The sequence below is a fragment of the Stutzerimonas sp. NM35 genome (assembly GCF_054604355.1).
The window spans coordinates 3,871,090-3,928,625 of the sequence record NZ_CM137728.1 but is presented as its reverse complement, the minus strand read 5'-3'; the positions used below and the strand labels follow the sequence as shown (position 1 = coordinate 3,928,625).

Sequence of the window (57,536 nt, the reverse complement as noted above, 5' to 3'; positions counted from 1 at the left end):
CAGGTTGGTCTGTTCGGCGATGCCGCGAATCACCTCGAGAATGCCGCCGATGGCCTGGCTGTGCCGGCTCAATACGCCGATCGCCTCGGCGGACTGGTCCAGGGTGCCGGCCAGGGCACCGATACGGCGGTGCGCGGCCTCCACCCGGCGCTGCCCCTCGGCGCTGAGCGCCTGCGCCTGCTGGGTCAGCCCGGCGGCATTGCTGGTATTGCCGGCCACTTCATGGATGGTGGCGCTGAGTTGTTCCACCGCCGCGCTGATCGCATCGAGCGCCTGTTGCTGCCGTTCGGCCGCTCGGTTGCCGCTGCCGAGCAGCTCGCGGGTGCGCTCGGCCTGGCCGGCGACCCGCCCGCTGCTGTCGCCGATGCGCGCCACCATCGATGCCAGGCGCGCCTCCAGCAGGCGATTGCCCAGCTGCAACTGGCCGACCTCGTCGATCCGCCCGGTGTAGATCAGTTGCTTGATCGGATGTTCGACCAGGCGCCGGCTCTGCGCCACCAGCCGGGCGAAGGGGCGCGCATGCAGGCTCAACAGCAGCCAGCAGAACGCGCCACAGCCCGCCAGCAACGCCAGCGCGAAAGCCGGCGCGATGCTCGCGGCCAGCAGGCCGAGCGGGGCGAACGCCAGCGTGGCCAGCAGCGCCTGGACGCGGGTCCGGCCCAGCCAGCGCCAGCGCAGTGCCGCCGGCTGCCTGCCCTGGGCGCGGATGCGATAGATGGCCGTCGCCCGACGGATGGCCTCGGCATCCGGCAGATGGTAGATCGCCTGGTATTCGCTGACCACGCCGCCATCCAGCACCGGGCTGATGAAGGCGTCGACCCAGAGCGGCTGGCCGTCGGCACTGCGGTTCTTCATCATGCCCATCCAGGGCTGGCCGCGGGCGAGGGTGCTCCACAGGTCCTTGATCGGCCCGGCCGGCATGTCCGGATGGCGCAGCACCGAGGCCGGTTGCCCCTTCAAGGAAGACTCGGTCGCGCCGAGCTGCCGGCACAGCGCCGGGCTGGCGTAGAGAATGGTGGCCTTGCTGTCGGTCAGCAGCACCAGTTGTTCGTCGAGCGGGTTCGCCCCGCTTTGATTGTTCTGCATGGCGTCTCCGTGCGCGGCGGGAGCGGCACAAGGCGCACCGGCGAGCTGCTCGCCGGTGCGCCAGGCAGCGCGGCAGGTCAGTTACCGGTGGCGCGCATGTGCTGCACGCTGAACATCTCCGGCGGGCTGAGTTTGGCATCGACCACGCCCTTGAACTGGCCGGAGGTGCAGTGCATCGCCTGCACGTCGATCATGCTGAAGCTGTCGTCGATCGACACCCCGGAGCCCTTGTTCTGCGGCAGGTGATGGTCCGGGTGGGCCTGGCCGATGGTGAAGGTCTTCCACAGGCTGCCCTTGCGGTCGTAGGAAATGGTGCGCGGCACGGTGAAGGTCTGCGCATCCATGTAGTGCACGCGCTTGGCCAGCGGATGGCTGCCCTCCACCGGCGCGGCCTCCACCTCGTAGACCTTGCGCAGCTGCCAGGTGATGTTGGGGAAGCAGCCGCCCTGGCCGCCGAAGGCCACCACCTGGTAGCCCTCGCTGTCCTTGTGGGTCTCGCTGTCGAGGGTCAGCTCGTTGTGGTTGTAGAACGGCATCAGCATGAAACGGGTGCCCTTGTAGGTCCAGTTCATGTCCGAAATGCGCCCGTTGTAGCCCTCGAAGTCCTCGATCATCAGGTCGGAACCGAGGAAGGCGTCGGTCACCTGGCCGGTGGCCAGGCGCCGCACGCGGCGCTGGAAGCCCAGGTAGAGCCAGGAGTTGTCGCGCTTGAGGTCGTGCTGGGCGCGGTGGATCAGCAGCTGGGTGTTGCGCACGTCGTGCGGCTCGAGCACGTTGACGTAGATGCCGCGGTACAGCTCCGAGGGGTTGGGCGTGATCGCCGGGATCGGCTGCTGGTTGACTCGCCCGGTGAAGTTGAGGAAGTGGAAGTTGAACTTGATGGTGCGCTCGACCTTGCCCGAGTTCATGTCGCGGTACTTCCAGTAGAACGGGTAGATCGCCGCGCTATCGCCCCAGTTGTAGCCGTACTTGTAGTTCCAGGCGAGCTTTTCGCCGGCGCGCGGGTCGCTGGCGTCCGGCTCCTGGGGGAAAGGCCGACCGGCGACCCAGCCCTCGATCTCGCCCGGCTTGGCGCCGAGCGCGATCTTGTCCATGCCCTGGCGGGTGGCCTCGACGTAGTTGGGGTGCAGGTCGAAGGAGGTGGTTTCGCCGACCTTCAGCGCGACCCAACCCTTCTCGATGAAGCCGTAGAAGGCCGGGTCGAGGATGTCCTTGAACTGGGCCACGTTGCCCTGGTCGATGGTCATCCCGGCGCTCAGCCCGGCGAAGCTCGGCGTGTCCTTGGCATAGGGCCGGAACGACTGCTCGATCACGGTTTCGTCGGCGGCCTGGGTGCTGCCGGCGGCAAGCGCGAGCGCCAGCATGGCCAGGCGGAAGGTGTTCTTGTGGTTTTTCATGGGCTCGTTCCTTGCGATCAGAAGCTGTAGCGCAGCGTCAGTTGAAGTTCGTCTTCCTTCTGCGCCATGCCGATGGGGCCGGCGCGGAAGCGGCCGAGCGGCTCGTAGCCGGTCAGGCCCAGGCTGTAGCCCTCGGGATGACCGGCACCGCCGGCGGTGAAGGGGTCCCAGGGATTGCAGGTGCGGCAGTCGTCGTACTCGCGGGCGCCGCGGCCGACCTTGACGTTGGCGCCGGCGATGATCCGCAGGTTGTCGTTGAACAGGTACTCGACGCTCGGCGCGATGGCGGTGGCGCGGGCCTTGAAGTCGTGGGCGGCGAGCAGTTGCGGGCTGAGGCGGTCGTTCATCCACCAGCCCTTGATCAGCAGGGTGGCGATCCAGTTCTGTTCCCAGTCGGGCATGCCGACCTTGCCCAGCGCGCGCCGCTCCTCCTGGTGCTCGTGGATGTGCTGGCCGAACAGCTGGCCGGAGAACAGGAAGGCGCGGCCGGGGTTGAGGAAGGGAATGAAGATGTTCTTGTCCGCGCCGATCACGTAGCGGGTCACGTCGGATTCGGAGAACAGCCGCGACTGCAGGGTGTTGGCGAATTCCTCGCCCGAGGTGTGCGCCACTTCGAAGCGGAACACGGTATCGATGGCCTGCGAGTAGTAGTCCAGCGAGCCACCGATCAGGTTGACCCGCGGGAAGTGGATGTCGAAGGCGATCAGGCTCGGCCACACCGCGGTCTCGCCGGTGAAGCCATTCTGCGCCGGGATGCCGCCGCGCAGCGACGGCAGCTGCGAGCGGTAGGTCAGCGCGTTGAGGCTGAAGCCGAAGTCGCCGTAGACGCCTTCCAGCTTCACCCCGAACTGGGTGTTGGACAGGCTCCACGACGGCATGTGCGCCTTGCGGATGCCGATCTGGCCGGGGCCGAAATCGGTGGCGAGGGCGCCGCCGGCGAAGTTGGCCACGGTACCGCCGTTCTCCCAGAGGTTGTTCATGCCGCGGAAGAAGCAGGCCGCGTCGAGGATCGAGTTGGGCGTGCCGCACTGGCCGAGGTTGTGCGGGCGGAACTTGTCGAAATTCCACACGAACGACAGGTTGAGGTCGTCGAACAGCTCGCCCGCGCCCATGCGCCAGTCGGCCTTGGCGATCCACATCGGAATGCGGATATCCTCCAGCTCGTCGTAGATGTTGTTGCGCGAGAAGTCCACCGGGTTGATCACGTCGAGCACGCGGAACAGGTCGGTGCGGCCCCAGATCACCTGCTGCTTGCCGACCCGCCAGCTGACCATGTCGCCGTTGGCCAGGCCGTGGTCGAAGTCCAGGTACAGCTCGCGAACGAAGTCCAGGCGCTCGTTGAACTCGGGAAAGCGCAGGTCGTTGCTGTCGTAGTCTAGGTAGTCGTCGATGCAGCCGCGGCTGTCCTTGTCGCAGGGCCGTACCGGTACGCCGAAGGCAACGCCGCCACGGGTCTTGTGCAGCCGGTCGCCGAGCACCCGCATGCCTTCGTTGGGATTGCTGGCCGGATCGAAGGTATACGGCAGCTTCAGCCCGCCGCCGTGGGGCACGCTGTTGCCCGCCGCGCTGTTCTCCAGGGAAATGGCGCCGCCCGCGCCGCTGCCGTACTCGCTGGAGTTGAGGTCGTAGACGCCGTCGTAGCTGCCGCGGAAGGTGCCGTGGAACTTGATGTTGCGAAACCCGCCGCGATCCTCCAGGGCGCGGTCGGCGTTGAGTTGCAGCGTATTGCGGAATTTCGACAGGCCGGCCGAGTCGCGCACGTGGGTGGCGTTCTCGTAGAAGCCGGTGTAGCGGGTTTGCTCCTCGGCCAGCGCGCTGGCCAGCGGTATCAGGGCCACGCCGGTGCCGCCGAGCATGGCGAGCCCCAGGTTGCGCAGGTTCGTTCTTGTTGTTTTCTGCATGGCAGTTCCTCTTGCGATCATGGTCGGGATGGTGCGTGCGGGCCTCAGGCCGGGCGCACCGCCCCGTGCGGCAGCCCACCGTCGGCCCGCTGCGGAGCCTCCGGCAGGGATTCATCGGACAGGTCGTGGTCGGCGTGGATGATGCCGTCCGCGTCCACGTAGGCATCGGTGATGAAGCGCGGCTTGAACACCAGCACCCAGGCGGGCACCAGCAGCATGGAGGCGAAGCCGTTGAGGACGATCATCACGCACAGCAGCAGCGCGGCATCGGCCTGGAAGCGCAGGTCGGAGAGCAGCACCCACATGACGATGCCGGCCATCAGGGTGATCGCGGTGAAGCTCACCGCCATGCCCGTGGTGGTGATGGCGCGCTGCACCGCCGCGGCCAGGTTGCCGGCCTTGACGATCTCCTCGCGGATGCGATCCATCATGTAGATCGAATAATCGATGCCGACCCCGATGCCCACGGCGATCACCGGCACCGTGTTGATGTCGATGCTCATCCCCGCCAGGCCCATGTAGGCGTAGGTCAGCACGGTGGCGAAAAGCATCGCCATGAGGATCATCAGGCCGGCGTGCCAGCTGGTGTAGAAGAGCATGACGAAGGCGAAGATCAGCAGGAACACCAGCGGCAGGACCAGCAGGTTGGTCTCGAAGGCCGACTCGTTCATCGCCGCGGCGACGCCCAGGGTGCCGCCGGCCAGGCGGATGCTCAGGCCGGGGACCTCCTCGCCATGCTCGGCGATCCACTGCTTGGCCATGTGGATGGCGCGGCGGATGGTCTCGCCCTGGCGGTCCTTGTAGTAGAACACCAGGTTGGCGACGCGGTCGTCGGTGTCGTTGAACTCGTTGAGCGCGCCGGGAATCGGGCTGGACGCCATGTAGGTGAACATCAGGCCGCCCACGTAGTCGGCGTCGTGGGGGATCTGGAACCAGCGCGGATCGTCGTTGTGCATCAGCCGGTTGACCTGTTTGATCAGGTCCGGCAGGCCCTTGCTGCCGCCGACCGAGGGGTCGGCGAGCATGTGCGCCTGCAGCGACTGCAGCGCCTTGAGCACCTCGGGACGCTTGATCCCGCCTTTCTCCTCGTGCTCGGCGATCAGGTACAGCTCCTCGGAGCCGGGGAAGCGCCGGTTGATCTCCTTCGACGAGACGTTGTAGTCGTGCTCCGGGTAGAGGATCGGCGAGCCGGGTTCGGCGTCGCCGATGGTCACCTTTGCCGCCGCCCAGCCGCCGGCGAGTATCGCCAGCGCGGCCAGGACCAGCAGCTTGCCGGCCGCGCCGGGGCGGGCCATGGTCACCGCGCAGGTGGCGCCGATATGACGCAGCAGGGTTTCCTTGATCTCGGCGTTTTTCGGAGTCGGCAGGATCGACAGCAGCAGCGGTACGCCGATCAGCACCGAGAAGATCACCGTGGTCGCCCACAGCGAGGCGTAGATGCCCAGCTTGGTATTCAGCGCGATGGAGCCGATGGCGATCAGCGCCAGGCCGATGGCATCGGTGACGATGCCCAGGGTGCCGGGGCGGAACAGGCTGTCGAAGGTGGCGCGCGCGGCCAGCTGGCCGTCGCCGAGCTGCCTGACCTCGGCGTAGTAGCGCTCCACCAGTTGCACGCCGTGGCTCATGGCGCGGGCGGCGACCAGGAAGGGAATCACCAGCCCCAGCGGATCGAGGTTGTAGCCCAGCAGGCTGATGATGCCCAGGCCCCAGATGGTCGAGATCATCACTCCGCCCAGCGGGATCAGCACGCCGTAGGCCTTGCGGAAGTGGAACAGCAGCAGCGCCAGCATCGCCAGCACGGTGAACAGGAATATCTGCAGGATCTGGTCCATGTAGGTGTAGGCCCAGCCCACCAGCACCGGCTGGCCGGTGGCATAGAGGGTCACGCCGGCGCGCGTCTCGGTCTCGCGCAGCGCCTGCAGCTGGGCGAAAGTCTGCTCGTAGTCGAGCTGGCCCTCGATCAGTTGCGCCTTGACCAGCGCCAGCTTGAGGTCGGTCGAGACCAGCGGGCCGTAGACCCGCGGGTTGGCCACCACATCGGCCTTCATCGCGGCCAGCTGCTCGTCGCTCAGCGGGCCGAATTCGGCCTGGTAGTAGGGCTCGGAGTTGATGCTGCCGACCTCGGTCAGCCAGATCTTGCGCGAGTTGCGGTGGGTCAGGCTGCTGACCAGGTTGTGGTTGACCCCCGGCAGGCTGTCCACCGCCTGGGTGACGCGGTCGATGGTCGCCAGGTTCTCGTTGCTGAACAGGTCGCCCTCGGCGAACTCGACGCCGATCACCAGCACGTTGGCGCCGCCGAAGGTGTCCTTGATGCCGTTGTGCAGCTGGATGTAGGGATGCTCCTGCGGCAGCAGGTCGGCGAAGTCGGTATAGATCTTCAGCAGCGGGATGCGCAGGGCGAAGAACAGCGTCAGCGCGGCGATGATCGCCAGGACCGTGCGCGGATGGCGGAACAGCCAGACCTTCGCCAGGTAGAACACGTGGGTGAAGTGGTGCAGGGACATGATCTATGACCTCACTGGACTTGGGCGGCGGTCAGGGACGGACGGATATCCAGCGACAGCAGCAGGCCCTTGCCGCCGGCCACGGTCAGCTGGCCGCGGGCGATTCCGGCGGCGCGCAGGTAGACCGGCTCGTTCGGGGTGGGCAGGGCCTGCCAACGGTTGCCGGCCAGGCGCAGCACGCTGCTGTGGTCGCCGATGGCGAACAGGCCGTCCTGGCTGGCGCTGAAGTTGAAGATCGGCGCGCTGGTCGACGTCCGCTGGCGCTGCCAGTTCTCGCCGCCGTCGGCGGTGTGGTAGATGAAGCCGTTGAGGCCGCCGACCCAGCCTTCGTCCAGGCTGCGGAAATACGCCGCGTGCGGGTAGAACTCGTCGGGCAGGGCGCCGGCGGGGCTCCAGCTCGCGCCGCCATCCTCGCTGGTGAACACCAGGCCGAACTCGCCGGTGGCCACGGCCCGCTCGGCATCGAGGAACTGCAGCGTGGTCAGCATGGCATCCTCGTCCAGGCTGTTGCTGTCCCAGCTTTGGCCCTGGTCGGAGCTGCTGAGCAGCGTGCTGTAGCTGCCGGCCACCCACCAGCCGCCATCCGGCGCGCAGCTGGCGGTCATCATCTGTTCTTCGCTGGGCAGCTCGACGGCCGTCCAGCGCTGGCCGTCGTCGGCGCTGTGCCAGAGGCTGCCGGCGAAATCGAGGGCGATGAAGCTGCCGTCGGCGCAGGCATCCAGGTCGATGATGTTGGCGTCGCGGGCAATCTGCCGGCGTTGCCAGCTGGCGCCTTGGTCGGCGCTGGCGAGCAGCACGCCGTCGTTGCCGGCCACCAGGGTCACCCGCGGGTTGCTGGCCATGGCCTGGTAGAAGTCGATGCGCTGGCTGGCCTGCTGCAGTTGCGACTGAACCTCGCCCATCTCCAGGGCGGCTTCGCAGCCGGTCAGCAGGACAGGCAGGCCCAGCAGCAGGGGAAATTTGCGCAAGGCGTTGGGGCATAGACCGGCGGCACTGCGCACGGATGCAGGTAAATGCGGCATTACAGGTCACCACTACTGGTTGTTTTTGTTGAACAGCGGTGTCCTGGCCATAGCAACCGCTGTGCCATGGCGCAGCAGTTGCCTTGCGCTTTATTCAAAGCATTGATTTATAAAGACTTTATTAAGATTCGCGGAAAGCGCGGGATAACCCTTCCACAAGCAGGGGCATAAGCCGGTTTGAGCAAATCATCACATTTGCCCACCGGCTTATCGATTTGATCAATTCGTGGCGTGCCGGGCAGCAGTTCTTCCCTGCCCGGATGGAAGGCGGCTATTCGCTCGGATCGGCGGTCTCGATCTTCTTCAAGCGGTAGGCGAGCGCCGGGCGGCTCAGCCCCAGCAGCCGGGCGGCACGGGAAATATTCTGACCGCTGCGGTTCATCGCCTCGCGCATCAAGGTAGCTTCGACGTCTTCCAGACGAACGCCTGCCGCGAAGATCTGTTCGAGCCAGCCATCGGCGACGGTCGGCTTCTGCTGGATCAGTTCGCCAGCGCTGGACAGGCTGTCGCCATTGCCGCCGGCCATGCTCAGCCCAGGGAACATTGCCTCGACGCTGATGCTTTCATTGTTGTCGGTGAGGATCACGCCGCGCTCGATGACGTTCTCAAGCTCGCGGATATTGCCCGGCCACTGGTAGTGCATGCAGGCTTCCAGCGCCCGATCGGAAAGGCCGAGGGTCTTCTTGCCGTATTCCTCGTGCAGCTTGTTGAGGAAATGTTCGGCCAATAGCGGGATGTCCTCGCTGCGATCGCGCAGCGGCGGGATCTGCACCGGAAAGACGTTCAGCCGGTAGAACAGGTCGGCACGGAAACGCCCGGCCTGCACCGCCTTGCCCAGGTCCTCGTTGGTCGCCGCGATGACCCGCACGTCGATCTTGCGCGTGCGATCGCCCCCGACCCGCTCCAGCTCGCCTTCCTGCAATACGCGCAAGAGGGTGGCCTGAGCCCGTGGCGTGAGTTCGATCACCTCGTCGAGGAAGATGGTGCCGCCATTGGCCCGCTCGAAGCGGCCGGCGCGTGCGTGCGCGGCGCCAGTGTAGGCGCCCTTGTCGACGCCGAACAGTTCCGCCTCGATCAGGTCTGGCGGAATCGCCGCACAGTTCACTGCGACGAAGGGCTGGTCGGCACGCTCACTGCGCAGGTGCACGCTGCGTGCGATCACCTCCTTGCCGACCCCGGTCTCCCCCAGCAGCAGCACCGAGACCTTGCCGCGCGCCGCCTTGTCGATGGTCTGGCAGATGCGCTGATAGGCCGACGACTGACCGATCCCGTAGTACTGGCCGTTGTGCTTCTGCAGCCGGTGACGCAGGTGCGCGACCTGGGTCTGCAGCTCGTAGAGCTCCTCGATGATCGGGTCGCTCTTGAAATAGGCCTTGAACTCGGCGGTGTTGTCCCATTCCTCGGCGGGCTTGCCGATGATCCGGCACTTGTCGTCGCCGCAACCGCGGCAGCTGATTTCCTGGAAGATGATCTCGCGCCCCATGAACGACGAGCTGTAGCTGCAGGCGTAGCCGAGCAGCGTCCAGCAGGCGGGCTCTTCCATCAATCCCAGCTCGGTCTGGCAGATCTCCACCTCGAAGGAATCGATCCACTCGATTTCGACATAGAAGCGCCCGCTCTGGACGTCGATGTCCACCTCCAGCGGGCGCACCTTCACCAGGCCCTTGAGCGAATGCAGCTGAGGGCCGGCGAGAAAGATATCCAGGTCGCTGGCGTTGGGCCGCAGCTTGCGCGCCAGCTCGGCGTCCTTGAGCCCGGACTGGTAGCCCAGGCGCAGGAAGAACCCCTTGGCGCGCTCGACGCCGAGCAGGCTGACCATTTCCCGGCGAAAGTTGGCCAGCGACGACAGCTGCATCAGCAGCATGCGCTGTTCGCCAAGCCAGACCTTGCCTTCGGTGCTGACGAAACGGATCTGGTTGCTGAGGTCCTGGAAATCTGAATATTTCAGCTCGGGCTTGTATTTGATGGCCATTCAGGCTGTTCCCCTTAATTGTTGTTCTGGGGTTTATCCGATCCTGGCGGAAGGGCATCCGGCTTCGGATCGGCAGGGCGCGCCGTTGATGACCGCAGGGTCACGGCATGGGCAATAGATGGAATGCTTTTGCCGGAAAAAATTCAACCAAATGATTAAATCCTTCGACGTTTCGCCAGGGTCGGGGCGAATCCCGACCGCCCTTGAAGCATTTGCGCAATACACGCCAATGCGATTGATCAATTGATCAATTTCGCCTTCCTCACCTCCTTCCGCCGAACCCTGCCAGCGTCTCCCCGAAACGTTCAAAACATCGAAACTGACGCAATAAATCCTTTTATTTCAAATGCTTAATTTATTCCCCTGTTTCCTCAGAAGCCTTTGGCACAGGCATTGCTCAAGGGATTAGGGCAAGCAGCTCAACCGGAGAAAACGCAATGGCCGTATCGCAAAACAGTTTCGAACAGTTCAAGCGCTACGTTCGAGTACGCAGTGAGCCCGATGCCCGCTTCGTCGAGTTCGACTTCGCCATCGGCTCGCCCGATCTGTTCGTCGAGCTGGTACTGCCGCGCGAGTCGTTCGAAGTCTTCTGCCACCACAACCGGGTCGAGCACATGGACGCCGAGATGGCCGCGACGGTGGATGCGGACATGATCAAGTGGCGCTTCGGCGATGCCGGGCGCCGCATGCCGAAATCCGCCCAATCCTGAGCTACAGCACACCCACGTATTAACCGGACACCACAAAAACAATCAAGGTACGGTCGAAATGAGTATCGAGATCAAGACGAACACGGTGGAGCCGATCCGCCAGACCTTCAGCCACATCCGCCGCCGCTTCGGCGACAAGCCGGCCAGCCGCTATCAGGAGGCCAGCTACGACATCGAAGCGACGATCAACTTCCACTATCGCCCGCTGTGGCAGCCGGACAAGCAGCTCAACGATCCCACGCGCACCTGCCTGCGCATGCGCGACTGGTACGCCGTCGGCGACCCGCGCCAGTTCTACTACGGCACCTACGTGCAGACTCGCGCACGGATGCAGGAGACCACCGAGCACGAGTTCGCCTTCTGCGAGAAGCGCGGATTGCTGGAACGCCTGCCCGAACAGCAGCGCCAGCGCGTGCTGCAACTGCTGGTACCACTGCGCCACGCCGAACTGGGCGCCAACATGAACAACAGTGGCATCGCCGCCGACGGCTTCGCCACCACCGTCACCCAGATGCACATCTACCACGCCATGGATCGCTTAGGGGTAGCCCAGTACCTGTCGCGCATCGGCCTGCTGCTCGACGGCGGCACTGGCACGTCCCTCGTCGCGGCCAAGCAGCAATGGCTGCATGCCCCGGAATGGCAGGGCCTGCGCCGCCTGGTCGAGGACAGCCTGGTGGTCGAGGACTGGTTCGAGCTGAGCCTGCTGCAGAACCTGGTCAGCGACGGCCTGCTGTTCCCGCTGATCTACCAGAAGTTCGACGAGACCCTGAGCGCCGAGGGCGCCGGCGACGTCGGCCTGCTCACCGAATTCATGCGCGCCTGGTTCGCCGAAACCTCGCGCTGGGTGGACGCCATGGTCAAGAGCGTGGCCGCCGAGAGCGCGGAGAACCGCGCGCAGATAGAAGCCTGGATCGAGCAGTGGCAAGGCCGCGTGGTCGAGGCGCTGGCGCCGCTGGCCGAGGTCGGCCCCGGCCAGCAGGCCCTGGCCGAGGTGCAGCAGGCATTCGCCACACGGCTGAAGAAACTCGGCCTGTTCAACCAGTAAGGGAAAGCCGCCATGTCACTCGTTTATATCGCCCTGCAGGACAACGACAACGCCCGCTACCTGGTGGACGCCATCGTCGAGGACAACCCCCACGCCGTGGTCCAGCACCAGCCGGCGATGGTCCGCATCGAGGCCGAAGGCCGCCTGGAGATCCGCCGCGACACCATGGAGCAGAAACTCGGTCGCGACTGGGACGTACAGGAAATGCTGCTGGACGTGATCACCATCGGCGGCAACGTCGACGAGGACGATGAACGCTTCGTCCTCGAGTGGAAGAACTGATTGGGAGCCAAGCCATGAGCGACAACAAGAAGAAACTCGGCCTTAAAGACAAGTACCGCTACCTGACCCGCGACCTCGACTGGGAGCCCAGCTACCAGAAGAAGGAAGACATCTACCCCTACGAGCGCTTCGAGGGGATCAAGATCACCGACTGGGACAAGTGGGAGGACCCCTTCCGCCTGACCATGGACGCCTACTGGAAATACCAGGCGGAGAAGGAGAAGAAGCTCTACGCCATCCTCGACGCCTTCGCCCAGAACAATGGCCAGCAAAGCATCTCCGACGCGCGCTACGTCAACGCCCTGAAGCTGTTCCTCGGCGGCATCAGCCCCTGCGAGTACCAGGCGTTCCAGGGCTTCGCCCGGGTCGGTCGGCACTTCGGCGGCGCCGGCGCGCGGGTCGCCTGCCAGATGCAGGCGATCGACGAGCTGCGCCACGTGCAGACGCAAGTGCATGCCATGAGCCACTACAACAAGCACTTCAACGGTCTGCACGACTTCTCCCACATGCACGACCGGGTGTGGTTCCTCTCGGTGCCCAAATCGTTCTTCGACGATGCGCGCAGCGCCGGGCCGTTCGAGTTCCTCACCGCGATCTCGTTCTCCTTCGAGTACGTGCTGACCAACCTGCTGTTCGTGCCGTTCATGTCCGGCGCCGCCTACAACGGCGACATGGCCACCGTCACCTTCGGCTTCTCGGCGCAGTCCGACGAGGCGCGGCACATGACCCTGGGCCTGGAGGTGATCAAGTTCCTGCTGGAACAGCACGAGGACAACGTGCCGATCATCCAGGGCTGGATCGACAAGTGGTTCTGGCGCGGCAACCGCCTGCTGTCGCTGGTCGGGATGATGATGGACTACATGCTGCCGAACAAGGTGATGTCCTGGGCCGAGGCCTGGGAGGTCTACTTCGAGCAGGCCGGCGGCGCGCTGTTCAAGGACCTGGAGCGCTACGGCATCCGCCCGCCGAAGTACGTCGAGCAGTGCGCCGAGGCCAAGCAGCACGTCTCGCACCAGGCCTGGGCGACCTTCTACCAGTACAGCCAGGCCACCAACTTCCACACCTGGATGCCCAGCGACGAGGAGATGGACTGGCTCTCGGCCAAGTACCCGGAGACTTTCGACAAGTACTACCGCGAACGCTTCACCTTCTGGCGCGAACAGCAGGAGAAGGGCGAACGCTTCTACAACGGCACCCTGCCGCAGTTGTGCCAGATCTGCCAGATCCCGGTGATCTTCACCGAACCGGGCGACCCCACCCGCCTCAGCCATCGCAGCCACGTGCACGAGGGCGAGCGCTACCACTTCTGCTCCGACGGCTGCTGCGACATCTTCCGGAACGAGCCGCAGAAGTACGTGCAGGCCTGGCTGCCGGTGCACCAGATCTACCAGGGCAACTGTGGCGGCGCCGACGTCGAGTCGGTGGTGCGCGACTACTACAACATCAATATCGGCGAGGACAACTTCGACTACGAGGGTTCGCCGGACCAGCGCCGCTGGCAGGCCTGGCGTGGCGAGGCGCCGACCGAGAAGCTGCCCAAGGCCGGTTGAGCCCAGCCATCACGGGGCGCCACAGCGCCCCGTCGCCCGATTCCAAGAACAAGAGGGACACCCTGATGACCATCAACACCATCGGCGCCTACGCATTCACGCCACTCGACCGCCAGGAGAACTTCCACGGCAACCAGCTGCTGTACGTCGGCTGGGATCGCCACCTGATGTTCTGCTCGCCCTTCGCCCTGCTGGTGGCGCCGACGCAGAGCTTCGCCGAGCTGATCGAGCAGGTGCTGCGCCCGGCCATCGCCGCCCACCCGGACAGCGCCGAGGCCGACCTGTACCGCGCCAGCTGGTATCTCAACGACGCGCCGTTCCAGCCCGACTTCGACGCCAGCCTGGCGGCCAACGGCCTGCGCCACAAGGACATGCTGCGCCTGGACACCCCCGGGCTGAACGGCATCGCCGGTTCCTGCAGCTGAGGATTGGGCCATGAGCTACCAAGTCACGATCGAGCCGACCGGCGAGACCATCGACGTCGAGGAAGACCAGACCATCCTCCAGGCCGCCCTGCGCCAGGGCGTGTGGCTGCCGTTCGCCTGCGGCCACGGCACCTGCGCCACCTGCAAGGTGCAGGTGCTCGACGGCGAGGTGGACGTCGGCGCCGCCTCGCCCTTCGCCCTGATGGACATGGAGCGCGACGAGGGCAAGGTGCTGGCCTGCTGCGCCACCGTGCAGAGCGACGCGACCATCGAGGCCGACATCGAGGTCGACCCCGACTTCGCCGGCCATCCGGTGGAGGATTATGACGCCAGCGTCATCGCCATCGAATCGCTGTCGCCGACCATCAAGGGCGTGCGGCTCAGGCTCGACCGGCCAATGGCTTTCCAGGCCGGACAGTACGTCAACCTGGAGCTGCCGGGCATCGACGGCAGCCGCGCCTTCTCCCTGGCCAACCCGCCGAGCCGGCCCGACGAGGTGGAGCTGCACGTGCGCCTGGTGGAGGGCGGCGCCGCCACCGGCTACATCCACGACCAGCTGCAGGTCGGCGACCGGCTCAGGCTGTCCGGCCCCTACGGCCAGTTCTTCGTGCGCGCCTCGCAGCCGGGGGATCTGATCTTCATCGCCGGCGGCTCCGGCCTGTCCAGTCCGCAGTCGATGATCCTCGACCTGCTGGCGCAGGGCGACACGCGGCGGATCACCCTGTTCCAGGGCGCACGCAATGTCGCCGAACTGTACAACCGCGAGCTGTTCGAGAGCCTGGCCGCCGAGCACGCCAACTTCAGCTACGTGCCGGCGCTCAGCCAGGCCGCCGACGATCCGTCCTGGCAAGGCTTCAAGGGCTTCGTCCACGACGCCGCCAGGGCGCATTTCGACGGTCGTTTCAGCGGCCACAAGGCCTACCTGTGCGGCCCGCCGCCGATGATCGACGCGGCCATCTCCACGCTGATGCAGGGCCGGCTGTTCGAACGCGACATCTTCATGGAGCGCTTCTATAGCGCCGCCGACGGCGCCGTCGAGACTACCCGCTCCGCCCTGTTCAAGCGCATCTGAGGTGAAGGCCATGCAACCGTCCTATCGCGTCACCGAAGTCGGCAGCGGCATCAGCTTTTCCTGCGGTGCCGAGCAGAGCGTGCTGCAGGCGATGGAGCAACAGCAGCGGCACTGCGTGCCGGTCGGCTGCCGCGGCGGCGGCTGCGGCCTGTGCAAGGTGCGGGTGCTCAGCGGCGAGTTCGCCTGCGGGCGCATGAGCGCCCGGCACGTGCCCGACACGGCGAAGGCGGCAGGCCAGGTCCTGGCCTGCCGCCTGTTCCCGCGCAGCGACCTGGCCATCGAACGCACTCCGGCGCCGCCGCAAGGCGCTGCCGGACAGTCCTGATTCACCGCAACACGGCTCGACCCACAACAAAGACAAGAGGTCTTCGAAATGAAAAAAGGTGTATTGCGACCCGGGCACGCCCAACTGCGCGTCCTCGACATGGCCCAGGCCCTGGAACACTACGTCGAACTGCTCGGCCTGATCGAGATGGACCGCGACGACAGCGGCCGCGTCTACCTCAAGGCCTGGACCGAAACCGACAAATTCTCCCTGGTGCTGCGCGAGGCCGACGAGCCGGGCCTGGACTTCATCGGCTTCAAGGTCGTCGACGACGCCACCCTCGGTCGGCTTGCCGAGGAGCTGGTGGCCTTCGGCTGCCTGATCGAGAGCCTGCCGGCGGGCGAGCTGAAGGGCTGCGGTCGGCGCATCCGCTTCGACTCGCCTTCCGGCCATTGCTTCGAGCTCTACGCCGAGAAGCAGATGACCGGCAAATGGGGGCTCTCGGAGGTCAACCCTGAGGCATGGCCGCGCGGCCTCAAGGGCATGCGCGCGACCCGCTTCGACCACGCCCTGCTGTATGGCGACGAGCTGCCGGAGACCCTGCGGCTGTTCACCGAGGTGCTCGGCTTCAGCCTCGCCGAGCAGGTGCTCGACCCCGAGGGCACGCGCATCGCGCAGTTCCTCACCCTGAGCATGAAGGCCCACGACCTGGCGTTCATCCAGCATGCCGAGAAGGGCAAGCTGCATCACGTCTCGTTCTATCTGGAGAGCTGGGAGGACGTGCTGCGCGCCGCCGACCTGATCAGCATGACCGATACCTCGATCGACATCGGCCCGACCCGCCACGGCCTGACCCACGGCAAGACCATCTACTTCTTCGATCCGTCCGGCAACCGCAACGAGGTGTTCGCCGGCGGCGACTACCACTACCCGGACCAGCCCACCGTGACCTGGACCACCGACCAGCTGGGCAAAGCGATCTTCTACCACGACCGCCAGCTCAACGAGCGCTTCCTCACCGCACTGACCTGACTTGCCCTTTGCTAAGAGCGTGCACATGAAAGAAATCAGACACTTCATCAACGGCGAATACGTGGGCTCGGCCAGCGGCAGGCTGTTCGACAACGTCGACCCGGCCAGCGGCCAGGTCATCGCCCGGGTCCACGAGGCCGGCGAGGCCGAGGTCGACGCCGCGGTCAAGGCCGCGCGCGCCGCACTCAAAGGTCCCTGGGGGCGGATGAGCGTGGCCGAGCGCAGCGAGATCCTGCATCGCGTGGCCGACGGCATCAATGCGCGCTTCGACGAATTCCTCGACGCCGAATGCCGGGACACCGGCAAGCCGAGGTCGCTGGCCAGCCATATCGACATTCCGCGCGGCGCGGCCAACTTCAAGGTGTTCGCCGATCTGATCAGGAACGTCGCTACCGAGGCCTTCGAGATGGCCACGCCGGACGGCGCCGGAGCGGTCAATTATGCGGTGCGCCGGCCCAAAGGCGTGATCGGCGTGATCAGCCCATGGAACCTGCCGCTGCTCTTGATGACCTGGAAGGTCGGCCCGGCGCTGGCCTGCGGCAACACCGTGGTGGTCAAGCCGTCCGAGGAAACCCCGAGCACCACCGCGCTGCTCGGTGAGGTGATGAACGAAGCTGGCGTGCCAGCCGGCGTCTACAACGTGGTGCATGGCTTCGGCGGTAACTCGGCCGGGGCCTTCCTCACCGCGCACCCGGACGTCGACGGCATCACCTTCACCGGCGAAACCGGCACCGGCGAGACCATCATGCGCGCCGCCGCCAGGGGCGTGCGCCAGGTGTCACTGGAGCTGGGCGGCAAGAACGCCGGCATCGTGTTCGCCGATTGCGACCTGGACAAGGCCATCGAAGGCACCCTGCGCTCGGCCTTCGCCAACTGCGGCCAGGTCTGCCTGGGCACCGAGCGGGTCTACGTCGAACGGTCGATTTTCGATGAGTTCGTCGCGCGCCTGAAGACCGGTGCCGAGGCGCTGGTAATCGGCGAGCCGAACGATCCGGAGGCGAACTTCGGCCCGCTGGTCAGCCTCAAGCACCGCGAGAAGGTGCTCAGCTACTACCAGAAGGCTTCGGACGAAGGCGCTACGGTGGTCACCGGCGGCGGCGTGCCGCAGATGCCGGCGCACCTGGCCGGCGGCGCCTGGGTTCAGCCGACCATCTGGACCGGCCTGCCCGACGACTCGGCGGTGGTCACCGAGGAAATCTTCGGTCCCTGCTGCCATATCCGTCCGTTCGACACGGAAGAGGAAGCCGTCACGTTGGCCAACGCCCTGCCCTACGGCCTGGCCGCGGCGATCTGGACCGAGAACGCCTCGCGCGCGCATCGCGTCGCCGGGCAGATCGAGGCCGGCATCGTCTGGGTCAACAGCTGGTTCCTGCGCGACCTGCGTACCGCCTTCGGCGGCGCCAAGCAGTCGGGCATCGGTCGTGAGGGCGGAGTGCACTCGCTGGAGTTCTACACCGAGCTGAAAAACGTCTGCGTGAAGCTCTGAGGGTCCGACCATGAATGCACCCCAGCCAAGCCCGGAAATCGGGCGCGAGATCCTCGCCGCCGGCTACCGCACCAACCTGCACGATCAGGGCGAGGGCTCTCCGGTCCTGCTGATCCACGGCTCCGGGCCGGGCGTGACGGCCTGGGCCAACTGGCGCGGGATCATCCCGCAGCTGGCGCGCACGCGCCGGGTGATCGCCCCGGACATGCTCGGCTTCGGCTACAGCGAGCGCCCGGTCGACCAGCGCTACGACCAGCGGCGCTGGGTCGAGCATGCCCTCGGCGTGCTCGATGCGCTGGGCATCGAGCAGGTCGATATCGTCGGCAACTCCTTCGGCGGCGGCCTGGCGCTGGCCCTGGCCATCCGCCATCCCGAACGGGTACGGCGGCTGGTGCTGATGGGCAGCGTCGGCGTCAGCTTTCCGATCACCGCGGGGCTGGAAGCGGCCTGGGGCTACACCCCGTCGCTGGCCAGCATGCGCCGACTGCTCGACCTGTTCGCCTTCGACCGCAGCCTGGTCACCGACGAACTGGCCGAACTGCGCTACCAGGCCAGCATCCGCCCGGGTTTTCAGGAATCCTTCGCCGCCATGTTCCCGCCACCGCGGCAGTGCGGCGTCGACGACCTAGCCAGCGACGAGGCCGACATCCGCGCCCTGCCCCACGAGACGCTGGTCATTCATGGCCGCGAGGACCAGATCATTCCCCTCGAAGCCTCGTTGACCCTGGCCCGGCTGATTTCCAACAGCCAGCTGCACGTTTTCGGCCATTGCGGCCACTGGACCCAGATCGAACACGCCGAGCGTTTCGCCCGCCTGGTCGAGGATTTCCTCGCCGAGGCCGACGCCGCCATCCCTGAGAGAGACTGATATGGACAAGACATTGATCAACGAGCTCGGCGACGAGCTCTACCAGGCGATGGTCCAGCGCGAGACCGTCACGCCGCTGACCAGCCGCGGCTTCGATATCGACATCGAGGACGCCTACCACATCTCCCTGCGCATGCTCGAACGGCGCATCGCTGCCGGCGAGCGGGTAATCGGCAAGAAGATCGGCGTCACCAGCAAGGCCGTGCAGAACATGCTCGGCGTGCACCAGCCGGATTTCGGCTACCTCACCGACGCCATGGTCTACAGCAGCGGCGAGGCCATGCCGATCAGCGAGAAACTGATCCAGCCGCGCGCCGAAGGCGAGATCGCCTTCATTCTCAAGAAGGACCTGATGGGCCCCGGTGTGACCAACGCCGACGTGCTGGCCGCCACCGAATGCGTGATCCCCTGCTTCGAGGTGGTCGACTCGCGCATCCAGGACTGGCAGATCAGGATCCAGGACACCGTGGCGGACAACGCTTCCTGCGGCCTGTTCATGCTCGGCGACCAGGCCGTCTCGCCGCGCCGGGTCGACCTCGTCACCTGCGGCATGCTGGTGGAGAAGAACGGCCAACTGCTCTCCACCGGCGCTGGCGCCGCCGCGCTCGGCTCGCCGGTCAACTGCGTGGCCTGGCTGGCCAACACCCTTGGCCACTTCGGCATCGGCCTGAAAGCCGGCGAGGTGATCCTCTCCGGTTCGCTGGTGCCGCTGGAGCCGGTCAAGCCCGGTGATTTCATGCGCGTCGAGATCGGCGGCATCGGCAGCGCCAGCGTGCGCTTCATCTGATCGAGGACAGCCTGATGAGCAAGAAACTGAAAGTAGCGATCATCGGCCCAGGCAATATCGGCACGGACCTGATGATCAAGGTGATGCGCAACGCACAGCACCTGGAAATGGGCGCCATGGTCGGTATCGACCCGGCTTCCGATGGCTTGGCCCGCGCCCGGCGCATGGGCGTGGCGACCACCCATGAGGGTGTGGAAGGGTTGATCAACCTGCCGGAATTCGCTGACATCGATTTCGTCTTCGATGCCACCAGTGCCTCCGCCCATGTGCAGAACGATGCCTTGCTGCGTCGTGCCAAACCCGGTATCCGCCTGATCGACCTGACCCCGGCGGCCATCGGTCCCTACTGCGTGCCGGTGGTGAATCTGGAGGAGCATCTGGCCAAGCTCAACGTCAACATGGTCACCTGCGGCGGCCAGGCCACCATCCCGATGGTGGCTGCGGTATCGCGCGTGGCCAAGGTGCATTACGCCGAGATCGTCGCCTCCATCGCTTCGAAATCGGCGGGTCCCGGCACTCGCGCCAACATCGACGAATTCACCGAGACCACCAGCCAGGCCATCGAAGTGATCGGCGGAGCGGCCAAGGGCAAGGCGATCATCGTCATGAACCCGGCGGAACCGCCGCTGATCATGCGTGACACGGTGTTCGTGCTGTCCGAGGACGTAAACCAGGCACAGGTCGAGGCCAGCGTCGAGGAAATGGTCAGCGCCGTGCAGACCTACGTACCGGGCTACCGCCTCAAGCAGAAAGTGCAGTTCGATGTGATTCCCGAATCCGCGCCGCTGCATATCCCGGGCCTCGGCACATTCAGCGGCCTGAAGACCTCGATTTACCTCGAAGTCGAAGGTGCCGCCCACTACTTGCCGGCCTATGCCGGTAACCTCGACATCATGACCTCCGCCGCGCTGGCTACCGCCGAACGCATGGCGCAGTCGCTGCTGAACGCCTGAGGACCGAGCCATGACCTTCAACCCCGGCAAGAAACTCTATATCTCCGACGTAACCCTGCGCGACGGCAGCCATGCGATCCGTCACCAGTATTCGACGCAGAACGTGCAGGACATCGCCCGCGCGCTGGACAAGGCCCGCGTCGACTCCATCGAGGTGACCCACGGCGACGGTCTGCAGGGTTCCAGCTTCAACTACGGTTTCGGTGCGCACAGCGACCTTGAGTGGATCGAAGCCGCCGCCGATGTGATCCAGCACGCCAGGATCACCGTGCTGCTGTTGCCCGGCATCGGCACCGTACATGACCTGAAAGCCGCCTATGACGCTGGCGCGCGATCGGTGCGCGTGGCCACCCACTGCACCGAGGCGGACGTATCGAAGCAGCACATCGAATACGCCCGTGAGCTGGGCATGGACACCGTCGGCTTTCTGATGATGAGCCACATGATTCCGGCCGACCAACTGGCGGCGCAGGGCAAGATGATGGAGAGCTACGGCGCACAGTGCATCTACATGGCCGATTCCGGTGGCGCGATGAACATGAACGACATCCGCGACCGCATGCGCGCCTTCAAGGCGGTGCTGAATCCGGAAACCCAGACCGGCATGCACGCCCACCACAACCTCAGCCTCGGCGTGGCCAACTCCATCGTCGCGGTGGAAGAAGGCTGCGACCGCATCGACGCCAGCCTCGCCGGCATGGGCGCAGGCGCCGGCAATGCGCCGCTGGAAGTCTTTATCGCCGCCGCCGAGCGCCTCGGCTGGAACCATGGCACTGATCTCTACACGCTGATGGACGCCGCCGACGATATCGTCCGACCGTTGCAGGACCGTCCGGTGCGCGTCGATCGTGAAACCCTCGGCCTCGGCTATGCCGGCGTCTATTCCAGCTTCCTGCGTCACGCCGAAGTGGCCGCCGAAAAGTACGGCCTGAAGACGCTGGACATTCTCGTAGAACTGGGCAAACGCCGCATGGTCGGCGGCCAGGAAGACATGATCGTCGACGTCGCCCTCGACCTGCTGGCAGCCCGCAAGGAGCAACACGCATGAAACGTACCCTGAATCCCGAACAGGTGCTGGCATTGGCCGAGCACGTGGAAAACGCCGAATTGCAGGCTCATGACATTCACAAGGTCACCAACGACTATCCGGAAATGACCTTCGCCGATGCCTACGACATCCAGTGGGAAATCCGCCGGCGCAAGCAAGCCCGTGGCAACAAGATCGTAGGCCTGAAGATGGGCCTGACCTCCTGGGCGAAGATGGCCCAGATGGGCGTGGAAACACCGATCTATGGCTTTCTGGCCGATTATTTCAGTGTGCCGGACGGCGGCACCGTGGACTGCTCGAAGCTGATCCACCCGAAAATCGAGGCGGAAATCTCGGTCGTCACCAAGGCGCCGCTGACCGGGCCGGGCTGCCATATCGGCGACGTCATCGCGGCAATCGACTATGTGATCCCGACCGTCGAGGTCATCGATTCGCGCTACGAGAACTTCAAGTTCGACCTGATCAGCGTGGTGGCCGACAACGCTTCCTCGACCCGCTTCGTCACCGGCGGGCGCATGGCCAGCCTCGAGGACGTCGACCTGCGCACCCTCGGCGTGGTGATGGAGAAGAACGGCGAGGTGGTGGAAGTCGGCGCCGGCGCCGCGGTGCTCGGCCACCCGTTGTCCAGCGTGGCGATGCTGGCCAACCTGCTGGCCGAACGCGGCGAACATATCCCGGCTGGCACCTTCATCATGACCGGCGGCATCACCGCCGCCGTGGCGGTGGCGCCGGGCGACAACATCTGCGTGCGTTACCAGGGATTGGGCAGCGTGTCCGCCCGTTTCATCTGAGCCCATGGCCGCCTCATGGGGCGGCCTTTTCCCGAGGAGCGACCATGCCCATTGCCCAGATACACATTCTCGAAGGCCGCAGCGACACACAGAAGGAAACCCTTATCCGCGAGGTCAGCGAGGCGATTTCACGCGCGCTGGACGCACCGCTGGCCAACGTGCGGGTAATCATCACCGAGATGCCGAAGAACCATTTCGGCATTGGCGGCGAACCGGCCAGCAAGGTCAGGCGCTGAGAGATCAAGCCATGAACATCCAGTTCGTCGAACCCGACCTGCACTGGCAGGCCGCCCAGCACGCCGCCGAAGCCGCCACCGCGCATGCTGCCGCGCTGGGCATCCGCATTCATGTGGCGGTGGTCGATCACGCCGGGCACACCCTGGCCTACCTGCGCATGAACGGCGCCTTCCTGCATTCCGAAGGCATCGCCGTGGACAAGGCCTATACCGCCGCCAGCTTCGGCTTTCCGACCCGCGACTGGCTGGACGTACTCGGCGACAACCCCCGGCTGCGCATCGGCCTGCCGGCCCGCGACCGGCTGGTGGTATTCGGCGGCGGCCTGCCGATCCTGGTCGATGGCATGTGCATCGGCGGCATCGGCGTTTCCGGCGGTTCGGAAGAACAGGACGAGGCCTGCGCCAAGGCCGGGCTCGCGGCGCTGTTCAGCGAAGAGACCTAGAGCTCAAAAAGTTACGGATGACGCCTACTGGCGGCCCATTCAGGCGCGATGGCCGAACAGGTTCGGCCCTACGGTTGCCCACCATCCGGGCAGTCTCGGCAAGGCTCACAACCCACCCAGCGTCACCGCCGCCAGCACCAGATAGCGCGCGCCCTTGGCCAGAGTCACCAGCAGGAGGAAACTCCACAGGGGTTCGCGCAGCATGCCGGCGACCAGAGTCAACGGGTCACCAATGATCGGCACCCAGCTCAGCAACAGTGACCAGCGCCCGTAGCGGTGGTAGCTTCGTCGGGCTTTTTCCAGCTGCTGCGGACTCGCCGGGAACCAGCGCTTGTGACGCAGGCGTTCGATGGAGCGCCCCAGCAGCCAGTTGACGAGCGAGCCCAGCACATTGCCCAGCGTGGCCACCAGCAGCAGGATCGCGACGGAGAAGTTTTCGCTGAGCAACAGCCCGACCAGCAACGCCTCAGACTGTGCCGGCAGCAGCGTGGCGGCGGCGAAGGCGGCCATGAACAGGCCCAGGTAGGCGGAAAGGTCGAGCACGTTTTTTACCGTTCGGTTGCCAGCGGCGCGGGCGGCAAAGTACCAGAGGAATTGCATGAAAGGCAGGTTGATCTATCTCATCGGTCCTTCCGGTTCGGGCAAGGACAGCCTGCTCGATGCCGCACGCGAGCGCCTGGCCGCGCGTGGCGTGCGCATTGCCCGGCGGGTCATCACCCGTTCGGCCCAGACTCAAACCCAGTCGCTTGGCGAGGACGCGCAGGCGGCAAGCGAAGACGAGTTCGAGCGCCTCGAGGCCAGCGGCGCCTTCGCCATGAGCTGGCGGGCCAACGGCCTGGCCTATGGCATTCCGCTGCAGATCGAGCAGTGGCTGGCCGAAGGCAGCGATGTCGTGGTCAACGGCTCGCGTGGCTACCTGCCCCAGGCGCGCCTGCGCTATCCCGATCTGCTCGTGGTGCTGCTGAGCGTCAGGCCCGAGGTGCTGCGCCAGCGTCTGCTGGCGCGCAAGCGCGAAACGCCCGAGCAGATCGAGCAACGCCTGGCACGCAATGCCCGCTTTGAAAGCGCGGCGAACGACCTGCATCTGCTGGACAACTCCGGCGATCTCGAACTGACGGCACAGAAGTTTCTGCACCTCCTTGAGGTATGAAGCTCGGATTGTCGTAGGTCGTGTTAGCCGAAGGCGTAACCCGACATCCCAAGAGCCTTATCCGGGCATGACAGTCCGCCCCCATACGAAGTTCCTCACGCCCGGAACGGCTAACCGGGCATAGCCTTTCAGAACCCGGAACCCGGTCGCGCGAGATAATCCTGCTCGGCTGCGCTCGACACGCGGCCAAGGATCGCATTGCGGTGGGGGAAGCGGCCAAAGCGGGCGATCACGTCGCGATGACGTTCGGCGAAGTCGAAAAACTCATCGAAAGCGGGCCGTTCTTCTGTGGCAGCCATGTCGCGCAGCGCCATGAACTGAGCCACGGCCAGATCCTGATCGGCCAGGTTCTCGGCATGCTCCAGCACCAGATAGATAAACACCCGTTCGAGGGGCGCGAGCAACCTGTCGCGTCCCTGCGCCATGCCGTCGCTGACCTGTTGTCGGGCACGCGCATCACCGGCAAATGCCCGTGGCGTGCCACGATGGAGCATTCGCGGCAGCTGGTCGAGCAGCAGGATCAGCGCCAGCCAACCCTGCTCGGAATCAGTCCACTCCTGCAGGCCATCGGCGAGCGCCTGTTCGCACAGATCGCCGAAACGCTCACGCGCTTCACGGTCCTGCTCCGGTTTGTAGCCGAACCACAGCCGATGTTTTTCGTTGACGATCTGTTGCGCCGTGCGGCCTTGGCCAAACCACCAGTCCAGCAAGTCCTGCCACGGCGCGCGCATCATTCAGCCCTTGTGATAGCCGGTGACACGCTCGACTTCTTCCGGCGAGCCGAGGAACACCGGCACGCGCTGGTGCAGGGACGTCGGCTGGATGTCGAGGATGCGCTGCTGGCCATTGGTGGCAGCGCCGCCGGCCTGTTCGATGATGAAGGACATGGGATTGGCCTCGTACATCAGGCGCAGCTTGCCGGGCTTCTCCGGCTCACGTGCGTCCCAGGGGTACATGAACAGGCCGCCACGGGTGAGGATGCGATGCACGTCGGCCACCATCGAGGCGATCCAGCGCATGTTGTAGTTCTTGCCCAGCGGGCCTTCCTCTCCGGCCAGCAGTTCGCTGACATAGCGCTTGACCGGCTCGTCCCAGTGGCGCTGGTTGGACATGTTGATGGCGAACTCGGCGGTGCTGTGCGGCACCCGGATGTTCTCGTGGGTGAGCACGAAGCTGCCCAGCTCGCGATCCAGGGTGAAGCCCATCACGCCGTTGCCCAAGGTCAGCATCAGCATGGTCTGCGGGCCGTAGATGGCATAGCCGGCGGCGACCTGCCTGGTGCCTGGCTGAAGGAACGCCTCTTCGCCGAGGGCATCGTTCTGGGTGAAACATTCGCCAGGGCAACGCAGCACCGAGAAGATGGTGCCGACCGACACGTTCACGTCGATGTTGGATGAGCCATCCAGCGGGTCGAATACCAGCAGATAGGCACCCTTGGGGTACTTGCCGGGAATCTGGTAGGCATTGTCCATTTCCTCGGAGGCCATGCCGGCCAGGTGGCCGCCCCATTCGTTGGCTTCGAGCAGGATCTCGTTGGACAGCACGTCCAGTTTCTTCTGTACCTCGCCCTGAATGTTTTCACTGTCGGCGCTGCCGAGCACGCCGCCCAGCGCGCCCTTGGATACCGCGTAGCTGATTTCCTTGCACGCCCGCGCCACAACCTCGATGAGGAAGCGCAAATCCGCAGGGGTGTTGTTGCTGCGAGTCTGCTCGATCAGGTAGCGGCTCAGGGTTACGCGTGACATGGAATGACTCCGGGAGAGGGGAAAACCCGCGCAGTTTAGCAGGGCACGGGGCTACTAATCTCCCTCAGACCGACCATGGTCTGCAGGAGTTCAGCGAAACGGTGAATGACCACTCGCCGGGCGGTGGCGCATTACCCGGCCTGCATCACCTTCCAGATATCCTCGGCGTATTCGCGGATGGTCCGGTCCGAGGAGAACCAGCCGGTGCGCGCGGTATTGAGCACGGCGGAGCGCCACCAGCTGTCGGGGTCGCGCCAGCGTGCCTCGACGTCCAGCTGCGCCTGCCAGTAGGCTTCGAAGTCGGCACAGACCATGAAGGTATCCTGCCACTTGAGACCGTCGATCAGCGCCGTGTAGCGGCCCGGATCCTCGGCGGAGAAAGCGCCGTCGCGAATCGCCAGCAGCACCTCGCTGAGTCGCGGCGAACCGAAGATGGTCGCTTCGGCGTTGTATTCGCCGGCCTGCTTGCGCGCTTCCACCTCCTGCGCGGTCAGGCCGAAGATGAACATGTGCTCCAGGCCGATCTGTTCACTCATTTCCACATTGGCGCCATCCAGGGTGCCGATGGTCAGCGCGCCATTGAGGGCGAATTTCATGTTGCTGGTGCCCGAGGCCTCCAGCCCGGCGGTGGATATCTGCTCGGAAAGGTCTGCCGCGGGGATGATGCGCTCGGCCAGACTGACGTTGTAGTTGGGCAGAAAGACCACCTTGAGCAGGCCGCGCACGGTCGGATCGTCGTTGATGGTGCGGGCGATGTCGTTGGTCAGCTTGATGATCATCTTGGCGGTGTGATAACTGGCCGCCGCCTTGCCGGCGAAGATCTTCACGCGTGGCACCCAGTCGCCGCCCGGATCGGAACGAATCGCCTGGTACAGCGCCACGGTATGCAGCAGGTTGAGCAGCTGCCGCTTGTATTCGTGGATGCGCTTGACGTGAACGTCGAACAAGGCCGTGGGATCGACGCAGATGCCCAGGCTTTCCTGGATCATGTGTGCCAGCAGCTGCTTGTTGGCCAGGCGCTGGGCGGCGAAGCGTGCGCGGAACTGCGCCTGTTCGGCAAAGGGTTCCAGCCTGGGCAGCAGGGCTTGTGGTGCATCGAGCAGGGCGCTGCCCAGGTGCTCGACCAGCAGGCTCGTCAGCTGTGGGTTGGACTGGTACAGCCAGCGGCGAAAGGTGATGCCGTTGGTCTTGTTGCTGATGCGCTCGGGGTACAGCCGATGCAGGTCGGTGAACACCGTTTCGCGCATCAGCTGGGTATGCAGCGCCGAGACGCCATTGACGCAGTGCGAGCCGAGAAACGCCAGGTTACCCATGCGCACCCGGCGCCCATTGCCTTCCTCGATCAGCGACACCGAGCGCAGCAGTTCGAGATTTTGAATGCCGCGCTCGCGCAAGGCATCCAGATGCTGAGCGTTGATCAGGTAGATGATCTGCATGTGGCGCGGCAGCAACCGCTCCATCAGGCCCACCGGCCAGGTTTCCAGGGCTTCGGGCAGCAGCGTGTGGTTGGTATAGGACAGGGTCGCGACCGTGAGCTCCCAGGCCTTGTCCCAGGGGATGTCCTGCACATCCACCAGCAGCCGCATCAGCTCCGCCACGGCGATGGCCGGGTGGGTGTCGTTGAGCTGGATGGCGGCGAATTCCGGCAGGTTCAGCAAGGTACCACGCTGATCCAGGTGCCGGCGCAACAGGTCCTGCAGAGACGCCGCGACGAAGAAGTATTCCTGGCGCAGGCGCAGCTCCTGGCCGGCTTCGGTGCTGTCGGCGGGATAGAGCACCCGCGAGATGCTTTCGGCACGGGCGCCTTCGGCCACCGCACCGACATGGTCGCCGGCATTGAAGCGCTCCAGATGGAAATCCGCCTCGGCACGGGCGCGCCACAGCCTCAGCGTGTTGACGCTGGCCCCGCGCCAGCCCACCACCGGCGTGTCGTAGGCAATGGCGCGCACACCTTCGGCCCAGTGCCAGAAATGCTTGGGCTCCTTGCCGGGGGCTTCGGCGGGCAACGCCATGACGCTGCCGCCGAAGCCGATCAGGTAGCTGACTTCGGGCCGCTCGAACTCCCAGGGATTGCCGAAATTGAGCCAGGTCTCGGTCTGCTCGTGCTGCCAGCCATCGACGATGGCCTGGCGGAACAGGCCGTGATCGTAACGAATGCCGTAGCCATGGGCGGCGATGCCCAGTGTGGCCATGCTTTCCATGAAGCAGGCGGCCAGCCGCCCCAGGCCGCCATTGCCCAACGCCGCATCCGGCTCGGTCAGGCGAATGCGCTCGAAATCGACATCGATCCCGGCCAGCGCCTGGCGGGCGGTTTCCAGCAGCCCGAGGTTGCTCAGGCTGTCGATGAGCAGCCGGCCAATCAGGAATTCCAGGGAGAGGTAATAGACGCGCTTCTTGCCCTGGCGATAGCTCTCGCGGGTGCGGTCCATCCACTGATCGATCATGCGGTCGCGGGTGGCCAGCGCCACCGCCTCGAACCAGTCGTGATCGGAGGCATGCTCGGGGTCCTTGCCGATGGAATAGGTCAGCTTGGCGAGAATGGTGGTGCGGAAGGCTTCGACTTCATCGGCGGAGGGTGCGTGCGATTGTTGCGTCATGGACGGGCCTCGTAGCGCTGCGCGAATGGCAATGTGAGAGGTTTGCAGGTTTGACCCGGCTGCGGGTAACCATCTGTCGGGGTTCGACTCGTCGGTTTCACTGGAAATTCCACCCCGCCCCGTTATGATCGCGCGCCCTCATTACCGAATTGCGCACCGTGAAGACCCGACTGATCGCTTCTGCCGACCCCGACCGCCTGGAAACCTGGGCGCGCTACAGCAACGGTCTGTGCCGCGACTGTCGTGCCACCTGCTGCACGCTGCCGGTGGAAGTGCGCATCGACGACCTGATCCGCCTGGAACTGGTCGACGCCTTCGAGCGGGAAGAGCCGGCGAAGAACATCGCCAGGCGACTGAGCAAGGCCGGCATCGTCGAGCATTTCAACCAGAAGCACGGCATCTTCACCCTCACCCGTCTGGCCAACGGCGACTGCCTCTATCTCGACCGGCAGACGCGCCTGTGCACGGTCTACGCCAAGCGTCCGGATACCTGTCGCAACCACCCCGGAATCGGCCCCAGGCCCGGTTACTGCGCCTATCAGCAGAAAACCGTCGCACGCTGATAGACGGCCTCGGGAAGGCTCGGCAAAAGGCGACGGACACTGGCAATATCGTGACTCAGCAGTCATGCTTTACGTCTGCCTGTATCTGCAACGTTTAGGAACCCGCCCGGCATGAGTCGCGACAGCCGCTATCTGGAAGACCTTCTGCACCACGACATCCCGTTGACGCGCGCGCTGGGGCTGCGTGTCGAGCAATGGGAAAATCACGAATTGCGTGTGAAGGTGCCGCTGCAAGCGAACATCAATCACAAGAGCAGCATGTTCGGTGGCAGCCTCTACTGCGCCTCGGTGCTGGCTGGCTGGGGCTGGCTGCACCTGCGCCTGCGCGAGGCCGGCATCGAAGACGGGCATATCGTCATCCACGAAGGGCAGATCGATTACCCGCTGCCGGTGGTCGACGATGCCACGGCGGTTTGCTCGGCCCCTGACGACAGCGCGTGGGAGCGCTTCGAAACCATCTACCGCCGCCGTGGCCGTTCGCGCCTGACGCTGCACAGCCGCATCCTGACCGCCGATGGCCGCGAAGCCGTGCGCTTCACCGGGCAGTTCGTGCTGCACAAGTAGGCTGTACCCGACGAGGCTTCAGAGCGAAGCCTCGCTCTTCACTCCGCCACGACCGTGCGAACCGGTCCGCGAGCTTTTCAGCGGCCTGCAAGCTCCTATTGCCCCGCACCCACAGTGCGCAGGGCCGCATTCATTCGGCCAACAGAGCCGCCAAAGGCCGAACAAGTTCGGCCCTACGGAATCGCAGCGAACGTGATTTTCGCGGGGATTGCCCGCGAGATTCTCAGTGTGCCTCGAAAGCTCGCGGACAAGTCCGCTTGTATGGCGTTAGGGTAGGAACCTGTCGGGGGTGGAGGGACAAAGTCCGCTTCTGCAAGCCAGACGGTGGGAGACTTCCCCCATCCACGCGCTCACGACAAGCGCCGATAAGGAATCCATCGGATTGAGTGGCTGCTCATACCGACAATACCGGCAAGCCTGCGCCATTGTGAGCCCCGACAGGTGATCTTCATCTTCCCCGTCGGAGAGCGCCATGACAAGCCAAGTTGCAGTTATCGGAATCGATGTGGCCAAGGAGACGCTGAGCGTCTGCGATACGCGGTCTGGTGAGGTGTTCGAGCTAGCCAATGACCGTCGCACGATCAAGGCCTGGCTCAAGACTCTACCTGGGTGCTGCGCCATCGCTATCGAAGCCACAGGCATCTACCACATGGATGTTGCGACCCTGGCTCATGCCAAGGGGCACCGGATTTACGTCATCAACGGCTTCCGCCTGAGCAACTATCGCAAGGGCATTGGTGGGCGAAACAAGGACGACCGTAGCGACGCCCAACTGTTGGCCCGTTACCTGTCTCATGAGCAGACTCAACTGGAGCCCTGGCAACCGCCGAGCAAGGCGTACTGCCGCTTGCAGACGTTGTTACATCGTCGGGCAACGCTCGTTCGGAGCGCGACATCGCTGCGTCAGAGCTTCTCTCAGGACCGCACACTGGCCAATGCACTGAAGCCGGTCCTCAAGCGTATGGCCGTCCTAGAGCGGCGCTTGGAGAAGGCGATTCAGACAACTCTGGACGAGGCCGGCCTGAAGGAACAGAGCAAGCGCTGCCAAGCCATCGAGGGTATTGGGCCTCTGACTGCTGCAGCGCTGAACCTGGCGTTTCTGCGAGGGTACTTTCGCAACAGCGACGCCTTCATCGCATTTCTGGGACTGGACGTGCGGCTCAAGGAGTCTGGCCGTTACAGCGGTCGACGGAAGCTGACCAAGCAAGGTGATCCGGAGATCCGCCGGCTACTGCACAACGCCGCCATGTCTGCAGCCCGCACCAAACGATGGAAGGAAATCTATCTGGGCTATCTAGCACGCGGACTGAAGAAAAACCGAAGCTTTGACCATCCTGGCCCGCAAACTCGCCCGAATCGCCTTTGCCCTCATGCAGAAGCAGACGGCCTACCAACCACAGGAGGTGAGGCCGTCGTTGACATAGAATCTCCCACAGGCCCGGTATGCACACGAGCCATCGTGGGAGGGGCCTTGGCCGCGAAGGGAACCACACCGATGGTTCGGGTATTGCTTCGCAGGCATAGCCTGCTCCCACAGGATCGGCATGCACACGAGCCATCGTGGGAGGGGCCTTGGCCGCGAAGGGAACCACACCGATGGTTCGGGTATTGCTTCGCAGGCATGGCCTGCTCCCACAGAATCGGCATGCACACGAGCCATCGTGGGAGGGGCCTTGGCCGCGAAGGGAACCACACCGATGGTTCGGGCATTGCTTCGCAGGCATGGCCGGCCCCCACAGGACCAGTATGCACACGAACCATCGTAGGAGCGGGCCATGCCCGCGAAGGGAACCACGGCAATGGCAACGCAGTGCCCTTCAGACGTAGCGCGACTTGGGCGTGGCCATCGGCAAGGGGCCATCGCCGATCAGGCGGAACTCGCCACGCGCCGCATCGTAGGCGCGAATTTCACTGGTGCCGATGTTGTAGAGCCAGCCGTGAATGAACAGCTGCCCACTGGCCAGGCGTGCCGCCACCGAGGGGTGGGTACGCAGGTGTTCGAGCTGCGCCAGCACATTTTCCTCGGTGAGAATGCGCAAGGTGCTCTCATCGGCACAACCGCAGTTTTCCTCCACCACGGTGCGCGCCACCTCGGCATGGCGCAGCCAGCTCCTGACCGTAGGCATGCGCTCCAGACTGGACGGGTCGAGCACCGCCTTCATCGCACCGCAATCGGAATGCCCGCAGACGATGATGTGCTTGACCCCCAGCGCCATCACGGCGAACTCGATGGCCGTCGAGACGCCCCCGTTCATCTGGCCGTAGGGCGGCACGATATTGCCGACATTGCGGGTCACGAACAGGTCGCCCGGCGAGCTCTGGGTGATCAGTTCCGGCAGGATTCGCGAATCCGCACAGGTGATGAACATCGCCCGCGGCGTCTGTTCGTTGGCCAGTTTGGCGAACAGCTCGCGCTGCTGCGGATAGACATCCTCGCGAAAGCGCATGACGCCCGCGACCAGGTTGTCGAGCGCTTCCTGCGCGGTTTCATTAGGCGTGTCTTCGAGGCACATGTTCGACATCTCTTCTGATGGGTTGCCCCGCCCCGGCGCGGCAGGCGAGCGGTTACCGGCTGGCGCTTGAACGCTCAGGGTGCGGGTGTGGTTATTCGCCGCGAATGTACTGTTCGAGATGCTGGATCAGGCTTTCTTTCTCGGCGACCAGTTCCTTGACCACGTCACCGATGGAGAGCATGCCGACCAGCTTGCCCGCATCCAGTACCGGCAGGTGGCGCAGGTGCCGATCGGTCATCAACTGCATGCACTCCTCCAGTCCCTGATGAGGTTCGATAGTCACCAGGCTGGACGTCATGATGGCGCTCACCGGCGTGGCGAACGACGAACGCCCTTTGAGCACGCACTTTCGCGCATAGTCGCGCTCACTGACGATACCCACCAGCTGACCATCGTCGCCGACCACCGGCAGGGCGCCGACGTTCTTTTGCGCCAGTATCTGCAGCGCATCGAGCACGCTGTCGGTCGCTGCGATGGTGTGTACGTTCGAGTCCGACTTTGCATTGACGACCTGGCCAACCGTTTTCATCGTTTCATCTCCTCCATGCCAGCCCCTGCCGGGCGGGCTCTAGCATCATCCGTGATCACGAGGCAGTAAAGCGTTTTCCACGTCGGTCGGCGCCGGGTCTGTATCCGGCTGCTACAGGCGGCAAAGGGACGCCACTTCTCTGCCGACACACCCGGATGTCAGACGATTTCGATCAGCAGGTCGCCAGGCGTTACGCGGTCGCCCTTGGCGACGTGAACGGCCTTCACCGTGCCGGCAATGGGTGCCTGGATCTCGGTTTCCATTTTCATCGCCTCGCTGATCAGCACCGGCTGTCCTGCCTTGACCACATCACCCTCCTTGACCAGCACATCGACGACATTGCCCGGCATGCTGGTGCTGACATCGCCCGGCGCGCTGGCCTGCTTGCGCTTGCCGCCGCCCTCGCCGACGAAGTTGTTCAGCGGCTCGAACACCACCTCTTCCGGCATGCCGTCGATGGAAAGGAAGAAGTGACGCTTGCCCTCGCCCTTGACGCCGACACCGGTGATATCGACGCGGTAGCTCTCGCCGTGTACATCGATGACGAACTCGGTCGGCACACCCTCGTCTGCCGGAGAACTCACACCACTGCCATCGGGAATCGGCAGCAGCACTTCCGGAGCCAGGGTGCCGGCGGCGCGCTCTTCGAGGAACTTGCGTCCGATATCCGGGAACATGGCGTAGGTCAGCACATCTTCCTCGGTCTGCGCCAGTTGGCCGACCTCACCGCGCAGGCGCTCCATTTCCGGTTTGAGCAGGTCCGCCGGACGGCAGACGATGACGTCTTCATGGCCGATGGCCTGGAAGCGCAACCGCTCGCACACGTCGCCCGGGGCCTTGCCGTAGCGGCCCTGCAGATACAGCTTCACCTCGCTGGTGATGGTCTTGTAGCGCTCGCCGGCCAGCACGTTGAAGAACGCCTGGGTGCCGACGATCTGCGAAGTGGGCGTGACCAGCGGCGGATAGCCGAGGTCCTGGCGTACCTTGGGTATCTCGGCCAGCACTTCATCCATGCGGTGCAGGGCGCCCTGCTCCTTGAGCTGGTTGGCCAGGTTGGAAATCATCCCGCCGGGCACTTGGTTGACCTGCACGCGGGTATCCACGCCGGTGAACTCGCTCTCGAACTGGTGGTACTTCTTGCGCACGGCGTAGAAGTACAGGCCGATTTCCTGGATCAGTTTCAGGTCCAGCCCGGTGTCGTATTCGCTGCCCTTGAGCGCGGCGACCATGGACTCGGTACCCGGATGGCTGGTGCCCCAGGCCATGCTGGAAATGGCGGTGTCGATGCGGTCAGCGCCGTTCTCGATGGCCTTGAGCTGACACATGCTGGCCACACCAGCGGTGTCGTGGGAATGCACCACCACCTCCAGTTGCGGCAGCGCATCCTTGAGCGCCTTGACCAGCGCGCCGGTGGCGTAAGGGGTGAGCAGGCCGGCCATGTCCTTGATGGCGATGGAGTCCACGCCCATGTCGGCCATGGCCTGAGCCTGGGCGACGAAGGCCTCGGTGGTGTGTACCGGGCTGGTGGTGTAGCAGATCGTGCCCTGGGCATGCTTGCCGCTTTTCTTCACGGCGCGGATGGCGGTTTCCAGGTTACGCACGTCGTTCATCGCGTCGAAGATGCGGAACACGTCGATGCCGTTCTCGGCGGCCTTGGCGACGAAGGCTTCCACCACGTCGTCACTGTAGTGGCGATAGCCGAGCAGGTTCTGCCCGCGCAGGAGCATCTGCAGACGGGTGTTGGGCAACGCCGCGCGCAGCTGGCGCAGGCGCTCCCACGGGTCTTCCTTGAGGAAGCGCACGCAGGCATCGAAGGTGGCGCCACCCCAGACTTCCAGCGACCAGTAACCCACGCGATCGAGTTTCTCGCAGATCGGCAGCATGTCCTCGGTGCGCATGCGGGTGGCCAGCAGGGACTGGTGGGCGTCGCGCAGGATGGTGTCAGTAACGGTGATCTTCTTGTAGCTCATGTTCTTCTCCTCGCTGGAGGCTAGAGGCTGAAGGCTGGACGAGGCACGAGGCTGTCGTTCAGCCTTTAGCTTTCCAGCCTCCCGCGGCTGTTCTTTACAGGCCGGCGTGGGCGGCGATGGCGGCAGCGATGGCCAGGGCCAGCTCGCCCGGCTTGCGCTTGATCGAGTAGTTCAGCAGTTCGGGGTGGTTGTCCACGAAGCTGGTGTTGAAGTTGCCACTGCGGAATTCCGGGTTGGCGAGGATCTGCTGGTAATAGGTCGCCGTGGTCTTCACGCCCTGCACGCGCATGTCGTCCAGCGCACGCGAACCGCGGGCAATGGCTTCTTCCCAGGTCAGCGCCCAGACGATCAGTTTCAGGCACATGGAGTCGTAGAACGGCGGGATGGTGTAGCCGGTGTAGATCGCGGTATCGGTACGCACACCGGGGCCGCCGGGGGCGTAGTAGCGGGTGATCTTGCCGAAGTTGGGCAAAAAGTTGTTGCGCGGCTCCTCGGCATTGATGCGGAACTGGATGGCGAAACCGCGGTACTGGATGTCTTCCTGCTTGACCGAGAGCGGCAGACCCGAGGCGATGCGGATCTGCTCGCGGACGATGTCGATGCCGGTGATTTCCTCGGTGATGGTGTGCTCCACCTGCACGCGGGTGTTCATCTCCATGAAGTACACCTCGCCATCGGCGAGCAGGAACTCCACGGTGCCGGCGTTCTCGTAGCCGACGGCCTTGGCGGCGCGCACCGCCAGATCGCCGATGTAGGCGCGCTGTTCGGGAGTGAGTTGCGGGCTGGGAGCGATCTCGATGAGCTTCTGGTTGCGCCGCTGGATCGAACAGTCGCGCTCGAACAGGTGCACGGTATTGCCGAAGGAATCGGCCAGCACCTGCGCCTCGATGTGCCTGGGCTCGACGATGCATTTTTCCAGGAAGACATCCGCAGAACCAAAGGCCTTGGTCGCCTCGGAGATTACCCGTGGATAGGCATGCCGCAGTTCCTCGGCAGTATTGCAGCGGCGAATGCCGCGCCCGCCGCCGCCGGAAGTGGCCTTGAGCATCACCGGATAACCCAGGCGTCCGGCCTCGCGCAGTGCTTCGTCGAGGTCGACGACATTGCCCTCGGTGCCGGGCGTGACCGGCACGCCGGCCTTGATCATGCTGCGCCGCGCCTCGGTCTTGTCGCCCATGCGGCGAATCACTTCCGCACTCGGGCCGACGAACCTGATACCGCGCTCGGCGCAGATTTCCGCCAGTTCAGGGTTTTCGGACAGAAAGCCGTAGCCGGGATGCAGCGCATCGCAGCCGGTTTCCACCGCCAGGTTGACCAGTTTGCGCGGGTTCAGATACCCGGCCAGCGGATCTTCACCAATGAAATAGGCCTCGTCGGCACGCTTGACGTGCAGCGCATGACGGTCGGCCTCGGAGAATACCGCCACCGAACGAACGCCCATTTCGGCGCAGGCCCGCACGATGCGAACGGCGATTTCACCGCGGTTGGCGATCAGCAGCTTCTTGATCACTGTCTTCCCTCGGATCGATGAGCGAACGACCCGAGCGACGGGCCGATGACCGCTCGCCTTGGCAAGCGAGCGTTTTTCACCCTACGCCCATAAAGGGGATTACCGAAAATGAATAATTGTTTGATTAGAGATAAGTAAAAACTTATAGCTGTGCCAGAATGCACACTCGTTCATACCTATACAGCAGAAAAACAACGGAAATAGGCAGCGAAAACGATGCGAAGATCGCTGATGCGCATAACCCTGCGCCAATTACAGGTTTTCCGCGCGGTCTGCGAAAGCCGCTCCTATAGTCGTGCGGCGGAAGAAATGGCGCTGACTCAGCCCGCGGTGAGTCTGCAGATCCGTCAACTGGAAGAGCTGGTGGGCCAGCCGCTGTTCGAATACCTCGGCAAGAAGCTCTACCTCACCGATGCCGCCGAAGCGCTGCAACGCGCCAGTACCGATATCTTCGGTCGGCTGGACAGCCTCGACATGCAGCTTTCCGACCTGCGCGGTTCGCTCCAGGGACAACTGAACCTGGCCGTGGAGTCGAGCGCCAAGTACATCACCCCGCACCTGTTCGCGGCCTTCAAGCGCCAGCATCCGGACGTCAGCCTGCAACTGCTGGTGGTCAACCACGCCCAGGCGGTCAAACGCCTGTCGGTGAGCCGCGACGACCTGCTGATCATGTCGCAGGTGCCGACCGACATGGACCTGGAGTTCCTGCCCTTTCTCGACAACCCGATCATCGCCGTGGCGCCGCCCGGACATCCGCTGAGCCATGCCGCCGAATTGTCGCTGCAGGACCTGACACCCTACCCGCTGCTGGTTCGCGAGCCCGGCTCCGGCACGCGCAAGGCCAGCGAAGACTACCTGCGGCAAAAGCGTGCGCATTTCGCCCAGACCATTCAGGTGGCCTCGCTGGACGCGCTCTGCGAAGGCGTGGTGGCCGGCCTGGGCGTGGCGCTGCTGCCGCGTCACGCCGTACATCTGGAACTGGCCAGCGGGCTGCTGCGCGAGTTGCCGGTGGTGGAATTGCCGCTGTACCGCAGCTGGTGCGTGGTGCATCCGCGCGGCAAACGCCTGAGCCCGGTGGCCCAGGCGTTCTTTACCTTCATCCGTGAAGAACGCAGCCAGATCAGCGCGCTGGCGACGCGCTTTGCCGGTACGCCGCTGCACCACGATCGATACTGAGCAGCTCGGGAAACTCCATCAGCTGCGCCTGCAACCGGCGCTGTTCGTCATGGTTTTCGATCGCGCGGCGAAAATACATGCGCCGTTCGTCCTGCTGCTTGCGACGGGCGCGGGCTTCGAGATTGACATAGGCTTCGCGGTACTGGGACATGTGCTGTTCTCCCGAAACAGGATTGAGGGGAGGTCAGCATGACGGCCACGTATGACGGTCCTGTGAATGCGCGCAGGGAGCCAGCCCGGACGTTGCCGTCCACCCTGCCGCCGCATAGAATGCGACGAATTCTCATTTAAGTAGCCGGCGCTGGGCGCCAGGGATTCCACCATGCGCCCCGTCTCGCCAGGCGACACATCGCATCACAGCCAACTGCATCGGCTCTACAGCGAGCACCACGGCTGGCTGCAGGGTTGGCTGCGCAGGCGCCTGGGCTGCAGCGCCGATGCCGCCGACCTGGCACAGGACACCTTCTTTCGCCTGCTCACCCGACCACCACTGCAACTGGCCGAGCCACGCGCCTACCTGGCGACCGTCGCCAACCGCCTGCTGATCAACCTCTACCGTCGCCGTTCGCTGGAGCAGGCCTACCTGGAAGCCCTGGCCAGCCTGCCGGAAGACGAGGCGCCCACGCTGGAACGCCAGGCGCTGATACTCGAAGCCCTCAACGAAGTGGACCGGGTGCTCGCCCGCCTGCCGACCAAGGCGCGCCAGGCCTTCCTGATGTCTCAGCTCGAAGGCCACACCCAAGAGCAGATCGCCAAGCACCTGGGCATCCACGTGCGTTCGGTGCAGCGTTACCTGGCGCGGGCCTACGAGGAATGCATCGTGCTCGCCGCGGAACTGCCATGAACGCGCCGCCCATCGACCGCCGCATCGCCCGCGAGGCTGCACGCTGGTTCGTGCGCCTGCAGGGCAACGCCAGCGAAGCCGAACGGGCCGCCTGCGCCCACTGGCGCGCCAGCCATGCCGACCACGAACGCGCCTGGCGCCTGGCCGAGCGCTTCCATGCCCGCCTGCGGGAGATTCCCGCCGAGGTCGGCATGTCAGCCTTGGAACGGACTCAAGGCATCGACCGCCGCGACACCCTCAAGCTGCTCGCCCTGCTCATCGCCGCCGCACCGCTCGGTGCGATCGGCTACCGCGAACTGCCCTGGCGCGCCTGGAGCGCCGACCAACGCACCGCCGTTGGCGAACGACGCGAGCTGACCCTGGCGGATGGAACCCAGGTTCTGCTCAACACCGACAGCGCCCTGGACGTGGTCTTCGACGACGACCTGCGCCTGTTGCGCCTGCGCGCCGGTGAAATACTGGTGACCACCGCCCAGGACCCCGCCGGTCGGCCCTTGCTGGTGGAAACCGCCGAAGGCCGGGTGCGTCCGCTGGGCACGCGCTTCAGCGTGCGCCAGTTCGAGGACGAAACGCAGGTGGCGGTATTCGAGGGTGCGGTGCAACTGCAGCCACTACATGCCGCCCAGCACCTTCTGTCGGCGGGCCAGCAGGCCGTTTTCGCGGCGGATCGCATCGAGGCGCCCGTGCCGCTGGCCGCCCATGCCGGCGACTGGACCCGGGGGGTGCTGCGCGCCGAGAAGATGCGCCTGGCCGACTTCGCCGCCGAACTGGCCCGCTACCGCCCCGGCCTGCTGCGCTGCGACCCGATGGTGGCCGGGCTGCTGATCTCCGGCGCCTTCCAGCTGCACGACACCGACCAGGCCCTGGCCGCCGTGGCCCGCACGCTGCCGGTAGAAATCCACTATCGCACCCGCTACTGGGTGACCATCGCACCAAGAGCAAGCTGAGCACCTGTAGGAGCGGCCCATGGCCGCGAAACGTCCACCAGACCGTTGCGGCGCGTTGCCTTGTATCGCGGGCATGGCCCGCTCCTACCGAGTACGTACCAAGTAAATAGGAATCGTTGTCGTCTTTTCCATCGGTGGCGTGTCCTCCCCGTAAACACCGCCAATACCGACCGACGGGGAACACTCGATGCGACAACCACAATGGCACCGCCAACCCTCCCATCTCCTGGCTCGCGCCATACGCGGCGCGGCCCTCGGCCTGCTGGTCGCAGGCAGCGGCCTGGCCAGCCCCACGCTGCTGGCCGACACCACCGCCCAGCAGCAAAATCGCCACTACAGCATCCCCGCCGGCCCGCTGAGCGCCGCGCTGACCGAATTCGCCAGCCAGGCCGGCATCACCCTGGCCATCGAACCGGCGCTGGTGGAAGGCCGACGCAGCCAGGGATTGAATGCCGACACAAGCATCGACAAAGGCCTGCGCCAGCTATTGCAGGGCAGCGGATTGCGCGCGATATCCCAGGGAGGCAGTGCCTACACGCTCCATCCGGCGCCGGATGGCACGCGGCTGGAGCTCGATGAAGTCACCATTACTGGCCGGAGGCTGGAGACCGTTACCGAAGACACCGGCTCCTACACCACCAGTGGTGGAAGCAACACTGCCACTCGCCTCGGTTTAACCCCACGCGAGACCCCGCAAACCGTCACCGTCGTGACCCGCCAGCACATGGATGACTTCGGCCTGAACGGACTCGACGACGTGATGCGCCATACTCCCGGGATTACGGTAGTTCCATACGACAGTGAGCGCACGACCTACTACTCACGTGGTTTTGCCATCAACAGTTTTCAGTACGACGGCATCCCAACCACGCGTGATATTCGCTATTCCTCGGGCGATACCCTGAGCGACTCGGCCATCTACGATCATATCGAGGTATTGAAAGGGGCAAGCGGCCTGATGACCGGCATGGGTGATCCGGGCGGTACCATCAATCTGATTCGCAAAAAACCGACACGTGAGTTCCATGGTCACGTGACGGCTGGCGCCGGCTCCTGGGATAACTACCGTACCGAGGTCGATCTCGGCGGGCCTTTGACCGAAAGCGGCAATGTCCGCGGGCGAGCCGTAGTGGCCTATCAGGACAAACACTCCTATATGGATCACTACGAGCGCAAGACCAAGGTCTACTATGGCGTGCTCGAATTCGACCTGTCGCCCGACACCCTGCTGACCGTCGGCGCCAACTATCAGAACAGCACCCCCAAAGGCACAGCCTGGGGCGGCACGCCGCTGTTCGACAGCAACGGCAACTTCAACGACACTTCCCGCTCCTTCAACCCAGGCGCAAAGTGGAGCAGTTGGGAGCAGTACTCCAGAAGCGTTTTCGCAACCCTAGAACACAACTTCGCAGGCGGCTGGGCGGCAAAGGTCAACCTGACCCACCAAGTCAACGGATATGATGCCCCGCTATCGGCTGCAGCCGGCGGCCAGCCCGACCCGGCTACCGGCGAGGGCGCCATTCTATCCTTGGGAAAATTCGACGGAGAGATCAAGCAAAATGCGATCGATGCCTATGTAAAGGGCCCTTTCAGCCTGATGGGCAGAGAGCATGAAGTTGTTATCGGCGCTAACGCTTCGCGGCGCGAGTGGAAAACCAAAGACTTTTTCCCTCCCTACGACAGCGCGGTCGAGGACTTCTACAACTGGAATGGCAATATTCCCAAACCGGACTGGGGCGATGCTTATCCAACCGAGGAGACCACTCGGGAGCTCGGCGGCTATATCACCGGGCGTTTCAACTTGCACGACGACCTCAAACTGATACTCGGCAGCCGAGTCGCTGATTACCGAGGCGAAAACACAACTGAAACGGGAATCTGGGTACCTTATGCCGGCGTGGTCTATGACCTGAACGAATTGTTTTCGCTATATGCCAGCTATACCAGCATCTTCAAACCGCAAACCCGTATGGACGAGCAAGGAAAGACCTTGGAGCCGCTCGACGGAGACAGTTACGAGACAGGGATCAAGGGCGAGTTCTTCGATGGTCGACTCAATGGCAGCCTGGCCTATTTCGAAGTCACCCAAGACAACTATGCCGTTCTCAGCGGCGGAAGAACTCCAGGTGGTAGCTCAGCCTATACAGCGGTCCAGGGAGTGAAGACTAAAGGCTATGAAGCTGAACTATCGGGCGAACTACTCCCAGGATGGCAAGTACAAATGGGCTATACACACAAGACCGCACGCCGCAATGGAGTGAAGGTCGCCACCTGGGAACCCGAAGACCAGTTCAGTATCTACACGACCTACAAGCTCCCCGCGCAGTTCGCCCCGCTCACCGTAGGCGGCGGTGCTCGCTGGCAGGGCAAGAGTTGGAGCACACTGACAAACCCGATTCGCGGTGGCAGCGAAGAGCTAACCCAGGAGGCTTTCTGGTTGTTGGATCTGATGGCACGCTACCAGATTACCCAGAACCTGTCGGCATCCTTGAACGTGAACAACCTCCTCGACAAGAAGTACTATTACAATTCCCAAATCCACAGCTACTCTTGGGGCAATCCACGCAGCGTGTCGATTTCCAGCCGCTGGGACTTCTGAGTCAATGATCGATGCAGGGTGGATAACGCGAAGCTTATCCACCATCTACCTACAGGATGCGGCCCATCGGCAACATCACCCTCCTCCGCCTTGGTGGAAAACGCTTCGCGGTTTTCCACCCTACGGCCTGCATCCCCACGCGAGAGCACAGACGCAATGCAGCCGCCGTTTGCTTGAAACTTGTGGCTGCACTTCACTCCTCGATGTTCTTCACCGACTTCGGCGACAGGCGCAGGCTGCGCAGGCTGCGCTTGACGCTTTTCAGGTGGTTGACCAGATTCGGGCCGCGCGCCATGGCCACGCCCATGGCCAGCACGTCGATCACCACCAGATGGGCGATACGCGAGGTCAGCGGCGTGTAGATCTCGGTGTCTTCCTGCACGTCGATGGCCAGATTGATGGTCGCCAGTTCCGCCAGCGGCGTCTGGCTCGGGCAGAGGGTGATCAGTGTCGCGCCGGACTCGCGCACTACATTGGCGGTGATCAGCAGGTCCTTGGAGCGCCCCGACTGCGAGATGCAGATCGCCACGTCGGTGGGCTTGAGGGTCACTGCCGACATCGCCTGCATGTGCGGGTCCGAATAGGCCGCGGCGCTGAGCAGCAGACGGAAGAACTTGTGCTGGGCATCGGTGGCCACCGCGCCGGATGCGCCGAAGCCGTAGAATTCCACGCGCTCGGCCCTGGCCATGGCGGCGATGGCCTTTTCCAGCGCAACGGGATCGAGATGCTCGCGCACTTCCATCAGGGTGTGCAGCGTGGTGTCGAAGATCTTCTGGCTGATGTCGCTGGTCGAATCGTTCTCGCTGATGGCGAACTGGCCGAAGCTGGCGCCGGCGGCCAGGCTCTGGGCCAGTTTCAGCTTGAGATCCTGGAAGCCCAGGCAGCCAATGGCCCGGCAGAAGCGCACGATGGTCGGCTCGCTGACGCCGACCACATGGGCCAGATCGGCCATGGAGCTGTGCATCACAGATGCCGGGTCGAGCAGTACATGATCTGCCACCTTCAATTCGGACTTGCGCAGCAGGCTTCTCGATTGGGCAATATGTTGCAGCAGGTTCACGGGGCAGGCTCGCTATGCTCGGCACCTGACGGCGGCACACGCGCAACGCCGCGCATGGCCCTAGCCTGTCAGACTTTGTGTAGTGGGCTTGTAGTTATACTACAAGAACCGCAACATCGCCCACCTTGGACTGTCGAAAACCATCTGCCATCCAGGCTGTTTGATCAGCAGGCCGTTGAAACGTTGGCGAGGCAGGCAAGACGAGGCGCAACGACCAGCGGAAGTAACAGCCGAAGGCTGGCCCGAAGGGCGAGTGCAACGAGTCAAAACAGACGAGGAAGCGGAGTTTAGTGTTCTAAATGAGCATTTCGAGTCTGTTTTTAACGAAGTATTGCCAACGCAGGTAGTTTTCAATGGCTTGCTAGAGGAGTGATATCGTGTCCATCCCCTGCGACATGCTGGTCTTTGGCGGCACCGGAGACCTGGCGCTGCACAAGCTCATCCCCGCGCTCTATCACCTGCATCGCGAAGGGCGCATGCACCAGGACGTGCGCATTCTCGCGATCGCCCGCAAGCGCCTGGATCGCACCGCCTATCTGACTCTGGCCGAGCGCCATTGCCGGGCACAGGTGGCGCGCGAAGAATTCGACGCGGGCGTCTGGCAGGCGTTCAGCCAGCGCCTCGACTATTTCCCCATGGATGCCTCCCAGCGCGGCGAATTCGTCCGCCTGGCCCATTACCTGGGGCAGACCGAAGGCCGCGTGCGCGTGCATTACCTGGCCACCGCGCCCGACCTGTTCGAGCCGATTGCCTCGAATCTGGAAAGCGCCGGGCTGGCCGGAAAAAACGCCCGCATCGTGCTGGAAAAACCCATCGGGCATTCACTCGATTCAGCGCTGTCGATCAATGCCGCCATCGGCCAGATGTTCCCCGAGCCACGGATCTACCGGATCGACCATTACCTGGGCAAGGAAACCGTGCAGAACCTCATGGCGCTGCGTTTCGCCAATGCGCTGTTCGAGCCGATCTGGCGCGCCGGGCATATCGACAACGTGCAGATCACCGTGGCCGAAACCCTCGGCTTGGAAAATCGCGGCAGCTACTACGACAACGCCGGCGCCATGCGCGACATGCTGCAGAACCACCTGCTGCAACTGCTCTGCTTGGTGGCCATGGAGGCGCCGGTGCGCTTCAACGCCGAGTCGGTGCGTAACGAGAAGGTCAAGGTGCTCGAAGCGCTCAAGCCCATCGAAGGTCGCGACGTGCAGGACAAGACCGTACGCGGCCAGTACGGCGCCGGGCAGATCGGCGGACATGACGTGCCGGCCTACTACTTCGAGAAGAACATCGACAACGACAGCGATACCGAAACCTTCGTCGCGGTGAAAGCCGAAATCGACAACTGGCGCTGGGCCGGTGTGCCCTTCTACCTGCGCACCGGCAAGCGCATGGCCAGCAAGCGCTCGGAGATCATCATCACCTTCAAGCCGGTGCCGCACATGCTGTTCAGCAAGGGCGAGATCAACCGCCTGGTGATCCGCCTGCAGCCCGAGGAAAGCATCAGCCTGCAACTGATGGCCAAGGCGCCCGGCAAGGGCATGCAACTGGAGCCGGTGGAGCTGGACCTGAATCTGGTTCACGCCTTCAGCAGCACGCGCCGCTGGGAAGCCTACGAGCGCTTGTTGCTGGATGTCATCGAGGGCGACTCGACGCTGTTCATGCGTCGCGACGAAGTGGAGGCCGCCTGGCGCTGGGTCGATCCGATCCTGCGCGGCTGGCACAGCCACTATCGCAAACCGCGCCCCTACCCGGCCGGCACCGATGGCCCCGAACAGGCCCATCAGCTGATCGAGCGACAGGGCAGCCAGTGGCGGCGCTGACGGGCGGCTGCGGAACTTCCCCAATCCCCCGGATAATGCGAAACAGAGCGGCTCAGTACATATTCAGGAAAGTATCCGACACATCAGCTGACAACTCACCTGAAACTTCCCGAATACCGCGGCGAGCAACTCTTCACTGATTATTTTTCCTCTTACTCAGGATGGATAATTCTGTGCCGCCATCTCGGCGATATCATGACTGAATATCGGTGACGCACTGCGCCCATTCGCAGGGACTGATCCCGCCGTATTTCAGCCTCCTTGCCCCGGCTTGATCGCTCATCCACCGCGAGCCTTTCCGAGGCTCGCAGAAAATCCTTACCGGAAGCCTGAAACGCCCGCAGTTCAAGGCTTTCGGCAATTACGCCCAGGGCGCTGCCGAACACTTGGATGACACTCACCGCAACACCCCGGAACCTACTTATTCACAGGCTGCAACTTCGCTAAATATATCGATGGATATCAAGGGCATTCTCGGCTGAATATCCCTGAAGATTCAGCCAGCAGATATGCAGCCAACATGCGCGGCATTCACTGCTTATCTGCGGACTGATGGCGGAGTTCGGGTTGAGAAATGATTTTTCCTGTGTTTATCCTAGTAAAGGATTTCAATCAGCAACCCCAAAGGACTTGTTTTGAGTGTTCCTACCGTAACGCTCCGTCGCCCAACCGACGGCGACGGTTTTGCCCTCCACGCACTGGTAGCACGTTGCCAGCCGCTGGATACCAACTCGGTCTACTGCAATCTGCTGCAGTGCTCCGATTTCGCCGATACCGCCATGGCTGCCGAAGATGCACAGGGTCAGCTGGTCGGTTTCATTTCCGGTTACCGCCCGCCTTCCCGCCCGGACACCTTGTTCGTCTGGCAGGTCGCGGTAGACGCCTCGATGCGCGGCCAGGGTCTGGCTCTGCGCATGCTGATGGCCCTGACTCACCGGGTCGCCACTCAGGGCGTCCGTTTCATGGAAACGACCATCTCGCCCGATAACGGCGCCTCTCAGGCCCTGTTCAGGAAAGCCTTCGCACAGCTGGGCGTCGACTATGACACCCGCACCCTATTTTCCCGCGCCGTGCATTTTGCCGGCCAGCACGAAGACGAAGTGCTGTACCGGGCTGGCCCGTTCGACATTCCGAATCCAGAAGAAAAATCAGAGGAAACAGTATGAAAACCTTCGAACTGCACGAATCCGGCGTTCGCAGCTACTGCCGCTCTTTTCCCGTGATCTTCAAGCAGGCGCGTGGCGCCGAGCTGGTCACCCGCGACGGCAAGACCTACATCGATTTTCTCGCCGGCGCCGGCACGCTCAACTACGGCCACAACCATCCGGTGCTCAAGCAGGCGCTGCTCGACTACATCAGCGACGATGGCATCACCCACGGCCTGGATATGTATTCCGACGCCAAGGAGCGTTTCCTCGAAACCTTCTCCCGGCTGATCCTCAAGCCGCGCGGCATGGACTACGTCATGCAGTTCACCGGCCCCACCGGCACCAACGCGGTGGAAGCCGCGCTGAAGCTGGCGCGCAAGGTGACGGGGCGCAGCAATGTCATCAGCTTCACCAATGGCTTCCACGGCTGCAGCATCGGCGCCCTGGCGGCGACCGGCAACCAGCATCACCGTGGCGCCGCCGGCGTACCGCTGACCGACGTCAGCCGCATGCCCTACGCCAACTATTTCGGCGACAAGGTCAACACCATCGCCATGATGGACAAGCTGCTGACCGACCCGTCCAGCGGCATCGACAAGCCGGCGGCGGTGATCGTCGAGGTGGTTCAGGGTGAAGGCGGCCTGAACGCCGCGTCCGCCGAGTGGGTGCGCAAGCTGGAAAAACTCTGCCGCAAGCACGACATGCTGCTGATCGTCGACGACATCCAGGCCGGCTGTGGCCGTACGGGCAGCTTCTTCAGCTTCGAGGACATGGGCATCAAGCCGGACATGATCACCCTGTCCAAGTCGCTGTCGGGCTTCGGCCTGCCGTTCGCCATGGTGCTGCTGCGCAAGGAGCTCGACCAGTGGAGCCCCGGCGAGCACAACGGCACCTTCCGCGGCAACAACCACGCCTTCGTCACCGCCACCGCCGCGCTGGAGCATTTCTGGCAGGACGACGAATTCGCCCAGAGCGTGCGCGCCAAGGGCAAGCGCATCGCCGACGGCATGCACAAGATCGTCCGCCGCTATGGCCCGGACTCCCTGTTCGTCAAAGGGCGCGGGATGATGATCGGCATCAGTTGCCCGGATGGCGACACCGCCGCCGCCATCTGCCGCCATGCCTTCGACAACGGCCTGGTGGTCGAGACCAGCGGCGCCCACAGCGAAGTGGTCAAGTGCCTCTGCCCGCTGGTCATCAGCGAAGAGCAGATCGACAAGGCCATGAGCATTCTGGACAAGGCGTTCGCCGCCGTGATGGCCGATCAGGCCGCGCACCAGGCCTCCTGATTTTCGAGGAATTGAAAAAATGATCGTACGCACCCTCGCCGAATGCGAGCAGTCCAACCGCAAGATCGTCACCGAAACCTGGGACAGCACACGCATGCTGCTCAAGGACGACAACATGGGCTTCTCCTTCCACATCACCACCATCTACGCCAACACCGAGACGCACATCCACTACCAGAACCACCTGGAGTCGGTGTACTGCATCAGCGGCAACGGCGAGATCGAGACCATCGCCGACGGCAAGATCTACAAGATCGAAGCCGGCACGCTGTACATCCTCGACAAGCACGACGAGCACCTGCTGCGCGGCGGCAGCGAGGACATGAAGATGGCCTGCGTCTTCAACCCGCCGCTCAACGGCAAGGAAGTTCATGACGAAAGCGGTGTCTACCCGCTGGAGGCCGAAACCCTCGCCTGACAGGCCAGGCGGGTGCAATGCCGCGCCCGCCGCTCGCCAAGCAACCGAAAGGAGAATGCGAAGTGAACCCCGTGCAAGCCGACCACTACCCTTCACGCCAGCATGACGAACCGCGCTGGCAGGAGCGTCTGGACCCGGTTATCCATCGCACCGACCTGACCAACGCTCCCATCACCGCAGAACAGATCGAACGCTTCGAGCGTGACGGTTATCTGGTCATCCCCAATCTCTTCAGCACCGAGGAAGTCGCCGTATTCCGCGACGAGCTCGACCGTATGCGCCAGGACCCGGCTGTCGCCGAATCCGGCAAGACCATCCGCGAACCCGGCAGCGGCGCGATCCGCTCGGTGTTCGCCATCCACAGGGACAATGCCCTGTTCGCCCGCGTCGCGGCCGACGAGCGCACCGCCGCCATCGCCCGCTTCATTCTCGGCGGCGACATCTATGTGCATCAGTCGCGGATGAACTTCAAACCGGGCTTCACCGGCAAGGAGTTCTACTGGCACTCGGATTTCGAAACCTGGCACGTCGAGGACGGCCTGCCGCGCATGCGCACTCTCAGCTGCTCGATCCTGCTGACCGACAACGAGCCGCACAACGGCCCGCTGATGCTGATTCCCGGCTCGCACCGGCACTACATCCACTGCGTGGGTGCGACCCCCGAGAACCACTATGAAAAGTCCCTGCGCAAGCAGGAGCTTGGCGTACCGGATCACGACAGCCTGACCCTGCTGGCCGAGCGCTACGGCATCGACACCGCCACCGCGCCGGCGGGCAGCGTGCTGTTCTTCGACTGCAACACCATGCACGGCTCCAACAGCAACATCACCCCCAAAGCGCGCAGCAATCTGTTCTATGTCTACAACCATGTGGATAATGCTGCCCAGGCGCCGTTCTGCGGGCTCGCACCACGCCCCGACTTCGTTGCCGAGCGTGAGGATTTCACGCCGCTGCAGATCCAGCCACAACAGTATCTCTGACCTTCATGAAAGCATTTTCGCAACGCGGGAATGTTTTGCGTCTGGTTGCGAAGCCGGACCAGGGATGACAATTCACCCCCAAGACGGGACGTTGAATCGATGCATACCGTAGAAAAGATCGGCGGCACCTCCATGAGCCGCTTCGACGAGCTACTCGACAACATCTTCATCGGCCAGCGCGAAGGCGCCCAGCTGTATCAGCGGGTCTTCGTGGTTTCGGCCTACAGCGGCATGACCAACCTGCTGCTGGAACACAAGAAGACCGGCGAGCCGGGCGTCTACCAGCGTTTCGCCGACGCCCAGAACGAAGGCGCCTGGCTCGATACCCTGCAGGCCGTGCGCCAGCGCATGCTGGAGAAGAACGCCGAACTGTTCCCCGGCGATTTCGAGCGCCATGCCGCCGACCAGTTCATCAACGCCCGCATCGACGATGCCCGTGAATGCATGAGCAGCCTGCAGCGCCTGTGCGCCTATGGCCACTTCCAGCTCGGCGAACACCTGATGAAAGTGCGCGAAATGCTCGCCTCGCTGGGTGAGGCACACAGCGCCTTCAACGCCGTGCTGGCACTCAAGCATCGCGGCATCAATGCGCGCATGGTCGACCTGACCGGCTGGCACTGCGATTCGCCGCTACCCTTCGAGGACATGGTTCGCGAGAGTTTCGAAGGCGTCGACCTGAGCCGCGAACTGGTGATCGCCACCGGCTACACCCATTGCAGCGAAGGCCTGATGAACACCTTCGACCGTGGCTACAGCGAGATCACCTTCGCCCAGATCGCCGCCGCCACCGGCGCACGCGAGGCGATCATCCACAAGGAATTCCATCTGTCTTCCGCCGACCCGAATCTGGTCGGCGCCGACAAGGTGGTGACCATCGGTCGCACCAACTATGACGTGGCCGACCAGCTGTCCAACCTCGGCATGGAAGCGATCCATCCGCGCGCGGCCAAGACCCTGCGCCGCGCCGGTATCAAGCTGCGCATCAAGAACGCCTTCGAGCCCGAGCACGCCGGCACCCTCATCAGCCAGGACTACAAGAGCGAGAAGCCCTGCGTGGAAATCATCGCGGGCCGCAAGGACGTCTTCGGTATCGGCGTGTTCGACCAGGACATGCTCGGCGACGTGGCCTACGACATCGAGATCAGCAAGCTGCTCAAGCAGCTCAAGCTCTACGTGGTGAACAAGGACTCGGACGCCAACAGCATCACCTACTACGCCTCGGGTTCGCGCAAACTGATCAACCGCGCCGCGCGGCTGATTGAAGAGACCTATCCGGCAGCTGAAGTCACGGTGCACAACGTCGCCATCGTCTCGGCGATCGGCTCGGACCTCAAGGTCAAGGGCATCCTCGCCAAGACCGTCGCGGCGCTGGCCGAGGCCGGCATCAGCATCCAGGCGATCCACCAGTCGATTCGCCAGGTGGAGATGCAGTGCGTGGTCAACGAGGAAGATTACGACAACGCCATCGCCGCGCTGCACCGCGCGCTGATCGAACCGGAAAACCACGGCGACGTGATCGCTGCGGCGTAACGCCATGCCGGGCTTCAAGAGCCGCCGGGCCTGACACCGTCACGCCCGGCGGTTTGCTTTCGAATAACGAAACTCGACCACGGGCCGCCAAATCGCCAGCATGACGCCCGTCAATATCGCTCATGCAAGGCAGGGTCACTATGAAACCGGAACGCAGGTTGCGGCCCGCATCGCCATCGGCAGCACCGCCTGCCAGCGCTCCGTCCCAGCCATGCACAGGAGCTCACATGTTTCCCGAATACCGCGAACTGATCAGCCGTCTGAAATCCGAAGACGCACATTTCAACAACCTGTTCGACGAGCACAACGAACTGGACCAGCGCATCAAGAACATGGAGGCGCGCATCATTCCCGGCACCGATACCGAGATCGAAAACCTGAAGAAGGAAAAGCTGCTCATCAAGGACCGTCTGTACGACGTTCTCAAGGACGCAACCGTCGCCTGAGCCCTGCGCCCCGCTTGCCGGGGCGCAACCCCTTCGCGGCTGCAGCCGCTCCGCGCAAAGCCGGTGCACACCGGCGCAGGCACTTGTAGGTCGGATTAGCCGAAGGCGTAATCCGACAGTCCGAAGGCGTAATCCGACGAGCAAAGCGCCGGCTCTCACCATGTCTGGCCTGTCCCATCGTCGGGTCGGTGAAGCGAAACCCCGATGCCGGCCCATCGGTCGCGCAATCCTCGGTCGGGCGCAGTAAAATGCCGCGTTTCTCCAACGCCCTGCGAGTTCCCGCGCCATGAGCACCCCTTTCCGCCCCGAACTGCTGTCGCCTGCCGGCACGCTCAAATCCATGCGCTACGCCTTCGCCTACGGTGCCGACGCGGTCTACGCCGGGCAGCCGCGCTACAGCCTGCGGGTGCGCAACAACGAGTTCGACCATGCCAACCTCAAGCTCGGCATCGACGAAGCGCACGCGCTGGGCAAGCAGTTCTACGTGGTGGTCAACATCGCCCCACACAACGCCAAGCTGAAGACCTTCATCAAGGATCTGGCGCCAGTGGTGGCGATGGGGCCGGATGCGCTGATCATGTCCGATCCCGGTCTGATCATGCTGGTGCGCCAGCATTTCCCCGAGATGACCATCCACCTCTCGGTGCAGGCCAACGCGGTGAACTGGGCCACGGTGAAGTTCTGGCACGCCCAGGGCGTGAGCCGGGTGATTCTCTCACGCGAGCTGTCGCTGGAGGAGATCGGCGAGATCCGCGAACAGGTGCCGGGCATGGAGCTGGAGGTGTTCGTCCACGGTGCGCTGTGCATGGCCTATTCCGGTCGCTGCCTGCTCTCGGGCTACATCAACAAGCGCGACCCCAACCAGGGCAGTTGCACCAACGCCTGCCGCTGGGAATACAAGACCCACGAAGCCAAGGAAAACGAGCTGGGCGAGGTGGTGCACCAGTACGAGCCGATTGCCGTGCAACGCGCCGAGCCGACCCTTGGCGTGGGCAAGCCCACCGATGAGCTGTTCCTGCTGGAGGATTCCAGCCGCCCCGGCGAGTTCATGGAAGTCAGCGAGGACGAGCACGGCACCTACATCATGAACTCCAAGGACCTGCGCGCCGTGCAACACGTCGAGCGCCTGGTGCAAATGGGCGTGCATTCACTGAAGATCGAAGGCCGCACCAAGTCTCATTACTACGTCTCGCGCACCGCCCAGGTCTACCGCAAGGCCATCGACGATGCCGTAGCCGGCAAGCCGTTCGACAAGTCATTGATGGACACCCTCGAATCACTGGCCCACCGCGGCTACACCGAAGGCTTCCTGCGCCGTCACGTGCATGACGAATACCAGAACTACGAACGCGGCTTCTCGCTGTCCGAGCGCCAGCAATTCGTCGGCGAACTGACCGGCGAACGCCGCAATGGCCTGGCCGAAGTGAAGGTGAAAAACCGCTTCGCCGTCGGCGACAAGCTGGAGCTGATGACGCCGCAGGGCAACCTCAACCTGCGCCTGGAGCGGCTGGAAAACAAGCGCGGCGAGTCAATCGACGTCGCGCCGGGCGACGGCCACACCGTTTACCTGTCCGTGCCGGAAGATGTGGATCTGCAATACGCCCTGCTGATGCGTGAGCTGGAAAGCGGCACGACGCGCAGCTGAAAACGTAGCCCTGTAGGGCGGACTTGCCCGCGAGCTTTGGCGGTGGCTTCGACTCTACGGTTTATGGCGTTGCCTGGATGTAGAGCGGGTTGTCGGATTACGCCTTCGGCTAATCCGACCTACCGCAGCAACTCGGCGAGCTGCCCGGCGGGTACCGGGCGGCTGATCAGGTAGCCCTGGATCTCGTCGCAGCGCTGTTCCTTGAGGAAATCCATCTGCGCCTGGGTCTCGACGCCCTCGGCTACCACTTTCAGCTCCAGGCTGTGGACCATGGCGATGATGGCGCGGACGATGGCGGCATCTTCGCCGAACTGCTCCAGTTCGGAGATGAAGGAGCGGTCGATCTTGACGAAATCCACCGGGAAGCGCTTGAGGTAGCTGAGTGACGAATAGCCGGTGCCGAAATCATCGATGGCCAGCTTGACCCCCAGCGCACGCAGCTGGCGGCTGATATTGATGGCATTGTCGATATCGTCGAGCAACTGGCTTTCGGTCAGCTCGAGCTCAAGCATCTGCGCCGGCAGCCCGGTGTCCTCCAGCACCTGGCGCACCAGACTGACGAAATTGCCCTGGCGCAACTGCTTGACTGACAGATTCACAGACACGCGGATCTCCGCCAGCCCGTCCTGTTGCCACTGGCGCGCCTGACGGCAGGCCTGGCGCAGGACGAACTCGCCCAACGGAATGATCAGCCCGGTCTCCTCGGCCAGCGCAATGAAGTAACCCGGCGCCAGCAGGCCCTGCTGCGGGTGATGCCAGCGCACCAGCGCCTCGGCGGCATCGAGACGATCTTCTACCAGGTTCAGCCGTGGTTGATAGAACACCTCCAGCTGTCCCTCGTCGATGGCCCGGCGTAGCTGGTTTTCCAGCTTTAGATTTTCCAGGCTGGGAACCCGCAGGCGCTCGGTGAAGAACTGCAGGGTATTGCCGCCCAGATGCTTGGCGTGCCGCATGGCCATGTTCGCCTGCAGCAGCAGCGTGGTGGCGTCACGCGCATTGTCGGGCATCAGGCTGACCCCGATGGAGGCGCCAAGCACCAGCTCCTGGCCATCTACGACGATCGGCTTGCCGATACGCGACAGCAGGCGACTGCCGCCGTGCGCCAGGTTGGAGAGGCTGCCATAGGCTTCGAGCACCACCACGAACTCATCGCCCGACAGCCGTGCAATGGTGTTGGCGCTGGAAAAGGTATGCGACAGACGCCGGGAGACCTCACACAACAGGCGGTCGGCCACTTCATGGCCCAGACTCTCGTTGAGGATCTTGAAACGGTCGAGGTCGATATAAAGGACCGCCAGGCCATGGCTGCTGTGACGTCCACGCTCGCAGGCGCTTTGCAGGCGCTCCTTGAGCAGGGTGCGATTGCCCAGGCCGGTGAGCTCGTCGAAATGCGAGAGGTAGCGCAAACGCTCCTCCACCTGGCGCCGGGCACTGAGATCGGAGAGGAAGGCCACCACATTGGCAATACCGCCATCGGCATCGCGAACCACCTGCAGTTGCACCCACTGTGGATAAACCTCGCCGCTCTTGCGGGTCTTGAGCAGCTCGCCCTGCCAGCAGCCCTCGCGCAGCAGCGCGGTACGCATCGTTTCGTATTGCTGACGGCTGCTTTCGCTGCTGGCCAGTTGCGCCAGACGATAACCGACCAGTTCCTCGCGGCTGTAGCCGGACAGGGCACAACAGGCATCGTTGACGGCCAGCAGGCGGAATTCGGCATCCATGATGACCATGCCTTCGCCCGCCGCATCGAACAGGGTCGTCGCCACCCGCTGCTGCAGCCCGTCGCAAGGCTCGACCAGACACACTTCGGCATCCGGCATGGATCGGGCCACCGTCGGCTCATTCGCCTCACCGAGCAGATATTTTCCGTCCGCGATCAACAGCCGGCTGAGCTGCCAGGCGACCATGCACAGCGTCAGCAGGATGATCAGTAACAACACGCCCCAGCCCGGCTGCTGCTGATCGCCGCTCAGCAGCACTGCGCCTGCCGGCAACAGGCCCGGCAGGACGAGCGCAACGAAGGCCCGCCAGGAAACGACACTGGCCATGCTGCCAACGATGATCACCGAGCCAAGTGCGCCATGCAGCAGGGCTTGCCGGATGAAGCCCTCGCCGGGAATCAGCGCAACGAAGGCATAGCTGAGCGTCAGCCCCGTCGCAACATTGCTCACCACGAAGGCGTGACGCCACCAGGGGCGCTGCTGATCGCTCGCGGCGGCGCGGGCGAAGGCACTCGCCTGCTGCAGTCGCAGGCTCGCCAGCAGCAGCGTCCAACCGGACCAGAGCCCCAGCTCCAGCGCCCTCACCTCGCCCCACAGCAGCCCCGCGCAGAGCAGGCTGGCGAGCGCCATAAGCACCAGCCAGACCCGCGAGCCCTGATAGAGAAGTCGCGTCCGCGCAGCCTGTTGTGCAATGCCTGTGAACTTGAAAACGGTGCGGTCCTCCCTGGCCAATGACGTCGATTGCGTTGCTTGAACGGAATCGATCATCAATTGCTCTGGAATTTCGTATAAGTATTCGGAGCCTGGTGAATATGACAGCCGCGGATAATGGCATGTTGGCAGCCCAGGGCAACACCCCCATTCCGACCAATGAATAAGCGCTCGTCTCCCGAAGACAGGTGAACGCAGCGAACCAGGCCGGTTTGCGGATACAATGGCGACCATGCACGACGATATCTCCCACCTGCTGAACTCCCTCAACGATGCCCAGCGCCAGGCCGTGGCCGCGCCGCTGGGCCGTCAACTGGTGCTGGCCGGCGCCGGCTCGGGCAAGACCCGGGTGCTGGTGCACCGCATCGCCTGGCTCAACCAGGTCGAACGCGCCTCGCTGCATTCGATCCTCTCGGTGACCTTCACCAACAAGGCCGCCGCCGAGATGCGCCAGCGCATCGAGCAGCTCCTGCACGTCAATCCGCAGGGCATGTGGGTCGGCACCTTCCACGGCCTGGCGCACCGCCTGCTGCGTGCGCACTGGCAGGAAGCGCAGCTGGAGCAGAACTTCCAAATCCTCGATTCCGACGACCAGCAGCGCCTGGTCAAGCGGGTGATCCGCGAGCTGGGCCTGGACGAGCAGCGCTGGCCGGCGCGCCAGGCGCAGTGGTGGATCAACGCGCAGAAGGACGAAGGCTTGCGCCCGCAGAACATCCAGGCCGGCGGCGACCTGTTCCTCGCCACCCAGCTGAAGATCTACGAAGCCTACGAGCAGGCCTGCGCGCGCGCCGGGGTGATCGACTTTTCCGAACTGCTGCTGCGCGCGCTGGACCTGTGGCGCAACCATCCGGGCCTGCTGGAACACTATCAGCGGCGCTTCCGCCATGTGCTGGTCGACGAGTTCCAGGACACCAACGCCGTGCAGTACGCCTGGCTGCGCCTGCTCGCCAAGGGCGGCGAGAGCCTGATGGTGGTGGGCGACGACGACCAGTCGATCTACGGCTGGCGCGGCGCGCGGATCGAGAACCTGCACCAGTTCAGCCAGGACTTCGCCGACGCCGAGACCATCCGCCTGGAGCAGAACTACCGCTCCACCGCATGCATTCTCAAGGCCGCCAACGCGCTGATCGCCAATAACCAGGGCCGTCTGGGCAAGGAACTCTGGACCGACGGCTGCGAAGGCGAGCCGATCAGCCTCTACGCTGCCTTCAACGAGCACGACGAAGCGCGCTATGTGGTGGAAAGCATCGAGAAGGCCATCAAGGAGGGCATGAGCCGTAGCGAGATGGCCATCCTCTATCGCTCCAACGCCCAGTCGCGGGTGCTGGAGGAGGCGCTGCTGCGCGAGAAGATTCCCTACCGCATCTACGGTGGCCAGCGCTTTTTCGAGCGCGCCGAGATCAAGAACGCCATGGCCTACCTGCGCCTGATCCAGACCCGCCACAACGATGCGGCGCTGGAGCGGGTGATCAACCTGCCGGCCCGCGGCATCGGCGAGAAAACCGTCGAGACCCTGCGCCAACTGGCGCGCCAGGAGGAAATCTCGCTGTGGGCGGCGCTGCACCAGGCGGTCGGTACCAAGCTCGTCTCAGGTCGCGCCGCCAGTGCGCTGAACGGCTTCGTCGAACTGATCGACACCCTCGCGCTGAAGGTCGAGGGCATGCAGTTGCACAGCATGGCGCAGCTGGTCATCGAGCAATCCGGTCTGCTCGCCTACCACCGCGACGAAAAGGGCGAGAAGGCCCAGGCGCGGGTGGAAAACCTCGAGGAACTGGTGTCCGCCGCACGCGCCTTCGACAACTACAGCGACGAGCAGGAGGACGAGCAGACGCCGCTGGCGGCCTTCCTCGACCACGCCTCGCTGGAGGCCGGCGAACAGCAGGCCGGCGATCACGAGGACAGCGTGCAGCTGATGACCCTGCACAGCGCCAAGGGCCTGGAATTCCCACTCGTATTCCTGGTGGGCATGGAGGAAGGCCTTTTTCCGCACAAGATGAGCCTGGAGGAATCAGGCCGTCTGGAAGAGGAGCGCCGTCTGGCCTACGTCGGCATCACCCGCGCCATGCAGCAGCTGATCGTCACCTACGCCGAGACCCGACGCCTGTACGGCAGCGAGACCTACAACAAGATCTCGCGCTTCGTCCGTGAGATCCCGCCGGCGCTGATCAGCGAAGTTCGACTGAGCAACACCGTCAGCCGTTCGTTCAATACCCGAGGCATGAGCGGCGCATCGCTGTTCGACGGCGCCGGCGTGCCGGATACTCCCTTCAACCTCGGCCAGCGCGTGCGTCACTCGCTGTTCGGTGAAGGCACCATCCTCAACTTCGAAGGCGCCGGCGCCCAGGCGCGGGTGCAGGTGAATTTCGAGGATGAAGGCAGCAAGTGGCTGATGCTCAGCTATGCCAAGCTCGAAGCACTGTGAGAATGTTGGATTAGACCGTAGCCTGGATTAGCCGAAGGCGTAATCCGGGTTTCCGAAGGCGTAATCCGGTTTCCGCGGGCGTAATCCAATCGGTAGACATGATCCGACGCTTCGAGGCAGGCCTTGGCTCTGCCCGTCGGGTCGGTGAAGCGTGACCCGACCTACACCAACAAGAAACAAGGACATCCACACCCATGAAACACCGCCACCTGTTCGGCGCAGCCGCTGCCTTGCTCGCCATCCTCGGCCTGGCCGGCTGCAATGACGACAAAGCCGAAACCACCAGCCAGCAGGCCGCCGGCGAGCCCGCCAAGACCTATCACTGGAAGATGGTCACCGCCTGGCCGAAGAACTATCCGGGCCTCGGCACCTCTGCCGAACGCCTGGCCGAGCGGGTCACCACCATGAGTGCGGGCCGCCTGACCATCAAGGTCTATGCCGCCGGTGAGCTGGTGCCTGCACTGGAAGTCTTCGACTCCGTCTCGCGCGGCACCGCCGAACTGGGCCACGGCGCGGCCTATTACTGGAAGGGCAAAGTGCCCACCGCGCAATTCTTCACCTCGGTGCCGTTCGGCCTGTCCGCCAGCGAGATGAACGCCTGGCTGAGCAAGGGCGGAGGGCAGCAGTTCTGGGAAGAAGCCTATGCACCACACGGCGTGAAGCCCATGGTGATCGGCAATACCGGCATGCAGATGGGCGGCTGGTTCAACAAGGAAATCAATTCGCTGGGCGATCTCCAGGGCCTGAAGATCCGCATGCCG

At 63.9% G+C, this 57,536-nt stretch carries 50 protein-coding genes and 1 pseudogene (2 of these 51 only partly in view); 34 read left to right on the top strand and 17 right to left on the bottom strand.

The window, feature by feature from the left end:
* The 6 genes from ACYCFC_RS18180 to ACYCFC_RS18155 form a co-directional block, all read right to left on the bottom strand.
* Positions 1–1,086, bottom strand: partial view of a methyl-accepting chemotaxis protein gene (locus ACYCFC_RS18180; protein WP_459652481.1) — the 5' portion only. The gene continues 462 nt to the left of window position 1, outside the view; only the first 1,086 of its 1,548 coding nucleotides appear in the window; the start codon lies at positions 1,084–1,086; its stop codon lies off the left edge, out of view.
* Between the two features lie 77 nt (positions 1,087–1,163).
* Positions 1,164–2,483, bottom strand: coding sequence for a DUF1329 domain-containing protein (locus ACYCFC_RS18175; RefSeq protein WP_459652480.1), 1,320 nt, complete (start codon positions 2,481–2,483; stop codon positions 1,164–1,166).
* A 17-nt stretch (positions 2,484–2,500) separates the two neighbouring features.
* Positions 2,501–4,384 carry a DUF1302 family protein gene (locus ACYCFC_RS18170; protein WP_312957423.1) on the bottom strand — a complete coding sequence of 628 codons (1,884 nt, stop codon included), beginning with the start codon at positions 4,382–4,384 and terminating at the stop codon, positions 2,501–2,503.
* 44 nt (positions 4,385–4,428) lie between these two features.
* Complete coding sequence (locus tag ACYCFC_RS18165) at positions 4,429–6,888, bottom strand: efflux RND transporter permease subunit (RefSeq protein WP_459652479.1); 2,460 nt, start codon at positions 6,886–6,888, stop codon at positions 4,429–4,431.
* A gap of 11 nt (positions 6,889–6,899) precedes the next feature.
* Positions 6,900–7,910 carry a WD40/YVTN/BNR-like repeat-containing protein gene (locus ACYCFC_RS18160; protein ID WP_459652478.1) on the bottom strand — a complete coding sequence of 337 codons (1,011 nt, stop codon included), beginning with the start codon at positions 7,908–7,910 and terminating at the stop codon, positions 6,900–6,902.
* Positions 7,911–8,181: 271 nt separating this feature from the next.
* Positions 8,182–9,882, bottom strand: a complete 1,701-nt coding sequence (locus tag ACYCFC_RS18155; protein ID WP_312957429.1) for a sigma-54-dependent Fis family transcriptional regulator — start codon at positions 9,880–9,882, stop codon at positions 8,182–8,184.
* A 437-nt stretch (positions 9,883–10,319) separates the two neighbouring features.
* Between ACYCFC_RS18155 and ACYCFC_RS18150 the strand changes: the two genes are divergently transcribed.
* The 16 genes from ACYCFC_RS18150 to ACYCFC_RS18075 all read left to right on the top strand — a co-directional run bounded on the left by ACYCFC_RS18150 (position 10,320) and on the right by ACYCFC_RS18075 (position 22,878).
* Positions 10,320–10,592 carry a phenol hydroxylase subunit gene (locus ACYCFC_RS18150; RefSeq protein WP_459652477.1) on the top strand — a complete coding sequence of 91 codons (273 nt, stop codon included), beginning with the start codon at positions 10,320–10,322 and terminating at the stop codon, positions 10,590–10,592.
* A 58-nt stretch (positions 10,593–10,650) separates the two neighbouring features.
* Positions 10,651–11,640, top strand: a complete 990-nt coding sequence (locus ACYCFC_RS18145; RefSeq protein WP_459652476.1) for an aromatic/alkene monooxygenase hydroxylase subunit beta — start codon at positions 10,651–10,653, stop codon at positions 11,638–11,640.
* A 12-nt stretch (positions 11,641–11,652) separates the two neighbouring features.
* Positions 11,653–11,922 carry an MmoB/DmpM family protein gene (locus ACYCFC_RS18140; RefSeq protein WP_312957436.1) on the top strand — a complete coding sequence of 90 codons (270 nt, stop codon included), beginning with the start codon at positions 11,653–11,655 and terminating at the stop codon, positions 11,920–11,922.
* A 14-nt stretch (positions 11,923–11,936) separates the two neighbouring features.
* The gene (locus ACYCFC_RS18135; protein ID WP_312957438.1) at positions 11,937–13,472 is read left to right on the top strand and encodes an aromatic/alkene/methane monooxygenase hydroxylase/oxygenase subunit alpha; all 1,536 of its coding nucleotides are present in this window, start codon (positions 11,937–11,939) and stop codon (positions 13,470–13,472) included.
* 65 nt (positions 13,473–13,537) lie between these two features.
* The gene (locus tag ACYCFC_RS18130) at positions 13,538–13,897 is read left to right on the top strand and encodes a phenol hydroxylase subunit P4 (RefSeq protein ID WP_459652475.1); all 360 of its coding nucleotides are present in this window, start codon (positions 13,538–13,540) and stop codon (positions 13,895–13,897) included.
* A 10-nt stretch (positions 13,898–13,907) separates the two neighbouring features.
* Complete coding sequence (locus ACYCFC_RS18125; protein WP_459652474.1) at positions 13,908–14,969, top strand: 2Fe-2S iron-sulfur cluster-binding protein; 1,062 nt, start codon at positions 13,908–13,910, stop codon at positions 14,967–14,969.
* Positions 14,970–14,979: 10 nt separating this feature from the next.
* Positions 14,980–15,294 (top strand): 2Fe-2S iron-sulfur cluster binding domain-containing protein, encoded by a 315-nt coding sequence (locus ACYCFC_RS18120; protein WP_459652473.1) that lies wholly within the window; start codon positions 14,980–14,982, stop codon positions 15,292–15,294.
* Positions 15,295–15,342: 48 nt separating this feature from the next.
* Entirely contained in the window at positions 15,343–16,266 is a 924-nt protein-coding gene (locus ACYCFC_RS18115) for a catechol 2,3-dioxygenase (protein ID WP_312957446.1), read from the top strand.
* A 25-nt stretch (positions 16,267–16,291) separates the two neighbouring features.
* A complete protein-coding gene (locus ACYCFC_RS18110) occupies positions 16,292–17,752 on the top strand; it encodes a 2-hydroxymuconic semialdehyde dehydrogenase (RefSeq protein ID WP_459652472.1) in 1,461 nt (486 codons plus the stop codon).
* 10 nt (positions 17,753–17,762) lie between these two features.
* Entirely contained in the window at positions 17,763–18,620 is an 858-nt protein-coding gene (locus ACYCFC_RS18105; RefSeq protein ID WP_312957450.1) for an alpha/beta fold hydrolase, read from the top strand.
* A 1-nt stretch (position 18,621) separates the two neighbouring features.
* On the top strand, positions 18,622–19,407 hold the full coding sequence (gene dmpE / locus ACYCFC_RS18100; protein WP_459652471.1) for a 2-oxopent-4-enoate hydratase: 786 nt from the start codon (positions 18,622–18,624) through the stop codon (positions 19,405–19,407).
* A gap of 14 nt (positions 19,408–19,421) precedes the next feature.
* On the top strand, positions 19,422–20,360 hold the full coding sequence (locus ACYCFC_RS18095; protein ID WP_312957454.1) for an acetaldehyde dehydrogenase (acetylating): 939 nt from the start codon (positions 19,422–19,424) through the stop codon (positions 20,358–20,360).
* Positions 20,361–20,370: 10 nt separating this feature from the next.
* Positions 20,371–21,408, top strand: a complete 1,038-nt coding sequence (dmpG, locus tag ACYCFC_RS18090; protein ID WP_459652470.1) for a 4-hydroxy-2-oxovalerate aldolase — start codon at positions 20,371–20,373, stop codon at positions 21,406–21,408.
* On the top strand, positions 21,405–22,199 hold the full coding sequence (dmpH, locus tag ACYCFC_RS18085) for a 2-oxo-3-hexenedioate decarboxylase (protein ID WP_312957458.1): 795 nt from the start codon (positions 21,405–21,407) through the stop codon (positions 22,197–22,199). Before dmpG ends, dmpH begins: the two co-directional genes overlap by 4 nt.
* A complete protein-coding gene (locus ACYCFC_RS18080; RefSeq protein WP_459654027.1) occupies positions 22,196–22,435 on the top strand; it encodes a 2-hydroxymuconate tautomerase in 240 nt (79 codons plus the stop codon). Before dmpH ends, ACYCFC_RS18080 begins: the two co-directional genes overlap by 4 nt.
* An 11-nt stretch (positions 22,436–22,446) precedes the next feature.
* Positions 22,447–22,878, top strand: coding sequence for a GlcG/HbpS family heme-binding protein (locus ACYCFC_RS18075; protein WP_459652469.1), 432 nt, complete (start codon positions 22,447–22,449; stop codon positions 22,876–22,878).
* A 105-nt stretch (positions 22,879–22,983) separates the two neighbouring features.
* Here ACYCFC_RS18075 and ACYCFC_RS18070 read toward each other — a convergent pair whose 3' ends face one another.
* Entirely contained in the window at positions 22,984–23,421 is a 438-nt protein-coding gene (locus tag ACYCFC_RS18070) for a VTT domain-containing protein (RefSeq protein ID WP_181083358.1), read from the bottom strand.
* 55 nt (positions 23,422–23,476) lie between these two features.
* Between ACYCFC_RS18070 and phnN the strand changes: the two genes are divergently transcribed.
* Positions 23,477–24,028: a phosphonate metabolism protein/1,5-bisphosphokinase (PRPP-forming) PhnN gene (phnN, locus tag ACYCFC_RS18065; RefSeq protein WP_459652468.1), complete on the top strand. Its 552-nt coding sequence runs from the start codon at positions 23,477–23,479 to the stop codon at positions 24,026–24,028.
* A gap of 128 nt (positions 24,029–24,156) precedes the next feature.
* Here the strand turns inward: phnN and ACYCFC_RS18060 are convergent, their stop codons facing one another.
* From ACYCFC_RS18060 to ACYCFC_RS18050, 3 genes are all read right to left on the bottom strand, one after another.
* Complete coding sequence (locus ACYCFC_RS18060) at positions 24,157–24,759, bottom strand: DUF924 family protein (protein WP_459654026.1); 603 nt, start codon at positions 24,757–24,759, stop codon at positions 24,157–24,159.
* Positions 24,760–24,762: 3 nt separating this feature from the next.
* On the bottom strand, positions 24,763–25,773 hold the full coding sequence (locus ACYCFC_RS18055) for a class 1 fructose-bisphosphatase (RefSeq protein WP_181083288.1): 1,011 nt from the start codon (positions 25,771–25,773) through the stop codon (positions 24,763–24,765).
* A 131-nt stretch (positions 25,774–25,904) separates the two neighbouring features.
* Positions 25,905–28,370 carry a glycogen/starch/alpha-glucan phosphorylase gene (locus ACYCFC_RS18050; protein ID WP_459652467.1) on the bottom strand — a complete coding sequence of 822 codons (2,466 nt, stop codon included), beginning with the start codon at positions 28,368–28,370 and terminating at the stop codon, positions 25,905–25,907.
* A gap of 158 nt (positions 28,371–28,528) precedes the next feature.
* On the opposite strand from ACYCFC_RS18050, the gene ACYCFC_RS18045 reads away from it, so the two are divergent.
* The 3 genes and pseudogenes from ACYCFC_RS18045 to ACYCFC_RS18035 all read left to right on the top strand — a co-directional run bounded on the left by ACYCFC_RS18045 (position 28,529) and on the right by ACYCFC_RS18035 (position 30,921).
* Complete coding sequence (locus ACYCFC_RS18045) at positions 28,529–28,933, top strand: YkgJ family cysteine cluster protein (RefSeq protein WP_459652466.1); 405 nt, start codon at positions 28,529–28,531, stop codon at positions 28,931–28,933.
* A gap of 111 nt (positions 28,934–29,044) precedes the next feature.
* Positions 29,045–29,497 (top strand): thioesterase domain-containing protein, encoded by a 453-nt coding sequence (locus ACYCFC_RS18040; protein ID WP_181083284.1) that lies wholly within the window; start codon positions 29,045–29,047, stop codon positions 29,495–29,497.
* Positions 29,498–29,969: 472 nt separating this feature from the next.
* Positions 29,970–30,921 (top strand): annotated as a pseudogene (locus ACYCFC_RS18035) (IS110 family transposase).
* 393 nt (positions 30,922–31,314) lie between these two features.
* On the opposite strand, the gene ACYCFC_RS18030 reads toward ACYCFC_RS18035, so the two are convergent.
* The 4 genes from ACYCFC_RS18030 to ACYCFC_RS18015 all read right to left on the bottom strand — a co-directional run bounded on the left by ACYCFC_RS18030 (position 31,315) and on the right by ACYCFC_RS18015 (position 36,019).
* Positions 31,315–32,019, bottom strand: coding sequence for a carbonic anhydrase (locus ACYCFC_RS18030; protein WP_423835582.1), 705 nt, complete (start codon positions 32,017–32,019; stop codon positions 31,315–31,317).
* Positions 32,020–32,101: 82 nt separating this feature from the next.
* A complete protein-coding gene (locus ACYCFC_RS18025; protein WP_181083281.1) occupies positions 32,102–32,539 on the bottom strand; it encodes a CBS domain-containing protein in 438 nt (145 codons plus the stop codon).
* 158 nt (positions 32,540–32,697) lie between these two features.
* Positions 32,698–34,509, bottom strand: a complete 1,812-nt coding sequence (gene oadA / locus ACYCFC_RS18020) for a sodium-extruding oxaloacetate decarboxylase subunit alpha (RefSeq protein ID WP_459652465.1) — start codon at positions 34,507–34,509, stop codon at positions 32,698–32,700.
* Positions 34,510–34,603: 94 nt separating this feature from the next.
* Positions 34,604–36,019, bottom strand: a complete 1,416-nt coding sequence (locus ACYCFC_RS18015; protein WP_181083277.1) for an acetyl-CoA carboxylase biotin carboxylase subunit — start codon at positions 36,017–36,019, stop codon at positions 34,604–34,606.
* A 216-nt stretch (positions 36,020–36,235) separates the two neighbouring features.
* Between ACYCFC_RS18015 and ACYCFC_RS18010 the strand changes: the two genes are divergently transcribed.
* A complete protein-coding gene (locus ACYCFC_RS18010) occupies positions 36,236–37,195 on the top strand; it encodes a LysR family transcriptional regulator (RefSeq protein ID WP_459652464.1) in 960 nt (319 codons plus the stop codon).
* On the opposite strand, the gene ACYCFC_RS18005 is transcribed toward ACYCFC_RS18010, so the two are convergent.
* The gene (locus ACYCFC_RS18005; protein WP_181083274.1) at positions 37,140–37,346 is read right to left on the bottom strand and encodes a PA3496 family putative envelope integrity protein; all 207 of its coding nucleotides are present in this window, start codon (positions 37,344–37,346) and stop codon (positions 37,140–37,142) included. The two genes, ACYCFC_RS18010 and ACYCFC_RS18005, sit on opposite strands and share 56 nt — an antisense overlap.
* Positions 37,347–37,517: 171 nt before the next feature.
* Between ACYCFC_RS18005 and ACYCFC_RS18000 the strand changes: the two genes are divergently transcribed.
* The 3 genes from ACYCFC_RS18000 (at position 37,518) to ACYCFC_RS17990 (ending at position 41,585) form a co-directional block, all read left to right on the top strand.
* Positions 37,518–38,039 (top strand): sigma-70 family RNA polymerase sigma factor, encoded by a 522-nt coding sequence (locus ACYCFC_RS18000; RefSeq protein WP_459652463.1) that lies wholly within the window; start codon positions 37,518–37,520, stop codon positions 38,037–38,039.
* On the top strand, positions 38,036–38,986 hold the full coding sequence (locus ACYCFC_RS17995) for a FecR domain-containing protein (RefSeq protein WP_459652462.1): 951 nt from the start codon (positions 38,036–38,038) through the stop codon (positions 38,984–38,986). Before ACYCFC_RS18000 ends, ACYCFC_RS17995 begins: the two co-directional genes overlap by 4 nt.
* A 187-nt stretch (positions 38,987–39,173) precedes the next feature.
* The gene (locus ACYCFC_RS17990) at positions 39,174–41,585 is read left to right on the top strand and encodes a TonB-dependent siderophore receptor (RefSeq protein WP_459652461.1); all 2,412 of its coding nucleotides are present in this window, start codon (positions 39,174–39,176) and stop codon (positions 41,583–41,585) included.
* Positions 41,586–41,778: 193 nt separating this feature from the next.
* On the opposite strand, the gene hexR is transcribed toward ACYCFC_RS17990, so the two are convergent.
* The gene (hexR, locus tag ACYCFC_RS17985; protein ID WP_459652460.1) at positions 41,779–42,645 is read right to left on the bottom strand and encodes a transcriptional regulator HexR; all 867 of its coding nucleotides are present in this window, start codon (positions 42,643–42,645) and stop codon (positions 41,779–41,781) included.
* Between the two features lie 377 nt (positions 42,646–43,022).
* Between hexR and zwf the strand changes: the two genes are divergently transcribed.
* From zwf to trhP, 8 genes are all read left to right on the top strand, one after another.
* A complete protein-coding gene (gene zwf / locus ACYCFC_RS17980) occupies positions 43,023–44,465 on the top strand; it encodes a glucose-6-phosphate dehydrogenase (protein WP_459652459.1) in 1,443 nt (480 codons plus the stop codon).
* 635 nt (positions 44,466–45,100) lie between these two features.
* Positions 45,101–45,631 carry a diaminobutyrate acetyltransferase gene (gene ectA / locus ACYCFC_RS17975; RefSeq protein WP_459652458.1) on the top strand — a complete coding sequence of 177 codons (531 nt, stop codon included), beginning with the start codon at positions 45,101–45,103 and terminating at the stop codon, positions 45,629–45,631.
* Complete coding sequence (gene ectB, locus ACYCFC_RS17970) at positions 45,628–46,902, top strand: diaminobutyrate--2-oxoglutarate transaminase (RefSeq protein ID WP_181083269.1); 1,275 nt, start codon at positions 45,628–45,630, stop codon at positions 46,900–46,902. Before ectA ends, ectB begins: the two co-directional genes overlap by 4 nt.
* 19 nt (positions 46,903–46,921) lie before the next feature.
* A complete protein-coding gene (locus ACYCFC_RS17965; protein ID WP_181083267.1) occupies positions 46,922–47,320 on the top strand; it encodes an ectoine synthase in 399 nt (132 codons plus the stop codon).
* Positions 47,321–47,391: 71 nt separating this feature from the next.
* Complete coding sequence (gene thpD / locus ACYCFC_RS17960; RefSeq protein ID WP_459654025.1) at positions 47,392–48,300, top strand: ectoine hydroxylase; 909 nt, start codon at positions 47,392–47,394, stop codon at positions 48,298–48,300.
* Between the two features lie 99 nt (positions 48,301–48,399).
* Positions 48,400–49,830, top strand: a complete 1,431-nt coding sequence (locus tag ACYCFC_RS17955; RefSeq protein WP_181083265.1) for an aspartate kinase — start codon at positions 48,400–48,402, stop codon at positions 49,828–49,830.
* A 227-nt stretch (positions 49,831–50,057) separates the two neighbouring features.
* Complete coding sequence (locus ACYCFC_RS17950; RefSeq protein ID WP_181083263.1) at positions 50,058–50,276, top strand: YdcH family protein; 219 nt, start codon at positions 50,058–50,060, stop codon at positions 50,274–50,276.
* Positions 50,277–50,562: 286 nt separating this feature from the next.
* Positions 50,563–51,921, top strand: coding sequence for a prephenate-dependent tRNA uridine(34) hydroxylase TrhP (trhP, locus tag ACYCFC_RS17945; RefSeq protein ID WP_459652457.1), 1,359 nt, complete (start codon positions 50,563–50,565; stop codon positions 51,919–51,921).
* Between the two features lie 119 nt (positions 51,922–52,040).
* Here trhP and ACYCFC_RS17940 read toward each other — a convergent pair whose 3' ends face one another.
* A complete protein-coding gene (locus ACYCFC_RS17940) occupies positions 52,041–54,410 on the bottom strand; it encodes a putative bifunctional diguanylate cyclase/phosphodiesterase (RefSeq protein ID WP_459652456.1) in 2,370 nt (789 codons plus the stop codon).
* Between the two features lie 175 nt (positions 54,411–54,585).
* Between ACYCFC_RS17940 and uvrD the strand changes: the two genes are divergently transcribed.
* Both uvrD and ACYCFC_RS17930 read left to right on the top strand, forming a co-directional pair.
* Positions 54,586–56,775: a DNA helicase II gene (gene uvrD / locus ACYCFC_RS17935; protein WP_459652455.1), complete on the top strand. Its 2,190-nt coding sequence runs from the start codon at positions 54,586–54,588 to the stop codon at positions 56,773–56,775.
* A 194-nt stretch (positions 56,776–56,969) separates the two neighbouring features.
* Positions 56,970–57,536 carry the 5' portion of a TRAP transporter substrate-binding protein gene (locus tag ACYCFC_RS17930; RefSeq protein ID WP_459652454.1) on the top strand. The gene runs 534 nt beyond the window's last position, so only the first 567 of its 1,101 coding nucleotides appear in the window; its start codon is at positions 56,970–56,972; the stop codon falls past the right edge of the window.

What these genes read in the sequence shown, in the direction of transcription:
- ACYCFC_RS18175 (WP_459652480.1), bottom strand. Translation starts at nt 2,483, where the DNA reads ATGAAAAACCACAAGAACACCTTCCGCCTGGCCATGCTGGCGCTCGCG.
- ACYCFC_RS18170 (WP_312957423.1), bottom strand. Translation starts at nt 4,384, where the DNA reads ATGCAGAAAACAACAAGAACGAACCTGCGCAACCTGGGGCTCGCCATG.
- ACYCFC_RS18165 (WP_459652479.1), bottom strand. Translation starts at nt 6,888, where the DNA reads ATGTCCCTGCACCACTTCACCCACGTGTTCTACCTGGCGAAGGTCTGG.
- ACYCFC_RS18160 (WP_459652478.1), bottom strand. Translation starts at nt 7,910, where the DNA reads ATGCCGCATTTACCTGCATCCGTGCGCAGTGCCGCCGGTCTATGCCCC.
- ACYCFC_RS18155 (WP_312957429.1), bottom strand. Translation starts at nt 9,882, where the DNA reads ATGGCCATCAAATACAAGCCCGAGCTGAAATATTCAGATTTCCAGGAC.
- ACYCFC_RS18150 (WP_459652477.1), top strand. Translation starts at nt 10,320, where the DNA reads ATGGCCGTATCGCAAAACAGTTTCGAACAGTTCAAGCGCTACGTTCGA.
- ACYCFC_RS18145 (WP_459652476.1), top strand. Translation starts at nt 10,651, where the DNA reads ATGAGTATCGAGATCAAGACGAACACGGTGGAGCCGATCCGCCAGACC.
- ACYCFC_RS18140 (WP_312957436.1), top strand. Translation starts at nt 11,653, where the DNA reads ATGTCACTCGTTTATATCGCCCTGCAGGACAACGACAACGCCCGCTAC.
- ACYCFC_RS18135 (WP_312957438.1), top strand. Translation starts at nt 11,937, where the DNA reads ATGAGCGACAACAAGAAGAAACTCGGCCTTAAAGACAAGTACCGCTAC.
- ACYCFC_RS18130 (WP_459652475.1), top strand. Translation starts at nt 13,538, where the DNA reads ATGACCATCAACACCATCGGCGCCTACGCATTCACGCCACTCGACCGC.
- ACYCFC_RS18125 (WP_459652474.1), top strand. Translation starts at nt 13,908, where the DNA reads ATGAGCTACCAAGTCACGATCGAGCCGACCGGCGAGACCATCGACGTC.
- ACYCFC_RS18120 (WP_459652473.1), top strand. Translation starts at nt 14,980, where the DNA reads ATGCAACCGTCCTATCGCGTCACCGAAGTCGGCAGCGGCATCAGCTTT.
- ACYCFC_RS18115 (WP_312957446.1), top strand. Translation starts at nt 15,343, where the DNA reads ATGAAAAAAGGTGTATTGCGACCCGGGCACGCCCAACTGCGCGTCCTC.
- ACYCFC_RS18110 (WP_459652472.1), top strand. Translation starts at nt 16,292, where the DNA reads ATGAAAGAAATCAGACACTTCATCAACGGCGAATACGTGGGCTCGGCC.
- ACYCFC_RS18105 (WP_312957450.1), top strand. Translation starts at nt 17,763, where the DNA reads ATGAATGCACCCCAGCCAAGCCCGGAAATCGGGCGCGAGATCCTCGCC.
- dmpE (WP_459652471.1), top strand. Translation starts at nt 18,622, where the DNA reads ATGGACAAGACATTGATCAACGAGCTCGGCGACGAGCTCTACCAGGCG.
- ACYCFC_RS18095 (WP_312957454.1), top strand. Translation starts at nt 19,422, where the DNA reads ATGAGCAAGAAACTGAAAGTAGCGATCATCGGCCCAGGCAATATCGGC.
- dmpG (WP_459652470.1), top strand. Translation starts at nt 20,371, where the DNA reads ATGACCTTCAACCCCGGCAAGAAACTCTATATCTCCGACGTAACCCTG.
- dmpH (WP_312957458.1), top strand. Translation starts at nt 21,405, where the DNA reads ATGAAACGTACCCTGAATCCCGAACAGGTGCTGGCATTGGCCGAGCAC.
- ACYCFC_RS18075 (WP_459652469.1), top strand. Translation starts at nt 22,447, where the DNA reads ATGAACATCCAGTTCGTCGAACCCGACCTGCACTGGCAGGCCGCCCAG.
- phnN (WP_459652468.1), top strand. Translation starts at nt 23,477, where the DNA reads ATGAAAGGCAGGTTGATCTATCTCATCGGTCCTTCCGGTTCGGGCAAG.
- ACYCFC_RS18060 (WP_459654026.1), bottom strand. Translation starts at nt 24,759, where the DNA reads ATGCGCGCGCCGTGGCAGGACTTGCTGGACTGGTGGTTTGGCCAAGGC.
- ACYCFC_RS18055 (WP_181083288.1), bottom strand. Translation starts at nt 25,773, where the DNA reads ATGTCACGCGTAACCCTGAGCCGCTACCTGATCGAGCAGACTCGCAGC.
- ACYCFC_RS18050 (WP_459652467.1), bottom strand. Translation starts at nt 28,370, where the DNA reads ATGACGCAACAATCGCACGCACCCTCCGCCGATGAAGTCGAAGCCTTC.
- ACYCFC_RS18040 (WP_181083284.1), top strand. Translation starts at nt 29,045, where the DNA reads ATGAGTCGCGACAGCCGCTATCTGGAAGACCTTCTGCACCACGACATC.
- ACYCFC_RS18030 (WP_423835582.1), bottom strand. Translation starts at nt 32,019, where the DNA reads ATGTCGAACATGTGCCTCGAAGACACGCCTAATGAAACCGCGCAGGAA.
- ACYCFC_RS18025 (WP_181083281.1), bottom strand. Translation starts at nt 32,539, where the DNA reads ATGAAAACGGTTGGCCAGGTCGTCAATGCAAAGTCGGACTCGAACGTA.
- oadA (WP_459652465.1), bottom strand. Translation starts at nt 34,509, where the DNA reads ATGAGCTACAAGAAGATCACCGTTACTGACACCATCCTGCGCGACGCC.
- ACYCFC_RS18010 (WP_459652464.1), top strand. Translation starts at nt 36,236, where the DNA reads ATGCGAAGATCGCTGATGCGCATAACCCTGCGCCAATTACAGGTTTTC.
- ACYCFC_RS18005 (WP_181083274.1), bottom strand. Translation starts at nt 37,346, where the DNA reads ATGTCCCAGTACCGCGAAGCCTATGTCAATCTCGAAGCCCGCGCCCGT.
- ACYCFC_RS18000 (WP_459652463.1), top strand. Translation starts at nt 37,518, where the DNA reads ATGCGCCCCGTCTCGCCAGGCGACACATCGCATCACAGCCAACTGCAT.
- ACYCFC_RS17995 (WP_459652462.1), top strand. Translation starts at nt 38,036, where the DNA reads ATGAACGCGCCGCCCATCGACCGCCGCATCGCCCGCGAGGCTGCACGC.
- ACYCFC_RS17990 (WP_459652461.1), top strand. Translation starts at nt 39,174, where the DNA reads ATGCGACAACCACAATGGCACCGCCAACCCTCCCATCTCCTGGCTCGC.
- ectB (WP_181083269.1), top strand. Translation starts at nt 45,628, where the DNA reads ATGAAAACCTTCGAACTGCACGAATCCGGCGTTCGCAGCTACTGCCGC.
- ACYCFC_RS17965 (WP_181083267.1), top strand. Translation starts at nt 46,922, where the DNA reads ATGATCGTACGCACCCTCGCCGAATGCGAGCAGTCCAACCGCAAGATC.
- ACYCFC_RS17955 (WP_181083265.1), top strand. Translation starts at nt 48,400, where the DNA reads ATGCATACCGTAGAAAAGATCGGCGGCACCTCCATGAGCCGCTTCGAC.
- ACYCFC_RS17950 (WP_181083263.1), top strand. Translation starts at nt 50,058, where the DNA reads ATGTTTCCCGAATACCGCGAACTGATCAGCCGTCTGAAATCCGAAGAC.
- trhP (WP_459652457.1), top strand. Translation starts at nt 50,563, where the DNA reads ATGAGCACCCCTTTCCGCCCCGAACTGCTGTCGCCTGCCGGCACGCTC.
- ACYCFC_RS17940 (WP_459652456.1), bottom strand. Translation starts at nt 54,410, where the DNA reads ATGATCGATTCCGTTCAAGCAACGCAATCGACGTCATTGGCCAGGGAG.
- uvrD (WP_459652455.1), top strand. Translation starts at nt 54,586, where the DNA reads ATGCACGACGATATCTCCCACCTGCTGAACTCCCTCAACGATGCCCAG.